Annotated in this window: 51 protein-coding genes (2 of these 51 cut by a window edge); 29 read left to right on the top strand and 22 right to left on the bottom strand. The window is 63.3% G+C overall.

What is annotated here, in order from left to right; translation table 11 throughout:
- Positions 1-351: the 3' portion of an NADP-dependent phosphogluconate dehydrogenase gene (gene gndA, locus ACFOJ9_RS27705; protein ID WP_378983424.1), read on the top strand. Its footprint begins 1,077 nt before the window's first position; 351 of the gene's 1,428 nt are visible here — the last part of the coding sequence; its start codon lies beyond the left edge, outside the window; its stop codon occupies positions 349-351.
- 9 nt (positions 352-360) lie between these two features.
- Here gndA and ACFOJ9_RS27700 read toward each other — a convergent pair whose 3' ends face one another.
- The gene (locus ACFOJ9_RS27700) at positions 361-1,416 is read right to left on the bottom strand and encodes a LacI family transcriptional regulator (RefSeq protein WP_378983422.1); all 1,056 of its coding nucleotides are present in this window, start codon (positions 1,414-1,416) and stop codon (positions 361-363) included.
- Between the two features lie 404 nt (positions 1,417-1,820).
- On the opposite strand from ACFOJ9_RS27700, the gene ACFOJ9_RS27695 reads away from it, so the two are divergent.
- From ACFOJ9_RS27695 to mgrA, 7 genes are all read left to right on the top strand, one after another.
- Positions 1,821-3,059, top strand: a complete 1,239-nt coding sequence (locus tag ACFOJ9_RS27695; RefSeq protein WP_378983420.1) for an ABC transporter substrate-binding protein — start codon at positions 1,821-1,823, stop codon at positions 3,057-3,059.
- An 81-nt stretch (positions 3,060-3,140) separates the two neighbouring features.
- Positions 3,141-4,028 (top strand): carbohydrate ABC transporter permease, encoded by an 888-nt coding sequence (locus tag ACFOJ9_RS27690; protein WP_378983418.1) that lies wholly within the window; start codon positions 3,141-3,143, stop codon positions 4,026-4,028.
- 2 nt (positions 4,029-4,030) lie between these two features.
- A complete protein-coding gene (locus ACFOJ9_RS27685) occupies positions 4,031-4,963 on the top strand; it encodes a carbohydrate ABC transporter permease (RefSeq protein ID WP_378988092.1) in 933 nt (310 codons plus the stop codon).
- A gap of 5 nt (positions 4,964-4,968) precedes the next feature.
- Positions 4,969-6,066 carry an ABC transporter ATP-binding protein gene (locus ACFOJ9_RS27680; RefSeq protein WP_378983416.1) on the top strand — a complete coding sequence of 366 codons (1,098 nt, stop codon included), beginning with the start codon at positions 4,969-4,971 and terminating at the stop codon, positions 6,064-6,066.
- 53 nt (positions 6,067-6,119) lie between these two features.
- Entirely contained in the window at positions 6,120-6,866 is a 747-nt protein-coding gene (locus tag ACFOJ9_RS27675; RefSeq protein WP_378983414.1) for a sugar phosphate isomerase/epimerase family protein, read from the top strand.
- Between the two features lie 11 nt (positions 6,867-6,877).
- The gene (locus ACFOJ9_RS27670) at positions 6,878-8,020 is read left to right on the top strand and encodes a Gfo/Idh/MocA family protein (protein ID WP_378983412.1); all 1,143 of its coding nucleotides are present in this window, start codon (positions 6,878-6,880) and stop codon (positions 8,018-8,020) included.
- A gap of 122 nt (positions 8,021-8,142) precedes the next feature.
- On the top strand, positions 8,143-9,189 hold the full coding sequence (gene mgrA, locus ACFOJ9_RS27665) for an L-glyceraldehyde 3-phosphate reductase (RefSeq protein ID WP_378983409.1): 1,047 nt from the start codon (positions 8,143-8,145) through the stop codon (positions 9,187-9,189).
- Between the two features lie 76 nt (positions 9,190-9,265).
- Here the strand turns inward: mgrA and ACFOJ9_RS27660 are convergent, their stop codons facing one another.
- The gene (locus ACFOJ9_RS27660; protein ID WP_378983407.1) at positions 9,266-10,363 is read right to left on the bottom strand and encodes a S1 family serine peptidase; all 1,098 of its coding nucleotides are present in this window, start codon (positions 10,361-10,363) and stop codon (positions 9,266-9,268) included.
- A gap of 349 nt (positions 10,364-10,712) precedes the next feature.
- Between ACFOJ9_RS27660 and ACFOJ9_RS27655 the strand changes: the two genes are divergently transcribed.
- Both ACFOJ9_RS27655 and ACFOJ9_RS27650 read left to right on the top strand, forming a co-directional pair.
- Positions 10,713-11,807 carry a trypsin-like serine peptidase gene (locus ACFOJ9_RS27655; RefSeq protein ID WP_378983405.1) on the top strand — a complete coding sequence of 365 codons (1,095 nt, stop codon included), beginning with the start codon at positions 10,713-10,715 and terminating at the stop codon, positions 11,805-11,807.
- 151 nt (positions 11,808-11,958) lie between these two features.
- The gene (locus tag ACFOJ9_RS27650) at positions 11,959-13,791 is read left to right on the top strand and encodes an MORN repeat-containing protein (RefSeq protein ID WP_378983402.1); all 1,833 of its coding nucleotides are present in this window, start codon (positions 11,959-11,961) and stop codon (positions 13,789-13,791) included.
- Between the two features lie 150 nt (positions 13,792-13,941).
- On the opposite strand, the gene amrB is transcribed toward ACFOJ9_RS27650, so the two are convergent.
- The 5 genes from amrB to ACFOJ9_RS27625 all read right to left on the bottom strand — a co-directional run bounded on the left by amrB (position 13,942) and on the right by ACFOJ9_RS27625 (position 22,252).
- Positions 13,942-15,654, bottom strand: coding sequence for an AmmeMemoRadiSam system protein B (amrB, locus tag ACFOJ9_RS27645; protein WP_378983399.1), 1,713 nt, complete (start codon positions 15,652-15,654; stop codon positions 13,942-13,944).
- Between the two features lie 155 nt (positions 15,655-15,809).
- Positions 15,810-18,836 (bottom strand): hypothetical protein, encoded by a 3,027-nt coding sequence (locus ACFOJ9_RS27640; protein ID WP_378983397.1) that lies wholly within the window; start codon positions 18,834-18,836, stop codon positions 15,810-15,812.
- Positions 18,837-18,838: 2 nt separating this feature from the next.
- Complete coding sequence (locus ACFOJ9_RS27635) at positions 18,839-19,546, bottom strand: DUF4760 domain-containing protein (protein ID WP_378983395.1); 708 nt, start codon at positions 19,544-19,546, stop codon at positions 18,839-18,841.
- Positions 19,543-19,923, bottom strand: coding sequence for a hypothetical protein (locus tag ACFOJ9_RS27630; protein ID WP_378983392.1), 381 nt, complete (start codon positions 19,921-19,923; stop codon positions 19,543-19,545). Before ACFOJ9_RS27630 ends, ACFOJ9_RS27635 begins: the two co-directional genes overlap by 4 nt.
- A 124-nt stretch (positions 19,924-20,047) precedes the next feature.
- On the bottom strand, positions 20,048-22,252 hold the full coding sequence (locus ACFOJ9_RS27625; protein ID WP_378983389.1) for a caspase family protein: 2,205 nt from the start codon (positions 22,250-22,252) through the stop codon (positions 20,048-20,050).
- Positions 22,253-22,504: 252 nt separating this feature from the next.
- Between ACFOJ9_RS27625 and ACFOJ9_RS27620 the strand changes: the two genes are divergently transcribed.
- Positions 22,505-22,909 carry a Fur family transcriptional regulator gene (locus ACFOJ9_RS27620; RefSeq protein ID WP_127264562.1) on the top strand — a complete coding sequence of 135 codons (405 nt, stop codon included), beginning with the start codon at positions 22,505-22,507 and terminating at the stop codon, positions 22,907-22,909.
- A 96-nt stretch (positions 22,910-23,005) separates the two neighbouring features.
- Here the strand turns inward: ACFOJ9_RS27620 and polA are convergent, their stop codons facing one another.
- Positions 23,006-25,963, bottom strand: a complete 2,958-nt coding sequence (polA, locus tag ACFOJ9_RS27615) for a DNA polymerase I (RefSeq protein ID WP_378988089.1) — start codon at positions 25,961-25,963, stop codon at positions 23,006-23,008.
- Between the two features lie 420 nt (positions 25,964-26,383).
- On the opposite strand from polA, the gene ACFOJ9_RS27610 reads away from it, so the two are divergent.
- The 7 genes from ACFOJ9_RS27610 (at position 26,384) to ACFOJ9_RS27580 (ending at position 32,868) form a co-directional block, all read left to right on the top strand.
- On the top strand, positions 26,384-27,769 hold the full coding sequence (locus ACFOJ9_RS27610) for a M20/M25/M40 family metallo-hydrolase (RefSeq protein WP_378983385.1): 1,386 nt from the start codon (positions 26,384-26,386) through the stop codon (positions 27,767-27,769).
- Positions 27,770-27,912: 143 nt separating this feature from the next.
- Positions 27,913-28,533, top strand: coding sequence for a ribonuclease D (locus ACFOJ9_RS27605; RefSeq protein WP_127809295.1), 621 nt, complete (start codon positions 27,913-27,915; stop codon positions 28,531-28,533).
- 97 nt (positions 28,534-28,630) lie between these two features.
- A complete protein-coding gene (locus tag ACFOJ9_RS27600; protein WP_127414445.1) occupies positions 28,631-28,834 on the top strand; it encodes a hypothetical protein in 204 nt (67 codons plus the stop codon).
- Positions 28,835-28,944: 110 nt separating this feature from the next.
- Positions 28,945-29,199 (top strand): GlsB/YeaQ/YmgE family stress response membrane protein, encoded by a 255-nt coding sequence (locus ACFOJ9_RS27595; RefSeq protein ID WP_013529551.1) that lies wholly within the window; start codon positions 28,945-28,947, stop codon positions 29,197-29,199.
- Positions 29,200-29,224: 25 nt separating this feature from the next.
- Positions 29,225-29,371, top strand: coding sequence for a hypothetical protein (locus tag ACFOJ9_RS27590; protein WP_013529552.1), 147 nt, complete (start codon positions 29,225-29,227; stop codon positions 29,369-29,371).
- A 156-nt stretch (positions 29,372-29,527) separates the two neighbouring features.
- Positions 29,528-30,523: a YncE family protein gene (locus tag ACFOJ9_RS27585; protein ID WP_378983381.1), complete on the top strand. Its 996-nt coding sequence runs from the start codon at positions 29,528-29,530 to the stop codon at positions 30,521-30,523.
- A 71-nt stretch (positions 30,524-30,594) separates the two neighbouring features.
- Positions 30,595-32,868 carry a transglycosylase domain-containing protein gene (locus tag ACFOJ9_RS27580; protein ID WP_378983379.1) on the top strand — a complete coding sequence of 758 codons (2,274 nt, stop codon included), beginning with the start codon at positions 30,595-30,597 and terminating at the stop codon, positions 32,866-32,868.
- 165 nt (positions 32,869-33,033) lie between these two features.
- Here the strand turns inward: ACFOJ9_RS27580 and ACFOJ9_RS27575 are convergent, their stop codons facing one another.
- The gene (locus tag ACFOJ9_RS27575; protein ID WP_378983377.1) at positions 33,034-33,252 is read right to left on the bottom strand and encodes a nuclear transport factor 2 family protein; all 219 of its coding nucleotides are present in this window, start codon (positions 33,250-33,252) and stop codon (positions 33,034-33,036) included.
- A 165-nt stretch (positions 33,253-33,417) separates the two neighbouring features.
- Here ACFOJ9_RS27575 and ACFOJ9_RS27570 point away from each other — a divergent pair, with 165 nt between their 5' ends.
- Positions 33,418-34,170, top strand: coding sequence for an SDR family NAD(P)-dependent oxidoreductase (locus ACFOJ9_RS27570; RefSeq protein ID WP_095199543.1), 753 nt, complete (start codon positions 33,418-33,420; stop codon positions 34,168-34,170).
- A 25-nt stretch (positions 34,171-34,195) separates the two neighbouring features.
- Here ACFOJ9_RS27570 and ACFOJ9_RS27565 read toward each other — a convergent pair whose 3' ends face one another.
- A complete protein-coding gene (locus ACFOJ9_RS27565; RefSeq protein ID WP_378983374.1) occupies positions 34,196-35,116 on the bottom strand; it encodes a zinc-binding dehydrogenase in 921 nt (306 codons plus the stop codon).
- A gap of 211 nt (positions 35,117-35,327) precedes the next feature.
- Between ACFOJ9_RS27565 and ACFOJ9_RS27560 the strand changes: the two genes are divergently transcribed.
- Positions 35,328-36,137, top strand: coding sequence for an AraC family transcriptional regulator (locus ACFOJ9_RS27560; RefSeq protein ID WP_378983371.1), 810 nt, complete (start codon positions 35,328-35,330; stop codon positions 36,135-36,137).
- 56 nt (positions 36,138-36,193) lie between these two features.
- Here the strand turns inward: ACFOJ9_RS27560 and ybaL are convergent, their stop codons facing one another.
- The 3 genes from ybaL to ACFOJ9_RS27545 all read right to left on the bottom strand — a co-directional run bounded on the left by ybaL (position 36,194) and on the right by ACFOJ9_RS27545 (position 39,046).
- Positions 36,194-37,978, bottom strand: coding sequence for a YbaL family putative K(+) efflux transporter (gene ybaL / locus ACFOJ9_RS27555; RefSeq protein WP_378983369.1), 1,785 nt, complete (start codon positions 37,976-37,978; stop codon positions 36,194-36,196).
- A 223-nt stretch (positions 37,979-38,201) separates the two neighbouring features.
- Positions 38,202-38,651, bottom strand: a complete 450-nt coding sequence (locus tag ACFOJ9_RS27550; RefSeq protein ID WP_378988086.1) for a baeRF12 domain-containing protein — start codon at positions 38,649-38,651, stop codon at positions 38,202-38,204.
- A gap of 188 nt (positions 38,652-38,839) precedes the next feature.
- Positions 38,840-39,046, bottom strand: coding sequence for a hypothetical protein (locus ACFOJ9_RS27545; protein ID WP_378983366.1), 207 nt, complete (start codon positions 39,044-39,046; stop codon positions 38,840-38,842).
- A 25-nt stretch (positions 39,047-39,071) separates the two neighbouring features.
- On the opposite strand from ACFOJ9_RS27545, the gene cysG reads away from it, so the two are divergent.
- From cysG to ACFOJ9_RS27510, 7 genes are all read left to right on the top strand, one after another.
- The gene (gene cysG, locus ACFOJ9_RS27540; RefSeq protein WP_378983363.1) at positions 39,072-40,523 is read left to right on the top strand and encodes a siroheme synthase CysG; all 1,452 of its coding nucleotides are present in this window, start codon (positions 39,072-39,074) and stop codon (positions 40,521-40,523) included.
- A complete protein-coding gene (locus ACFOJ9_RS27535; protein WP_378983361.1) occupies positions 40,520-40,813 on the top strand; it encodes a DUF2849 domain-containing protein in 294 nt (97 codons plus the stop codon). Before cysG ends, ACFOJ9_RS27535 begins: the two co-directional genes overlap by 4 nt.
- Positions 40,814-40,856: 43 nt before the next feature.
- Positions 40,857-42,527 carry a nitrite/sulfite reductase gene (locus ACFOJ9_RS27530; protein ID WP_378983359.1) on the top strand — a complete coding sequence of 557 codons (1,671 nt, stop codon included), beginning with the start codon at positions 40,857-40,859 and terminating at the stop codon, positions 42,525-42,527.
- A complete protein-coding gene (locus ACFOJ9_RS27525; RefSeq protein ID WP_378983356.1) occupies positions 42,502-43,266 on the top strand; it encodes a phosphoadenylyl-sulfate reductase in 765 nt (254 codons plus the stop codon). Before ACFOJ9_RS27530 ends, ACFOJ9_RS27525 begins: the two co-directional genes overlap by 26 nt.
- A gap of 163 nt (positions 43,267-43,429) precedes the next feature.
- Positions 43,430-43,963, top strand: coding sequence for a DUF934 domain-containing protein (locus ACFOJ9_RS27520; RefSeq protein ID WP_378983353.1), 534 nt, complete (start codon positions 43,430-43,432; stop codon positions 43,961-43,963).
- 96 nt (positions 43,964-44,059) lie between these two features.
- A complete protein-coding gene (locus tag ACFOJ9_RS27515; RefSeq protein ID WP_378983350.1) occupies positions 44,060-45,670 on the top strand; it encodes a GMC family oxidoreductase in 1,611 nt (536 codons plus the stop codon).
- 192 nt (positions 45,671-45,862) lie between these two features.
- Entirely contained in the window at positions 45,863-46,483 is a 621-nt protein-coding gene (locus ACFOJ9_RS27510) for a DJ-1/PfpI family protein (RefSeq protein WP_378983347.1), read from the top strand.
- A gap of 45 nt (positions 46,484-46,528) precedes the next feature.
- Here ACFOJ9_RS27510 and ACFOJ9_RS27505 read toward each other — a convergent pair whose 3' ends face one another.
- The 3 genes from ACFOJ9_RS27505 to ACFOJ9_RS27495 form a co-directional block, all read right to left on the bottom strand.
- Positions 46,529-47,551, bottom strand: coding sequence for a fatty acid desaturase (locus tag ACFOJ9_RS27505; RefSeq protein WP_378983344.1), 1,023 nt, complete (start codon positions 47,549-47,551; stop codon positions 46,529-46,531).
- A 218-nt stretch (positions 47,552-47,769) separates the two neighbouring features.
- Positions 47,770-48,147, bottom strand: a complete 378-nt coding sequence (locus ACFOJ9_RS27500) for a hypothetical protein (RefSeq protein ID WP_378983342.1) — start codon at positions 48,145-48,147, stop codon at positions 47,770-47,772.
- A 96-nt stretch (positions 48,148-48,243) separates the two neighbouring features.
- Complete coding sequence (locus ACFOJ9_RS27495; RefSeq protein WP_378983339.1) at positions 48,244-48,444, bottom strand: hypothetical protein; 201 nt, start codon at positions 48,442-48,444, stop codon at positions 48,244-48,246.
- A gap of 239 nt (positions 48,445-48,683) precedes the next feature.
- Here ACFOJ9_RS27495 and grpE point away from each other — a divergent pair, with 239 nt between their 5' ends.
- Positions 48,684-49,319: a nucleotide exchange factor GrpE gene (gene grpE / locus ACFOJ9_RS27490; RefSeq protein ID WP_378983336.1), complete on the top strand. Its 636-nt coding sequence runs from the start codon at positions 48,684-48,686 to the stop codon at positions 49,317-49,319.
- A gap of 125 nt (positions 49,320-49,444) precedes the next feature.
- Positions 49,445-50,077, top strand: a complete 633-nt coding sequence (locus ACFOJ9_RS27485) for a trimeric intracellular cation channel family protein (RefSeq protein WP_378983334.1) — start codon at positions 49,445-49,447, stop codon at positions 50,075-50,077.
- Between the two features lie 128 nt (positions 50,078-50,205).
- On the opposite strand, the gene ACFOJ9_RS27480 is transcribed toward ACFOJ9_RS27485, so the two are convergent.
- The 6 genes from ACFOJ9_RS27480 to ACFOJ9_RS27455 all read right to left on the bottom strand — a co-directional run.
- A complete protein-coding gene (locus tag ACFOJ9_RS27480; protein ID WP_023812526.1) occupies positions 50,206-51,081 on the bottom strand; it encodes a GNAT family N-acetyltransferase in 876 nt (291 codons plus the stop codon).
- Between the two features lie 181 nt (positions 51,082-51,262).
- Positions 51,263-53,554, bottom strand: coding sequence for a hybrid sensor histidine kinase/response regulator (locus ACFOJ9_RS27475; RefSeq protein WP_378983332.1), 2,292 nt, complete (start codon positions 53,552-53,554; stop codon positions 51,263-51,265).
- 143 nt (positions 53,555-53,697) lie between these two features.
- Entirely contained in the window at positions 53,698-54,687 is a 990-nt protein-coding gene (acuI, locus tag ACFOJ9_RS27470) for an acrylyl-CoA reductase (NADPH) (protein WP_378983330.1), read from the bottom strand.
- Between the two features lie 57 nt (positions 54,688-54,744).
- On the bottom strand, positions 54,745-55,272 hold the full coding sequence (gene lspA, locus ACFOJ9_RS27465; protein WP_378983327.1) for a signal peptidase II: 528 nt from the start codon (positions 55,270-55,272) through the stop codon (positions 54,745-54,747).
- Between the two features lie 13 nt (positions 55,273-55,285).
- Entirely contained in the window at positions 55,286-56,143 is an 858-nt protein-coding gene (locus tag ACFOJ9_RS27460; protein WP_378983325.1) for a TrmH family RNA methyltransferase, read from the bottom strand.
- Positions 56,144-56,554, bottom strand: the final stretch of a protein-coding gene (locus ACFOJ9_RS27455; RefSeq protein ID WP_378983321.1) for a class I SAM-dependent methyltransferase. 681 nt of this gene lie beyond the right edge of the window; the window shows 411 of its 1,092 coding nt (coding positions 682-1,092); its start codon lies off the right edge, out of view — the gene reads right to left on this strand; it ends in the stop codon at positions 56,144-56,146.

Genomic DNA, 56,554 nt, shown 5'->3' with positions numbered 1-56,554 from the left:
GCCAGGATCTGGCGCGCCGGCTGCATCATCCGCTCGCAGATGCTCGACACCATGGCGGAGGCCTTCAGCAAGGGCGGCGCGTCGACCAACCTTCTGATGGCGCCGGCCTTTATCGCGTTGATGCAAGAGGCGCATCCGTCGCTGCGGCGCATCGTGGCGAGGGCATCGGAAGCTGGCTCGCCGGTGCCGGCGCTGTCTTCGGCGCTTGCCTATTTCGACAGCTACCGCCAGGGCCGCGGCACCTCGAACCTGATCCAGGCGCAGCGCGACTTCTTCGGCGCGCACGGCTTCGAACGCATCGACGACAAGGGCGCTTTCCATGGGCCGTGGGGAAGCGGTGCGGCTGGCTAGCCCAAGGGCCTAAACGGAAACCGGCGGGCTGAACGCCGAAACGTCGCCGGCGACCACCAGGCTCTGCAAAGAGCCTGGTGCGGCGCCGCCGATCCAGCCCAGCACGGAACGGGCAAGCTCGGAGCCGGCCAGCCGGAAATTCTCGTTGACCACAAGCAATTCCCTGCGAAACAGATGCAGCAGATCCGACGACTGCTTGGACACGACATCGACGTCGCGGCCAAGCTTGAGGCCGGCATCCTCGATGCCGGCGACGATGGCCAGTGTCGCCGCAGCAGCGCTGCTGACGAAGCCGTCCGGCCTGTTTTCGCGGCGCATCACCTGCGCGGTTCTCGTCCTGATTTGCTCGATCGTATGGTCGATCGAAACAGCGTTGAACGGGATTTCGCTGGCGCCGACCTCGCTCAGCGCATCGGCAAAGCCGTTCAGCGTGTGGCCGTAATAGGTCAGCCCGGGTGGCGGCGACAGAAGTGCCAGCTTGCGCCGGCCCATGCTCGCCAACCGGCGCACGGCTTCCATCGCGAAAGCATGGTTGTCGAAGTCATGGTAAGGGTGGACGAGACCCATGTCGGTGCGGCCATGCGTGGCAAAAGGCATGCCGTGCTCCAGCATGTAGCGGGCACGCGGATCGTTCGGTTGGGTGCGCGAGATGATGACGCCGTCGGCCGAGCCGGTCTCGACGAGATAGCGGATCGGCTCCATCGGATCCTGGGAGCGGGAATAGGGCGTGACGATCAGGTGATAGGGGGTTTCGGCGAGCACTTCCGAAACGCCGTAGATGATGTCCGAGACGAAGCTCATGATCTCGCGATCGGTGTTGAGCACGAGGCTGATGACATTGGTCCTGCCGGTGCGCAGGCGTACGCCGGCGCGGTTGGGCCGGTAGCCGATCTGTTTGGAGACGAGCTGAACACGGCGCCTGGTTTCGGCGCCGATTTCCGGGGCATCCTTCAAGGCGCGCGAGACGGTGGTGACGCCGAGCCCGGTCATGAAGGCAAGCGTCTTCAACGTCGGTCGCCCCTGCGCCGACGTCTCCTCGTTCTTGTTCGTAGGCCGTGTGTTCATTCGTCCCGCCCGTCAGGCGCATAGCAGCCGCAGGCCGGGCCGGCAATCGCCGACATTTCGATATGATGTGCGTGCCAACCCCGGCAAATCTCAATATACTGAAACGTTACAGATTGCCAATGACGAGCTGCCGATCCCTCCTCGCAAGGTGAATGGCTCTTTTGCGAAACTCATTGGGATTCCAGCAGAAATCGTCCTTGCCGCCGCCTATTGCCGGCTTTAGCACGCTATTTCGACGTTTTGCACCGCAACAGCCCATGCTGCGGCGCAAAAGGGAGCGGCCGTCTATGCGAATTTGTTCGCGGCTCGAAAAAATGTCGAGTGCGCTTCGTTCATGGGTTGCGAAGCCCACGCAATTACCGTATCGAAAATCTGTAACGTTTCAGATTCTGGGAGGAGCCGAAATGCGATACAGACTTTTGACCGCTGCGCTGGCAGCAACAGTCGCGCTGCAACTTGCCGGTCCGGCCGCCGCGACGGACCTGGAAGTCACCCACTGGTGGACTTCAGGCGGAGAGGCCGCGGCTGTCGCCGAGTTCGCCAAGGCGTTCGATGCAACCGGCAATCGCTGGGTCGACGGCGCCATTGCCGGTTCCGGCGGCACGGCGCGGCCGATCATGATCAGCCGCATCACCGGCGGCGATCCAATGGGCGCCACCCAGTTCAATCACGGCAGGCAGGCGGAAGAGCTGGTGCAGGCCGGCCTGATGCGCGACCTCACCGACGTCGCCACCAAGGGCAAGTGGGCGGAAGTCGTGCGGCCGAAGAGCCTGCTCGACAGCTGCACCATCGACGGCAAGATCTATTGCGTGCCGGTCAACATCCACTCCTGGCAGTGGCTGTGGCTGTCCAACGAGGCCTTCGAGAAGGCCGGCGTGCCGTTGCCGAAGGACTGGAATGAATTCGTGGCGGCAGCGCCCGCGCTGGAAAAGGCCGGCATCATCCCGCTCGCCGTCGGCGGACAGGCCTGGCAATCCTCCGGCGCCTTCGACGTGCTGCTTGCAGCAGTGGGCGGCACGGATGTGTTCCTCAAGGTCTACAAGGACAAGGATGCCAAGTTCGCCGCCGGGCCCGAAGTCGCCAAGGTCTTCAAGGCCGCGGACGATGCCCGCAAGATGGCGAAGAACACCAATGTGCAGGACTGGAACCAGGCGACCAACCTGGTCATCACCGGCAAGGCCGGCGGCCAGATCATGGGCGACTGGGCGCAAGGCGAGTTCCAGGTTGCCGGCAAGACCGCCGGCAAGGATTATACCTGCCTGCCGGGCCTTGGGCTGAACGAAGTCATCGCTACCGGCGGCGACGCCTTCTACTTCCCGCTGCTCAAGGATGCCGACAAGTCCAAGGCGCAGGAGGTGCTGGCCGAGACGCTGCTCGATCCCAAGACGCAGGTCGCCTTCAACCTCAAGAAGGGTTCGCTGCCGGTGCGCGGCGACGTCGATCTCAATGCCGCGAACGACTGCATGAAGAAGGGCCTCGCCATCCTCGCCAAGGGCGCCGTCATACCGTGGACGGATCAGCTGCTTTCGCAGGACACCCAGAAGCAGAAGGAAGATCTCTTCGCCGAATTCTTCGCCAAGCCGGAACTGACCGTCGAAGAGGCGCAGAAGCGCTTCGCCGACCTCATCGCTTCGGCAGACTGACGTTGGAGGCAACCCATATCGCTCCCGGCCTTGCGAACGCAGGGCCGGGAACGCACCGCCCTTACCCAGCCGGCTGACGAGATGAGCAAGAGCGAACGCCCCAACCCGCTGTTCCGCAACCTCAATGCGAAGGTCGCCTCGATCCCGATGATCCTCACCGCGCTGGTGGTTTTCGTCGGCGGCACCCTTTGGACGGTGCTCTATTCCTTCACCAATTCGAAGCTCTTGCCGCGGCTGAATTTCGTCGGGCTCGACCAGTATTACCGGCTGTGGGCGACGCCGCGCTGGCTGATCTCGATCGAGAATTTGTTGATCTACGGCGCGATCTCGCTGGTGTTCTCGCTGGTCATCGGCTTCCTCCTTGCCGCGCTGCTCGACCAGAAGATCCGCTTCGAGGATACGTTCCGGACCATCTTCCTTTATCCGTTCGCGCTCTCCTTTATTGTCACCGGCCTTGTCTGGCAGTGGCTGCTGAATCCGGATTTCGGCATCCAGCACGTGGTGCGGGACCTCGGCTGGACGAGCTTCAGCTTCGACCCGCTCTACAATTCCAGCATCGTCATCTACGGCATATCGATCGCGGCGCTGTGGCAAGGCACCGGGCTGATCATGTGCCTGATGCTGGCCGGCCTGCGCGGCATCGACGAGGACATCTGGAAGGCGGCGCGAGTCGATGGGATACCGATGTGGAAGACCTATCTGTTTATCGTCATCCCAATGATGCGGCCGGTCTTCATCACCACGCTGGTGATCATCGCCTCCGGCATCGTCAAGGTCTATGACCTCGTCGTGGCCCAGACCAGCGGCGGCCCGGGCATCGCCTCCGAAGTGCCGGCCAAATACGTCTATGACTATATGTTCTTCGCCCAGAACCTCGGCCAGGGTTTTGCCGCCTCGACCATGATGCTGCTCTCGGTGGCGATCGTCATCGTGCCGTGGGCCTATCTCGAATTCGGGCGGCGCAAATGAGCATGGCAAACATCACTGCTCAAACAAGGACGGCCGCCGGCGCGCGCCAGGACGTCACCGAGCCCTATGGCCCGAAACCGCGCCGCATGTTTTCGCGCCGCAACATCTTCCTCTACGGCACACTGTTTGTCGTGGCGGCCTACTATCTCTTGCCGCTCTACGTGATGGTCGTCACGTCGCTCAAGGGCATGCCCGAGATACGGCTCGGCAACATCTTCTCGCCGCCGCTCGAAATCACCTTCGAGCCGTGGGTCAAGGCGTGGGCGACGGCCTGCACCGGCCTCAACTGCGACGGGCTTTCGCGCGGCTTCTGGAATTCGGTGCGCATCACCGTGCCGTCGGTGCTGCTGTCGATCGCCATCGCCTCGGTGAACGGTTATGCGCTCGCCAACTGGCGCTTCAAGGGCGCCGACACCTTTTTCGTCATACTGATCGTCGGCGCCTTCATTCCCTATCAGGTGATGATCTATCCGATCGTCATCATCCTGCGCGAGATCGGCCTCTATGGCAGCCTCAGCGGCCTGGTGATCGTCCACTCCATTTTCGGCATGCCGATCCTGACGCTCCTGTTCCGCAATTATTTCTCTTCGATGCCGGAAGAGCTGTTCCGGGCGGCGCGTGTCGACGGCGCCGGTTTCTGGGGTATCTTCCTGCGCATCATGCTGCCGATGTCGCTGCCGATCTTCGTCGTCGCCATCATCCTGCAGGTGACCGGCATCTGGAACGACTTCCTGTTTGGCGTCGTCTACACCCGCCCCGACACTTATCCGATGACGGTGCAGCTCAACAACATCGTCAACTCGGTGCAAGGCGTGAAGGAGTACAACGTCAACATGGCCGCCACCATCCTGACCGGGCTTGTGCCGCTCATCGTCTACTTCATTTCCGGCAAGCTTTTCGTGCGCGGCATCGCCACCGGTGCGGTGAAGGGGTGATCGCGATGACGGCAGCCAACGGCACCAGTGTTTCGATCCAGGATCTGTCGCTCAATTTCGGCGTGATTTCGGTGCTGCAGACCCTCAATCTCGATGTAGCCGAGGGCGAGTTCATCGTGCTGCTTGGCCCCTCCGGCTGCGGCAAGTCGACCTTGCTCAACTGCATCGCCGGCCTGCTCGATATCTCCGAAGGCCGCATCTTCATCAAAGGCAAGAACGTCACCTGGGAAGAGCCCAAGGACCGTGGCATCGGCATGGTGTTCCAGTCCTACGCGCTCTATCCGCAAATGACGGTGGAGAAGAACCTGTCTTTCGGCCTGCGCGTTGCCGGCATACCCAAGGACGACATCGCCAAGCGCATCGCGCGCGCGGCCGAAATCCTGCAGATCGAGCCGCTGCTGCAACGCAAGCCGGCGGCGCTCTCCGGCGGTCAGCGCCAGCGCGTGGCGATCGGACGGGCGCTGGTGCGCGATGTCGACGTCTTCCTGTTCGACGAGCCGCTGTCCAATCTCGATGCCAAGCTGCGCGCCGAATTGCGCGTCGAGATCAAGCTGCTGCATCGCAAGCTGCAGAACACCATGATCTACGTCACCCACGACCAGATCGAGGCGATGACGCTGGCCGACCGCATCGCGGTGATGAAGGGTGGCGTGATCCAGCAGCTCGATGCGCCGCAGACCATCTACAACCGCCCGGTCAACCGCTTCGTCGCCGGCTTCCTCGGCTCACCGGCGATGAATTTTATCGATGGCCACCTGGAGAACGCGGACGGCGGTTGGCGCTTCGTGGCCGACGCTCTCAAGATTCCACTCGGCACTTATGACTTTGCCGGGCCTCCAGTTGCCGGCCCCGTCTCATTTGGTATCCGGCCCGAGCATGTCAGCCTGAACAGTGGCACCGGCTGGCCGTTCTCGACAGCTGGCAATGTCGAGGTGGTCGAACCGATGGGCTCCGACACGCTGGTCTGGCTGAAGCTTGCCCAGCAGAACTTCAGCGTCCGGGTGACCTCGGAACGCACGCCCAAGAACGATGAGGCGGTGACGCTCGGCTTCGATCCGATGCGCGCTTCGCTTTTCGACACCGCAACCGGCACCCGCATCTAGCTCCCGAGAACCAACCTTCCAACGACAATCCCCAAGCAAAACGGACAGAGACGATGAACTGGTCATTCCAACTTTACAGCGCCCGCAATTTCCTACCCTGGGAAGGCGTGCTCGCCACGCTCGGCAAGCTCGGCTACACCCAGGTCGAAGGCTTCGGCGGCGTCTACGACGATCCCAAGGCCTTCCGCACCGAGCTCGACAAGAACGGGCTTGCCATGCCGACCGGACATTTCTCGATCGACGCGCTCGAGAACGATTTTGATGGCGTGCGCAGAACAGCCGACGCACTCGGCATCACGCTGCTCATCTGTCCGTTCCTGATGCCCGATCAGCGGCCATCCGACGTGGCTGGCTGGCGCGGCTTTGGTGAGCGTCTGGCAAAGGTCGGCGATGCCGCGAAAAGGGCTGGCTACGGCTTTGCCTGGCACAACCATGATTTCGAGTTCAAGAAACTCGCCGATGGCTCGGTGCCCCAGGATCTCATCCTCACGGCGGCGCCTGACATCAGCTGGGAAATGGACGTCGCCTGGGTGGTGCGCGGCGGCGACGATCCGCTGCCGTGGATCGAGAAACACGGCAAGCGCATCAGCGCCGTCCACGTCAAGGACATGGCCAAGCCAGGTGAGGGACTGGATGAGGATGGCTGGTCGGACGTCGGCCATGGCACCATCGACTGGGCCGGCCTGATCAAGGTGTTGCGCGCCAAGAGTGCCGCCCAATACTACGTGATGGAACAGGACAACCCGAACGATATCGAGCGCTTCGCCCGCCGCTCGATCGCAGCCGCTAAGACCTACTAGGAGCAATCAGCATGGCAAAGAAACTTGGGATCGGCGTCATCGGCTGCGGCAACATCTCGAAGGCGTATTTTTCGCTGGCGCCGCTGTTTCGCGGCATCGAAATGCGTGCCTGCGCCGACATCAACATGGACGTGGCCAGGGCGCGGGCGAAGGAGTTCAAGTTGCGCGCCGAGACTGTCGAGGCGCTACTGCAAGCCGACGACATCGACATCATCGTCAACCTGACCATTCCGGCGGTGCACTATGAGGTGTCGAAGCAGATCCTCGACGCCGGCAAGCACGTCTATTCGGAAAAGCCGTTCGTGCTGTCGGTCAAGGAAGGCCAGGACCTCAGGGCGCGGGCGGAGAAGAAGGGGCTGCGCATCGGCTCGGCGCCCGACACCTTCCTCGGCGGTGCGCACCAGCTGGTTCGTGAGCTGATCGATGAGGGAAAACTCGGCAAGATCACCAGCGGCACCTGCCACGTCATGGGCCACGGGATGGAGCACTGGCACCCCAATCCGGACTTCTTCTTCCAGCCAGGCGCAGGCCCGGTGCTCGACATCGGACCGTATTACATCACCAATCTGATCCAGCTGATCGGACCGGTGAAACAGGTCGCGGCCTTCGCGACGACGCCGGCCAAGGAACGCACGATCAGTTCAAAGCCGCGCGCGGGTGAAAAGATTCCGGTCAACACGCCGACGACCATCCACGGCCTGCTGGAGTTCGAGAACGGTGCCGTAATCACGCTCAACACCAGCTGGGACGTCTGGGCCCATGGTCACGCGCCGATGGAACTCTATGGCGAGACGGGCACGGTTTTCGTACCGGATCCGAATTTCTTCGGCGGCGATGTGCGCTTCACGCAAGACAGCAAGCCGGTCAAGAAGCTGCCGAAATGGAAGCACCCGTTCGGCGTTCCCAACGAAATGCATTCGCAAGGCATGATGGCCAACTACCGCACCGCCGGGCTCGCCGACATGGCGGTGGCGATCACGGAAGGCCGGCCGCATCGCTGCTCGATGGAACTGGCGCTGCACGCCGTCGATGTGATGACCGGCCTGTTGCGCTCCGGCGAAACCGGCAAGTTCGTCGCCATGCAGACGACCTGCGAACGTCCGGCCGCCCTCGGCGTCAAGCAAGCCAAGGAGCTTTTGGCGAAGAAGAAGTAGGCAGCACACTTCAACCCTCTCCCCGTTCCGACGAGGAGAGGGTAAAGGTGGGGGGCAAAGCCGACTCGCCCGCGTTGTCGCGATGGCAGTAGCCTGGTTTGCTTCCATTTGAGGATTTTCCGATGCCCTACATTCCCGCCGAAAACCGCTACGAAAAAATGGTCTACAACCGCTGTGGCCGCTCCGGCCTGAAGCTGCCGGCGATCTCGCTGGGGCTGTGGCACAATTTCGGCAACGACACGCCCCACAAGACGAAGCAGGCGATCGCGCGCAAGGCCTTCGACCTCGGCATCACGCATTTCGACCTCGCCAACAATTACGGTCCGCCGCCAGGCTCCGCCGAGACCGCCTTTGGCGAGATACTGCGCACCGACTTCGCCGGCTACCGCGACGAGCTGATCATCTCGACCAAGGCCGGCTACGAGATGTGGGCCGGTCCCTACGGCGAATGGGGCGGGCGCAAATACATGCTGGCCAGCCTCGACCAGAGCCTCAAGCGGATGGGGCTCGATTATGTCGACATCTTCTATTCGCACCGCTTCGATCCCGATACGCCGCTGGAAGAGACGATGGGCGCGCTCGACCATGCCGTACGCTCGGGCAAGGCGCTCTATGCCGGCATCTCGTCCTACAATTCGCAGCGCACGCGCGAGGCCGCCGACATCTTGAAGCAGCTTGGCACGCCTTGCGTCATCCACCAGCCGAGTTATTCGATGCTGAACCGTTGGGTCGAGGAAGACGGCCTGCTCGATACGCTCGAAGGGCTCGGCGTCGGCTCCATCGTGTTCTCGCCGCTGGCGCAAGGCATGCTGACCGACAAGTATCTCGGCGGCATTCCCGACGGCAGCCGCGCCTCGCAGGGCAAGTCGCTGCGACCGGCCTTCATCAACGACAAGACCATTGCAAACATCCAGGCGCTGAACGCCATCGCCGGCAAGCGCGGGCAGACGCTGGCGCAGATGGCGCTGGCCTGGGTGCTGCGCAAGGGCAGGGTGACCTCGGCACTGATCGGAGCCAGCCGGCCGGAGCAGGTCGAAGACTGCGTTGGCGCGCTCAAGGTGCTCGACTTCAGCGATGCCGAGCTCGCCGAGATCGATACCTATGCGCGCGAATCCGACATCAATCTGTGGGCGGCTTCGGCCGAACGCAAAGGCCCAACGAGGAAATAAGTCCTCTCGATAAGCCGGCAAACAAAAAACGGCGGAACCTCTCCCGCCGTTTTGGTTGAAAGCGAATAGCCCTGCTTCAGGGTGTGGCTGGTTTCTGGGCGGTGCCCAGTCCCGCCTTGGGTTTTGCCGGCGCCGGAGTCGAGGTCTTCATCTTCGCCTCGATCCAGCCGGTGTAGTTGGCCAGCCGTGTGTAGATACCATAGGCGTCCTTGTGGCCGCAGGCCGCACTGCCGTCCGCCGGGCCTTCGCCCCAGCTGACGACGCCGACCTGGACCGGGCCGTCAGCGCCGGTCATGAACAGCGGGCCGCCGCTGTCGCCGTTGCAGGCATCGCGCACGCCGCTGGTGGTGCCGGCGCAGACCATGTTGCCGGTCAGCGGATCAGTCATGTCGGCGGCGATCGCATTGGCGGCCGCGTCGATGCCTTTTTCCGAATAGCGCATGCGACGGGACAGATCGCCAAGTGCCGCCTTCAGATCACGCGCATAGATGGCCTTGATGCCGCTGTTGCAGGCCTGGTTCGGCTGCAGGTCGAGATCGACAACCATCAGCGTGGTCGGGAAGGTGCCATCCTGCATCTTGCCCCAGCCGGTGACCGTCGTCTTGCCGGTCTCGGGCGTTGCGTCATGGGTGACCTTGATGGTCGACGCATCGGTCGGTTCGGCAAGCCGGAGCAGGCCGATGTCGTTGTCGAGCGTCTGCTCGCTGTAGGCTTCGTTGACGATGACCTCCACCACCTTGTGGCGCTTGCCCTCGCTGAGATCGGTGGCGCCGGTCAGCACGGTGACGCTCTCGGGCGAAATCGGCTGGCCCTTGTCGTTGAGGCAGTGTGCTGCCGTCAGCACCCATTGCGGCGCGATCAGGCTGCCGCCGCAGAATTGGGCATTGGCCTGCGAGGCAGGGTTCTCGTCCAGCCTGTCGGTGGTGAGCAGCGCGACCTGGAACGGATAGGCGCCTTTTTCGGCCTGGTTGCCGCCATAGACGCGATCCGCGCTGTCGGGGTTCTCCGCCGCGGCCTTCGCCCTGGCTTCCGTTACGCGCTTCATCGGCGAGACCGCTGCCTCCGGTCGGGCGGCGCCTTCGTCCGCCTGAACAGTGTTGGCGGCCGCAAGAGCCGCAGCGATGCCGAGCAAAGACGCGGCGGCGATCGGCCTGAACCGATGGATGATGTGCACCTGAAATCCTCCTGAGACACGTTCCCGAACGAGCCAGCCCCGGCGCATTATCAACGAAACAGTCGCCCGCAGGCAGGCGTTGCTTCGCGGATCGCGTTCCCGTGCGGAACCCACTCAAAACCCTATAGCCCCCCACGGGCTACGTGGAAGCGATTTGTCATTCCAATGTTGTATTAATTTAGGCAATATACCTGCGCGGGTGTCTTTGGCGGGGGCCTTCGACAGACCGTATGGGGTAATGATCAGGTTCAGGCGCCGGTAACCAAACTCATTTTTCGGCTTCACCACGATCTCGACAATATTTCTGTATTTTGATCCAGTCCTTGCTGACTTTTGGGAGAGTCTCACCATGACAAAACTGACAAACGCACTCATTGCGTCCGCATTGCTTTCCACCGCAATCTGGGCGGTCCCGGTTTTCGCCGCCGATCCTGGCTCCGCCAGTGCCGGCAATGGCGAAAGCGCGCGGGACGCGACTTCAGGCGACTACAAGCCCGGGCGGGCAAAACCAATCGCGCCGCCGAAGCTGACTGACGAAGACAGCCGCGCCGCGCCGCTTGCTGACGAGGCAACGGCTGTCAAATCCTATGGCATCGTCGGACGGTCCGCCGATGGCAAAGAGATCAAGATCGAGCCGAGCGAAGCGCTGCGGGATCTTATCATCAAAGAACTGAATGCACCGGCCAATGGAAAAGACGGGGCTGAGCGGAAGACCGAGGATCCGGACCTGGGCGAAGGCGAAGCCGGCCGTCAGGTTTTCGGCACCGACGATCGTGAGCAGGTCAAGAACACCAAGACCTATCCCTTCTCGGCAATAGGCTATCTCGAAGCCAAGTCGGCGAAGACGGGCAGCTTTGGCAGCTGTTCGGCAACGCTGATCGGCCCGCGCACGGTACTCACCGCGGCGCACTGCCTCTACAGCCATGAGGACAAGGACTGGCTTTCCGAGTATCTGTTCGTGCCGGGTCTCAACGGCAGCACGGCCGACGACGCACCGTTCGGCGCCTTTGCCTTCGAAAGCGCCTATGTGCTGCAAGGCTTCATCGACAACTACCAGGGCTATTATGGTTCGGTCCTGCTGTGGGATCTCGGCATCGTCACGCTGAAGCAGGACGTCGGCACCAACCTCGGCTGGCTGGGCTATGCCAACTATGACGATCTCGGCGACTTCACCGCCAACCTCGTCGGCTATCCCGGCGACAAGCCGATGGGAACGATGTGGAAGGCGAACTGCGAAGTGCATGCCGAAAACATCGCCCCGGAATATTTCCAGTATGACTGCGATACGTTCCCGGGGTCGAGCGGCAGCTCGGTCTATGCTTATGACAACAAGGCCAAGCAGCGCATCATCACCGGTGTCAACGTGGCGGAAAGCCCCGACGCGAACACGGCCGTGCGCCTGAACGCTGCAAACGTCCAGTGGATCAACAGCCTGTATAAATAATCGCTGCGCATTCGCAGCGCGGACAAAGGCGGCGGAGCAATCCGCCGCCTTTGTCTTGACGAGCACTTCCACTGCGGCTTCTCTTGCACGAGGCCAGGTCGCCAACTACGCTTAAAGGGCCAAGGGGTTGGCATCCAAGGGGGCTCAAGAGATGGCGCGGGCAAGGGCAGTGTTGGGGATCGCGGCGGCATCGATGCTGGCCGCGCTGATGTTTTCGCCTGCCTTCGCCGATCCGGCGGCCGCACCTGCCGATGGCGCCTGGGTGGAACGGGTGCAGATCCTCTACCAGGCGGATACACGCTCGGTGCTGCGCAGGATGATCCGGGTGTGGGATTTTCATCCGGAAAAGAACCTCGACTTCGTCTGGGAGCCGGCGGCGGGCCAGTCGCCCGACCGGACGATTGCCGAAGACGGCACCATCAACGGTAAAGGCAGGCTGGTGTGGCGGGTGCGCGGCTCGGCGAGCTATGATCCCAAAACCATCTATTCCAGTTATTTCGGCGACGCCAGGAATGGCCGGCCGGACGGGCAAGGCCGGCTCGAGTTGCGCTCGGGCGAGGTTTTCGACGGGCATTGGCTCGCCGGGGAACTCAACGGAAAGGGCATCCATATCGATGCCGACGGCAACCGCTATGAGGGGCAGTTCGTTGCCGGCGTGCCGAATGGCGCAGGGCGGATGCTGTCAAGGACTGGCGAGATTTTTGCCGGCTCATTTGTTGATGGGTTGAAGAATGGCAAGGGCCGCACGCGGCTTGCCGGCGGCACTGTCTACGACTCGCAATGGGCAATGGGCCAGGAGGTCGGCGGCTCGCGCCCCGACGTGCTGGCCGATGCCAGGGTCGGCGGCCTCATCAAGGCGCAGGCCGGCAGTGGGGACGCCGACAAGGTCGAGATCGGCGTCGCGGTCGACCAGCGCATGACCCAGCAGTCCGACATGCAGTACCAGCATCTGGTGCGTGACGAGGACATTGCGATCTATCCGCAGTCCGACCAGTACAATGACAGCTGGAACGGCACCGGCCAGGTCGCCACCGGCAATGTCTATGAAGGCATGGACTGGGAGGACGCGCCCGCCTTTGCCGAAGTCGGTCTCAAGACGTCAGACCGGTCCAAGGTCAAGCTTGACAGCCTGGAGATGAAGGTCGCCGCCAGCGACGCCTATCGCAAGCCGATGCTGTCGATCTCGGAGCATTTCGGCTGCGTCGGCTTCCGGCCGGATTTCTCGATCGTCAACAATGGCTGGGGCGACGCCAAGGACATGAAGATGTCGATCCAGTTCACCGCGGTCGACGACGAGGGCAACCCGACCGGCGATCCCAGCCGCATGTTCAGCAAGGACGTCGGCAGTTTCGGCGACGGTGTCGACGTCTCGGTCAAGAGCGTGCTTGACGAGGCCGGCGTCGACACGGCCAGCCTGGAAACCGGGCGTTTTCCCTGTCCCTCGGTGGACAGTCTCAATGTCTGCCGCAGCCAGCTGACCAACAAGATCAAGTTCGGTGAGGTCGGCGACTATCTCGGCACTATGCAACAGGCGATGACGCTGAATGCGATCGGCAAGTTCGACTATTCGTGGGCGGATGACGAAGGTCACGTCTACCAGCAGAGCGAGCCGTTCCGCACCTCCATCACCATGGCGGTCTTCGAGACGCCGGAAGCGATGGCCGAATGCGGCGACGGCGGCGGCGGCACGCCGGAGGCGATGCGCTACCAGAACATCGAGTTCCCCATCGGCAAGCATGACTACACCATCGCCATGCCGGTGCGCGGCAACAAGAAGATCAGCGCCTACACGGCGCGGCTGAAGATGTGGTCGTCGATGTCGTCGATCCACAGCTTCAGCATCGCCGCGCATTTTGCCGACGGCAGCGTGCGCGAGAGCAAGCCGGTCACCTTCTTCTATTTCCGGCCGAAGCAGTCGCTGTTCGAGACCAAGACCGAGCCGGCGGCCTGCTATCTGCCGCGCGATATGGTCGGCTGCGGCTAGGGTGCATTGATATTCAGGTGAGGCCGGCCTGCAAACGGCAGCTTCCTACGCTTCCGGTGCTCGCGTACGAAAAGTACGCTCCGCTCCGGTTCTCGGAACCTACCGTTTTCGACTCGGCCTGACCTGAATCTCAACACACCCTGGGAGCGTTCATTTCCTGCCCATCTCGAAATAGTTGGGCAGTGGTATGAGCCTCGCAAAGATCGTGCCTTGGGCGAAGACGCGCAATTCCAGCATCGATCCGGACGACCGCTCGGCGTTCTGGTCGAACAGGAAATTGCCGAGCGAATAGACCTCCGCCACGTCGCCGCCGGCCAGCGGGAGGATCGCTTCGCTCGACACATGCGGGTGGCCGCCGACGATGGCCGAGACACCACGCAGCCGCATCTGGTCGGCAAGCATGCCTTCACGCTCCGACGGCCCGGTCTTGTATTCGCGGCCCCAGTGGACAAAGGCGACCACCGGCCGCTCGGCATCCTCGTGCAGCAGCCGGTCGAGCAAAGCAGGGGTGATAAGGTCGGTATTCTCCGAGCCGTTGGTGTCGATGTCGCTCAGGCCGACAAGGTCGAGATCGGCAAGCGCCAGCGCCTCGCCCTGGCCGAAATGCGGGATGCCGGCTTCATCCAGTGCGCGCAGCGTCTCCGCATAGCCTGACGGGCCGAGATCATAGGCATGATTGTTGGCGAGCCCGACGCCGGCGACATGCAGCCGCTTCAGCATATCGAGAGCCAGGCCTTGCGGCATCGCCAGCGTCATGTCGTCGATCGCTTCCGGCACGTTGGGCAGGATCACGCCTTCGAGGTTGACGATCAGCGGCCGCGATCCGGTCAGGGCCAGGACGCTGTCGACGATCCGGTCGACAACACCGTCGCGGACCAGGATCTTCTTCATGGCGCGGCCGAAATTCACGTCACCGGCGAGGTAATAGATCCTGTCCTTCGGCCGCGCCGGATTGTTGAAGCCGGGGCCGAAGGCGCCGAACAGCGCCACGACATAGCTGGTGGTCCGCTCGACATAGTCCGACGTGTGTTCCTGCGAGTTCTCATTGGCGACGACCAGCGGCTGGGCGCCGAACAACTCGCGCTGCAGCCGGGTCTGGATATAGAGCGCGCCGACGGAATCGGCGTGATCGGGTTGGCGAAGTGCTGATATGCCGTCGAGCGAACCGGCGGCCAGCATGTTCAGCGACTGCTGGTCGAAGCGCCTGGAGTCATGCTGCGGCAGGTAGTGCGAGAAGTCGGTGGATTCGACGATCAGCGTGTCCTGGTCGACAATCGGCTTCAAAGCCTCAGCCAGCCTGTCCCAATCGCCGCGGCGCGCCTTGACCGACATCGCCACGGGCACGATTTTCGCCTCGGGGAAATAGTGATGCAGGAAAGGCAGCATGGCGCGCACACCATGCTCCTTGTCGAACAGGCAGGACTCCTCGACCATGTCGCTGTTCGTCTCGAGACGGCGTACGGCTTCGGTGTCGGCGGCGACCGGGCCAAGCACGGTGTCGAAGCCGCGCAGCGTGGTGGCGTACAATTTGTGCGTCTTGTGGAAATGGTCCGGCGACAGGATGACGATGCGCTTGTAGCGAAAGCCGGATGCCGCCCGGAAACCAAGCGCCACCAGGTCGGCAGCCAGCAGATGGTGGGGAACGGTGATGCCGGTCAGCCGCTGGTTGGATGGTGGGACATCGGCGACGCTGGCGATGGCGTCGTTGAACGGCGTGGCGTCGTCGTAGAAGGGCGGGAAGTTCTCGGTACCGGGCGGGCAGACAACAGGGGCGGCGAAAGTGGGGAGGGGTAGGAGAGTGACGGCGAAGATCAGCAGAATGCTGGCCGGCGCCCAGGCACCCCCCTCTGTCCTGCCGGACATCTCCCCCGCAAGGGGGGAGATTAGCAGCCTCTGCCTCTCCGCCTTTCTTGCAGCCCTGCAGATCAGCGTAAGCAGCCATGACAGCCGATTTCTCCCCTTGCGGGGGAGATGTCCGGCAGGACAGAGGGGGGTGTCTTGGCGCAGACCTGGCCTCCTCATGGCTCGGCGAGCACGATGTTCTCCACGCCGCCGACATAGTAGAACGGCTTCTGCTTCGATGATGTCAGCCGCACCACCTCGCGTGAAATATAGTCGGCAAGGCCGAACAGCGTGACGCCGCCGTCCGACGTCTTGGCCTTGCCGCGCAGGCCTTCGAGGACCGAATAGGTGAAAACGCCATGGCCGAGTTCCGGCAGTTCGGCGGCTGTGTTGTTGGCGGCGGTCGCCGAAAACACGACGATGCGTGCGTCCTGCGCGTCTTTTTCCAGGCGTGGATTGAAGGCGTTGGCGGCATGGCAGGTGTCGAGCAGCATGAAGCGCATGCCCTTGGCCCGCTCGACCGACTTCTGGATGTCCGACCAGTCGACCAGCGACGACCGTTTCCAGCGTTCGGCATCCTGTTTGCGGCCGTCGGTCGGGATGAAATAATAGTCCTCGTCGATGTTGATGCCGTGGCCGGCGACGAAGATGATGGTGGTGTCGCGCTCGCCCGGCCGGTCGAGGAAATCGGCGAGCTGGTCGTCGATCGTGTCGGAGTCGGGCTCCATGATGGTGTCGGCACTGGCGACGGCGTAGGTCTGCTTGGCCTTGGTGGGGCTCTCGTCGAGTGCCTCGCGGTTGACCAGGACCAGCGTCTCCATCGATGAGAACAGCGGCGCCGATTTCTGCGAAATCACCTCCAGGAATTCTGTCGCATCGTCGACAGGATAGCGCAGGTCGCAGGCTCGGCCTGAACAGGCATCGGTCAGGAACGGGTATTTGTCGACGCCGATGACCGCGACATAGAGCTTGCCCTTGGCCTCGGCCTTCTCGGTCTTTCTTGCCAGTGCCGTCACGCTGCGTTCGGTCAGATAGCCGAACTCGTTGGTGCCGGTGATGCGGATGGTGTTCTCGCCATTCTCGACCGGTATCTCGACAATGGTGCTGTTGCCGTCCACCTCGCGGGCGGTGACGTCGCCGACATTGCGGCTGTTCGACAGGATCGAGAAGCCGGCGACATCCGCTCCGGCTTCCCTGGCGCCTGATATCTCGACGGCGACATAGCCGTCGCGGACCTTGCTCTGGTCGTCGGCGAGGCGTATGGCGAACTCTGGCGGCTTGCGCTGCAGCAGCTTCTGCAACTCGTTGTCGACGCCCGGCCGCATCTCCTTGACCGACTGTTTGGCGCTGCGCAGGATGATTGCCCGGCGCACCATTTCAGGGCTCCAGAGGTATTTCTTCAACTGGCCGGCGCGGATGAAGCGACCTTCGTGGTCGCGGCCCTGGTTGACCTGCCAGCCGATCAGCTTGTCGCCCTCGTCGGAGGAATAGTAGTAGCCCTGCGGCATCCAGACGATCCATTGCGAGCCGGCAAAGAACATCGACACGATCAGTTCGTGCGTCTGCAGGTTCCACAATCTGAGCGTCTGGTCGGCGCTGCCGGTAACCAGCAGGCCGGCCTTCTCCGAGGCAACCATGGCGTTGATCTCGCCGCTATGGCCGGTGAATTCGCCGGACACTTTCGCGGTCGCGGTCCGGTATTCGATCAGCGTGCCATCATTGCCGCCGGTGATCAGGCCAAGGCCATGGTCGATCAGCGTGTAGGCCGAATGGACAAAGCCGTTGGTGGCGTCGTTTTCTATGCTTCGCACCATTTTGCCGCCATTGGCGATCTCCAGCACGGCATTTTCCAGGGCGTCCTTGCCGCCCATCTTGGCGCGCAGCGACCACTGACGGTCGGCCAGCGCGGCGCGGGCAAAGGAGCCCGGCTCCGTCAGCGGCTGCGGGTCCTCGAAGAAACGCTCGGCGGCGGGCAGCTCCAATCTGTTATCCAGAGCGCCCTGCTGTTCGGGGCAGGCCACGCGATCGGGGCAAGGGTTGGCGTTGCCCCAGGCGATGACGTCATTGGCCGCGTCGATGCCGACCGCGGTCACCGGTTCGCCCACTCCTTGCAACAGGGCCTTGCGCTCGCCGGTTGCGGGGTCCCAGACCTGGATGGCGTTGCGCGTGCCGCCGGCGGTCGCCACCAGAGAGCCATCGGCATTGGCGGCGGTGGCGTAGACCGTGCCGTCATGGCCGGGGTAGTCGAGCGCCTTCTCGCCGGTGTCGGTGTTCCAGACGATGGAACGGTGCTTGTCGGCGCAGCGATAGCCGCAGGAGGCGACCAGCCGTGCATCCTTGGCAAAGGTCAGCGAGCCGATGAGGAAATCCTGCGCCGGCATGGCGCGCGCCAGCGTGCCGTCAGCAGCCCGCCAGAGATGCACCTGCCCGTCCTTGCTGCCGGTGGCAAACAGGCTGCCGTCCTGCGAAACGGCCAGCGCCATGACGCTGATGTCCCGCAGTGGCTCGGCTTCGTCAGGCAGTGCGATCTCTTCGCCCTTCACGACGTCCCAGAGCTGGATACCGTTGTCGGTGGTGGTCGCGGCCAGCCGGCTTCCCGCGGCCGCGAAAGCGAGCTTGTCGATGTGCCAGGAATCGGCGTCGAGTTTCTTGTCCAATGTCCAGCCGGTCGCGGATTTGTCGTCCAGCCGCCAGAGATAGACGACGCCGTCGGCGCCACCGGCAGCCAGCGTTTTTCCATCGGGAGAGAAGGCCAGATCGTAGGTCGCGTAGTCGGCGGCCTTGAGTACGCCCTTCATCTTGCCGGTGGCGAAGTCGAACAGCCTGATGTCGCCATAGGGCGGCTTGTCGCCAAGGCTGGCGCCGAAATAGCCGCCAGCGGCGATCGTCTTGCCGTCGGGCGAGACCGCGACAGCGAAGATCTTGCCGTCGCTGCCGTTGCCGAGATAGCCGCGGATGGTGCGCAGCGTCACTCCGCTCTGCCAGTCCCAGATGCGGATAGTCTTGTCATTGGATGCCGAAACGAGGTCCTCGCCGTTGGGCGTGAAGGTTAGGTCGGTGATCTGCGCACTGTGGCCGCCTGTATTGAGGTCGAGGTGGAAATCCGGTGCGTTTTCGGCATGGGCAACCGAACTCGCAATCAAGGCCCCGGCCAGGGCCAGCCAGCGGCAGGTCCGCATCAGGCGGAGGCTGGATTTTCCCATCGCTATTTGGCTTCGGCCGCGGGCGACCCATTACGCACATACGCCTCGATTGCCGAGGCGAAAGTGGGAGAGCCCGCCTTGCGCTGTTTGTCGATATAGCCGGCAAAATAACTCCAGAACGAAACGGCGTAGTCGCGGAAATAAGCATCGGTCACTTTGCGCGAACACAAATCGCCGTCGATGCAGAAGGACAGCCGGTTGAGGAAATAGACGATGCGGTCGAAATTCTCGCTGAAATCGGCGAGCGGCATGTCGCCACCGGAGGCGGTCATCGCCTCGATGCCGATCCGCTGCCGGAACACCTGCTCCTCGGTCGGCGAGGGATTGGCACTGAGCAGATTGTCATATTTGGCGTTGAGGGCCGTCAGACGATCTTTCAGCGCGCGCTGCGCCTGCTGGTAGTCCTTGGTTTCCCAGAGTTCGACCAGCGACATCGTCTGCTCGACGCGCTTCTGCTCCTGGTTGGCCAGGAACTGATAGACCGAGAACATCAAGGTGAAGATGATGGCGAGACGCACTGCCATGCCCGACCAGGCATAGACCAGCATGCGCCAGTCGCGATCGGTGAAGGGGTTGCTCTCCTTCTTGATCTCGTGGCTGCTCGGCCATGGGAAACCTTCGGTGGTTTCCGGCAGCGTCTGCTTTGCGGCTGACGCTTTTGCGGGCGCGGTAGCTGCTGTTTGCCTGGTGTTGCCCGCCGGTTTCTTCATCCGCAGGTGTCCAGTTCGATGGTGGCGGAGGGATCCAGCACGATGCCTGGCGCCTCCAGCTTCTTTTTCAGGCATTCCAGCTGTAGGTGTGAAATCATGAACTGGACGTCGGGCTCCGCCGCCCCCTTGTTCGGTGACGGCAACGCCTCCACAACGCCGCGCGAGGCGCAGTTGCTAAGATCGACGACAACGGCACCGCTGGCGCTTTTGGCGATCTGGTCATACTGATCGAGAAAACACGTCGCCAGTTCCGAGTTGGTGACGATCTGCTTCACGCACAGGCCGCAGGCCTCGTCCGCCGAAGCATTGGCGATCAGCAACAGGCCGCCGGCAAGGCCAGCCGCCGTTCCACGCCAGGAAAACACAGAGTTCTTCACAATCGATCCTATCCGTTCATCCGGCTGTCATGCGCCAAGGCCGCGGCCCGGAATGTTCTCACATCGTACCGATCGCGCAAGAGCCGGCGCAACAGAGCCCGGAGGCTTTGGCGCCGGGATTCGTTCAGGCGCGCGGCACCGTCTCCATGGGGAAAATCATCACCGCGCCTTTCGGCCCACTCTTGTCGGCAAGCCGCATCACCGAGCGGGTTGCCGGCGCCATGCCGAGATCGGTCAGCATGTCGGAGAAGCCGGCGGAGCCCATGCCGCGTGTCGCCGAGGCGACGCCGTCCTGCGCCAGGAAGCTCAGATCCTCCTTCTCGCTCTCCGGCGGTGCCTCGGTCAAAACCGCGATCATCCGTTCCATGCCGAAGCTGGTGTCGGTGAAGGCCAGCAGCCCCTCCTCGAGCGTGGCCTGTGGGGCAAGGCGCTCGGCAACGATGTGGGTGATCGAATAGTCGCTGCCGACATAAAGCACGTTGATGTCGACCAGCAGATCTGAACTGTTCTTGGCCAGCACATGCACTTCGTCGCCCGGCGAAACGCGCGGCACCACGGAAGCCTGCAAGGGTTCGAGGCCGTCCTTGTCGCGGCGTTTGACCTGGAACTGGACATCGACGTCCTCGGGCTTGTAGTCGGAGGCCGCCGCCAGCCGTGAAAGCCCGGTGGCACGGAAGATGGTGCGCAGATTCCGGGTCGTCGCCTCGACCAGCTTTTTCCGGTCATCCATGTGGATGATGATCAGCGGCGGCTTGCTGCCGTCCTTCAGGGTCACGTCGCCCGACGCCGGCAGGAACCACAGCGCCGGCTTGTCGGTCGCCTCCTTGGCGGCGCCGGGAACAGCATTCTCGCGCATCACCGCAAAGCGGAGCTCGGCGCTCTTGCCGGGCTCGACCAGCTCGATGTTGAAGCCGGTCTCCTTGGCTGTGGCCAGTTCGTCGAGAACCGAATTGACCAGCGCGGTTTCCTTCTCAAGGCCCTTGGCCGCGGCCGGCCGCGCCACGACGAGCTTGTAGTCGACGGCGATCTCCGCCACCCGCGCATAGGCATTGGCAGGGAAGTCGGCGACTTTGAGCGCCGGCTTCTTGTCGAACTCGACCGGCTTGACGCGGCTTTCCAGGTTCTTGGCCGATTGCACCTCGAGATAGCCGACAGCGTCGGACAGGGGCGACAGCGCCGAAGGCAGGATGGCGAGCTTGCTGCCCGGGGTGAGGCGGTGCAGCAGCCCAGCGCCGATCGTCGCTTCGCCGTCCTTGATGACGACAGGCCACTGCATAACCGCGTCGGTCTTGTCGGTGCCGAACACACGAGCATCCAGTTCGCCTTCGAACAGCGGCGTCGGCCGGGTACGGCTGTCGGCCGAATATTGCTGCAGCACGGCCTGGCCGAGCTGGCGATAGGTGACGTTGGGGTTTTCGGCCAGTTTCGACAGGATGGTGAAGGTGAACAAGCCGAACCGGGGCGCATCCGCCGTGCCCTTGGGCAGCGGCATTTCCGGCGTCGTCTCCACCGTCTGTGCGGCATAGAAGGCGACCAGCTTGCCCTTGGCGATCGGTTCGCCGCCGGTCGGAGTCAGGCTGAAGGCGGGCTTGCGCGCGCCGTTGTCGTCGATGCCGCGCGAGCCGGCGGCCGAAATCACCTCGTCATAGGCCTTGATCGCGGCGGCCCTCTCGGCCTCGCTGCCACCGACCAGGTCGGCGAACTCGACCTTGCGCTCCATCTCGTCGTCGACCTCGACGGCGCGCGTCGCGGTGCCGGAATGGCAGCAGTCGAACACCACCCAGACGAAGGCGCCCTTGTCGCGGATGGCGTCGAGTGCCGCGCCGATCTCGTTGTCGACCAGCGCATTCGGCACGCCGGCATCGCGGTTGATCCATTTGTCGATGTCGACGGGCAGGAAAATCTCGTCGAGCCCGTCGGTCTCGTCGCCCCTGACCATCTGCGGTTGCTGGGCGCCGTGACCGGACAAATGCAGATAGACGAAATCGTCGCGCTGCACCTTGGCGGCAAGGTCGGCCAATGCCGCCTTGATCGCCGCATGCGTCGGCAGGCCACTGGCGCCGGGGACATCCTTGGCGAGCAGCGTGATGTTCTCCGGCGCGAACCGCACCGGGTCGGGCACGTTCTTCAGGAGATAGTCGTGGACGAGGCCGGCATCGTTCTTCGGCCCGATCAGCCAGTTCCTCTGCGGCAGGTTGGGATATTCGGTGCAGGCGATCAGCAGCGCATGGTAGGTGCGCGATGCGGCCAGGGTCCGGAACGACACCATGCCGGCCATCGTCAGCGCGGACGTGCCGACCAGCAGCGTCCGCCGCGTCAATTTGATCATGATTGCTTCCCCAAGCCCGATCGAATTTCCAAGCACGGCAACTCTTGCCGAAGATTTTGTCAGTATTTTGAATGTTGCATCGGAGAGCAACCGGCCTGTTACCCGCTCCGGTCGATGTTCTCGACAGCCTTCCGGGCAGAGATGCTGGAAACAGTAGCAAAAATGCCTGTTCGTCGCTATCTGGAGGGGACAGGGATCGTTTGCGCGCGGGAAATGATGCGCGAGCGACGCAAGACGAGTTGGATCAGGACCATGGCGGCAAGGGATGTGCTGACGAAGAACCAGGTGTGCGTGCTCGAGAAGCTCGAGGCCGCCAGCGGGCCGCTCAGCGCCTACACCTTGCTCGACCAACTGCGCGAGCGCGGTTTTCGCGCGCCGCTGCAGGTCTATCGGGCGCTCGACACGCTGGTGAAGTCCGGCTTCGTGCATCGGCTCGAAAGCATCAACTCCTTCGTCGCTTGCGCCGAACCGCACGACCACAGCCACTCGATGACCGCCTTCGCCATCTGCGACACGTGCGGGCAAGTGACCGAAATGTCCGACCACGATGTCGGCCACCGCCTGGACGAATGGGTGCGCTCCACCGGCTTCGCCGCCAAGAAGGCGGTGATCGAGTTTCGCGGGACGTGTGCCAAGTGCCTGGCTGAGGCTGCGTGAAGCCAAGTCAGGCGTGAAGAAACCTTCGATGCTGGCGGGACAGAGGGGGGTGCGAAGGATCGCGACCTAACCGGCTACCGATGCCCACAATAGGCATCAATGCGCCTCGTCCCAGTTGTTGGCGGCCCGCGCATCGACATGCAGGGGCACCGACATCGAAACCGCCGGCATCGCCGCGTTCTCCATGACGTGACGGACGACCGGGATCGTCGCCTCGACTTCAGCCTCGACGGTCTCGAAGATCAGTTCGTCATGCACCTGCAACAGCATGCGTGCGGAGAGGCCTGCTTTCTCTAGCGCCTCCTCCATGCGGATCATGGCGCGGCGGATGATGTCGGCGGCGGTGCCTTGCAGGCGGGCGTTGATCGAGGCGCGCTCGTTGAACGCGCGGAGCGAGGGATTGGACGATCTTATATCGGGGTAATGGATGCGGCGGCCGAAGATCGTTTCGACAAAGCCGTGCTCGCGGGCATAGGCCTTGGTCTCCTCGATATAGTCGCGGATGCCGGGGAAGCGCTCGAAATATTTCTTGATGTAGTTGCTCGCCTCTTCACGCGGGATCGACAGCTGGTTGGCGAGGCCGAAGGCCGAAATGCCGTAGATGATGCCGAAATTGATCGCCTTGGCGCGGCGGCGGACTTCCGAAGGCATGCCTTCGACCGGCACGTTGAACATTTCCGACGCGGTGATGGCGTGGATATCGGCGCCGTCGGCGAAAGCCTGCCGCAGTTGCGGAATCTCGGCGACATGGGCGAGGACGCGCAACTCGATCTGACTGTAGTCAGCCGAGACCAGCCGATGGCTCTTGTCGGTGATGAAGGCGGTCCTGATCTTGCGGCCTTCGGCGGTGCGCACCGGGATGTTCTGCAGGTTCGGATCAGAAGATGACAACCGGCCCGTTGTCGTCGCGGCGAGCGCGTATGACGTGTGGACGCGTTTGGTGTCCGGGTGGATGAAGCCCGGCAGCGCGTCAGTGTAGGTCGATTTGAGCTTGGTCAGCTGGCGCCAGTCGACGATCTTGCGCGGCAGTTCATGGCCTTCGGCGGCGAGGTCTTCGAGAAGCTGCGCCGAGGTCGACCACTGACCGGTCTTGGTCTTGGAACCGCCGGGCAGGCCCATGCGTCCGAACAGGATGTCGCCGAGCTGTTTTGGCGAGCCGATGTTGATGCGTTCGCCGATGAGCTGGTAGATTTCTTCTTCGAGGCGAGCGGCGCCCTGCGCCAGTTCGCCGGAGAGCCGCGACAGGATCTGACGGTCGACCGAGATGCCGCGCTGTTCCATGCGCGCCAGCACCGGCACCAGAGGCCGCTCAAGCCGTTCATAGACCGACACCAGCCCCTTGGCGGCAAGCCGCGGCTTCAGCACCAGCCAGAGCCGCAGCGTCACATCGGCGTCTTCGGCGGCGTGAGCGGTCGCCTTGCCGATGTCGACCTGATCGAAACCGACGGAGCTTTTGCCGGAGCCGGTCACGTCCTTGAGCAGGAGAGGGGTATGGCCCAGCCATTTCTCGGCAAGCGCATCCATGCCGTGACCATGGGGCGTGCCGGCATCGAGCACGTAGGAGATCAGCATGGTGTCGTCAAAGGGCGCGACATCGATGCCATAACGGCTCATGATGACAAGATCGTATTTCAGGTTCTGTGCGATCTTGAGAACCGATCTGTCTTCCAGCAGCGGTTTCAGCACAGCCAGCGCCTCGCGGAGAGGAATCTGGTTTTCAACCACGCCGCCGCCGAGCAGGTCACCGTTGCCGCTCTTGTGGGTAAAAGGAATGTAGGCGGCGCGGCCGGGCGCCGTGGCCATGGATATGCCGATCAACTCGGCTTGCATCGGATCGGCCGACGTCGCCCTCACGTCGAAAGCGGCAAGGCCGGTCCCGGTTGCCTCAGCGACCCAGGCTTTCAAGGTCGCGACATCGCGGATGCAGTGATAGGCTGATGTATCGATCTTGCGGGTCGCCGCACTCTCCAGCCGCAGCGCGGCGAGCAGGGAAGGGGTGTCGCCGCTGATGGGTTTCTCGGCGCCCGGCGCCCGATTCGCCGCGCCGTCTTCGCCGGCCCCGGCAGATCGCGCCTCGATGAAAGCTCCGGCCCCGAGATCGGGGCCATGGGCATGATCGGCGCGCTCGACGGTCACCGCGACAGCCTGGACGTCACCGGCCTCGGTGCCTGTCGCTTCGGCCACGCGGCGGGTCAGCGAGGTGAATTCCATGGTCTTGAGGAAACCGATCAGCTTCGGCCCGTCCGGCGCGTGCAGGACGAAGTCGTCCAGCCCCTCGGCCACCGGCACGTCGTTCATTAGCGTCACCAGTTGACGCGAAATGCGCGCCTTGTCGGCGTTGGCGATGATGGATTCGCGCCTCTTGTCCTGCTTGATCTCGCCGGCGCGGGCCAGCAGCGTGTCGAGGTCGCCGAACTGTTCGAGCAGTTGCGCTGCCGTCTTCGGCCCGATGCCGGGCACACCTGGCACATTGTCGACCGAGTCGCCTGTCAGCGCCTGCAGGTCGACCATCTTCTCCGGCGGCACGCCCCATTTCTCGATCACCTCCGGAATGCCGATCTGGCGGTCCTTCATCGGGTCGTACATGCCGACCGTGTCGCCGACCAACTGCATCAGATCCTTGTCGGAGGAGATGATGGTGGTGTCGCCGCCTGCTTCGCAGGCGAGCTTGGCATAGGTGGCGATCAGATCGTCAGCCTCGTAGCCTTCGATCTCGACGCAAGGCAGGTTGAACGCCCTGGTCGCCTGGCGGATCAGGCCGAATTGCGGGATCAGGTCTTCCGGCGGTGCCGAGCGGTTGGCCTTGTATTCGGGGTAGAGGTCGTTGCGGAAGGTCTTCGACGAATAATCGAAGATGACGGCGAAATGCGTCGGCACAATGCCTACATCGGTGTTGCGGGCGTCGAGCATCAGCTTCCACAGCATGTTGCAGAAGCCGGAAACGGCGCCGACCGGCAGGCCGTCGGATTTGCGGGTCAGCGGCGGCAGCGCGTGATAGGCACGGAAGATGTAGCCGGAGCCGTCGACAAGGAAGAGATGATCGCCTTTTTTCATGTCGGCAGGGATAGCGCGGCGCGGCGGCTTGGTCCATGCCAAAGGCAACCTCAACTATCGGTTCCGGCAACACCCTGACAGAATGGCCGCGGGCCGGCCCGCTCACGCCTATGTTACAAAAGTGTAATCTTCGTGCCCTTGAATCGCCATGTTCAAAGACACAAATACAGGGCATCGGCAGTTTTCGCCGAGTCCGGAGCAAGGCCCGTCCCCCGCCTATCCCGGACACCTGCGGCAGCCTATCCCCCCTCTCCGGGCTGCCGCATCGTTTCGAGTAGAAGGCCGCCGTGGTTCCCCCTCCACCACGGCGGTCTTTTTTACCTCAGACAGGCGTTTGCAGCCCGTGGTCCAACGATCGCGGGCTTTTCGTTTTCCTGTCCTGCCTTTACGGTTCCGGTTCTGAATGGAAAGGCTTCACACATGTCCGCAGTTTCCCCCGTCCTCGACCGTCTCGACAAGAATCTCGACCAGAGCCTCGAACGCCTGTTCGGCCTGCTCAGGATCAAGTCGATCTCCACCGATCCGGCCTATGCCGCCGACTGCCGCAAGGCAGCGGAATGGCTGGTGGCCGAACTGAAGCTGATCGGCTTCGATGCCAGCGTTCGTGACACGCCCGGCCACCCGATGGTGGTTGCGCATCACGACGGCCCGGCTGATACACCGCATGTGCTGTTTTACGGCCATTATGACGTGCAGCCCGTCGACCCGATCGAGTTGTGGGAAAGCGACCCGTTCGCGCCTGCCATCAAGGAGGTCGGGCCGGATCACAAGGTGATCACCGGCCGTGGTTCGGCCGACGACAAGGGCCAGTTGATGACCTTCGTCGAGGCTTGCCGCGCCTGGAAGCAGGTGCATGGCAATCTGCCGTGCCGCATCACCATCCTGTTCGAGGGCGAGGAGGAATCCGGCTCGCCGTCGCTGAAGCCGTTCCTCGAGGCGAATGCCGACGAACTCAAGGCTGATTTCGCACTGGTCTGCGATACCGGCATGTGGGACCGCGACACGCCGTCGATCTGCGTCGGATTGCGCGGGCTGGTCGGTGAGGAGATCACGGTGAAAGCTGCCGACCGCGACCTGCATTCCGGTCTTTATGGCGGTGCTGCCGCCAACCCGATCCGCATCCTGGTCAAGGTCTTGGCTGATATCCACGACAAGGACGGCCACATCACCATTCCCGGCTTCTATGACGGGGTCGAGGAAACGCCGTCGCAGATCCTGAAATCGTGGGAGACGCTCGGCGAGACGGCCGAGACCTTCCTCGGGCCGGTCGGATTGTCGATTCCGTCGGGTGAAAAGGGCCGCTCGGTGCTGGAATTGACCTGGGCGCGGCCGACGGCCGAGTTCAACGGCATCATCGGCGGCTACACCGGCAAGGGCTTCAAGACGGTGATCGCGGCGGAAGCCTCGGCGAAGGTCTCGTTTCGCCTCGTCCATAAACAGGATCCCAAGAAAATCCGCGCAGCGTTCCAGAAATTCGTCAAGGAGCGGATTCCGGCCGACTGCTCGGTCGAATTCCACCCGCATGGCGGCTCGCCGGCAATCCAGCTTTCCTATGACTCGCCGTTCTTGGCCAAGGCCAAGGATGCGCTCTCCGACGAATGGCCGAAGCCGGCGGTGACGACGGGCAGCGGCGGGTCGATCCCGGTGGTCGGTGACTTCCAGACCTATCTCGGCATGGAATCGCTGCTGGTCGGGTTCGGCCTCGACGACGATCGCATCCACTCGCCAAACGAGAAATACGAACTCAGCTCCTTCCACAAGGGCCAGCGCTCCTGGGCGCGGATTCTGGAGGCGCTGACGCGCTGAGCTGCGGGAAAATCGCGGTAGTGGCGTGAAAATCAACTTTCTGTTGATTTTTCGGCGGATCACGGCGAGGACGGGCCACGATATAAAGCGCTGCGGCGTCCCCTGCGGATCAGGGGACGCCCAAGGCTCGACCGGAGAAGACAATGGCCGACATCCGTTTCCACAAACATGACCTGCCCGACCTTTCGCACTACAATGTCGGGGCGGTGGCCATCGACACCGAGACGCTGGGGCTCAATCCGCATCGCGACCGGCTGTGCGTGGTGCAGATCTCGCCGGGTGACGGCACGGCCGATGTCATCCAGATCGCGCCCGGCCAGAAGAAGGCTCCGAACCTCGTCAGCCTGCTGAGAAACCGCGGCGTGACCAAGCTGTTCCACTACGGACGCTTCGACCTTGCCGTGCTCTACAATGCATTCGGGGTGATGCCCGAGCCGGTGTTCTGCACCAAGATCGCCTCGCGGCTGACCCGCACCTACACCGACCGGCACGGGCTGAAGGACATCTGCTTCGAGCTTCTCGGCGTCGGCCTGTCCAAGGCGCAGCAATCGTCGGACTGGGCGGCCGAGACGCTGTCGCCCGAACAGCTCGAATATGCCGCTTCCGACGTGCTCTATCTGCACCGTTTGCGCGATGTGCTGGCCGGCCGGCTGGCGCGAGACGGCCGGACAAAGGAGGCCGATGCCTGCTTCCGCTTCCTGCCGACGCGTGCCAAACTCGATCTGATGGGCTGGGACGAAGAGGATATCTTCGCCCATAGCTGACGGTCGTTGCGGCGATCTGCTGCCGATGGCCGGGCTGGAACCAGATGCAGGCAGTCGCGTTCTGCCGGCTCAGCGTTGCCGGTTCAAAGGGAATGACATGACGGACAGAAAGCCGATTGCCACCGCGCCGACCGACGGCTCCAAGGTCTCCGTCACCTGGAAGGACAGCGACGGCGTGATCAACGAATCCATCGCGCAATATCGCGACGACGGCTGGTGGGTCTACACCGACAGTCACACGCAAAAGAAGGTCGAGCCGACCAGTTGGCGGCCTGCCGCAAGCGACGATGACGATCAATAAGGGCGCCGCTGGCGAGGTCGGCCGCTTTCGAATAGCCTGAAGCCGTTGATATCGAGGCCGATTCGGAGCTTTCCGTTCCGCCGTCGCCCTCTTGCTCGGAGGAAATCTCTATGGGTGTAGAAAGCCTGCTCGTCTTCATCATCATCGGTGCCATCGCCGGCTGGCTCGCCGGTCTCATCGTTTCCGGCTTCGGTTTCGGCCTGATCGGCAACATCATCGTCGGCATCGTCGGCGCGTTCATCGCCGGCTGGCTGTTCCCGCGGATCGGCTTCTCCATCGGCGGCGGCACTCTCGCTGCAATCATCCATGCCACCATCGGCGCCATCATCCTGCTGGTGCTGGTCAAGGTCCTGAAACGAGCCTGAGGCTCGACAACGCAAAGAGCGCGCCATGAAACAGAATACGCTCTATCTCGTCATTGGCGCGCTCGTCGTCGTGGTCATTGCGCTCGGAATCTATGTCTATCGCGAGCAGACCAAACCGAAGGGTGTCGAACTCAAGATCGACGACAAAGGCATCTCGATTCAGCAGAACTGAGGGCTCAGCGCCGACGGTTTCGGCGGGCCGCAGCTGATCACCGCTGATGGGCGCTGTCAGGCTTGGTCGGCGACATCAAAACGAGGCGAACAGTCGATGGATCGGGCCGGCAAGACAAGTCTCGACCATCGCTTGGCCCCTCGGGCTGCGCCGCCGATGATACGCCGGATCGATTTCAAGGCAGGCGGCGCCGTGCGGGCCGCGCTTGCGGAAATCGGACGCACCGAAGATCTGCGCTTTTCGCCGAACAATCGATTGCTGGCAATCGCCGGATATGCGCGCAAGCGCTGCCTGATCCTGCGCATCGACGTCGAGACGGGACCTGATGGGCCAGGCGTTACACTCCACAATTTCATGGAGTTGACGTCCGCCAGCATGGGCGAAATCCATGGCCTCGATTTCATCGATGATCGCACTTTGGCGATCGCCAATCGCGATGGGCTGGTTGCGCTATTTGCTCTGCCGCGTGAAGAACCGGCTAGCCAATGTCGTGAGATTACGGCCATTCGCCGGGTCAAGGGCGGGCGGTACTGCAAACTGAATTCGCCGGGCTCGATTGCGGTCAGGCTCGAGTCGCACGGCCGGGTCAGCCTGCTGGTCTGCAACAATTACACGCATCTGGTCACCCGGCACGTGGTCAACCGGTGGCTCGGCTATCGCGTCACCAGCAATCAGCTGCTTCTGAAGCGTGGTCTTGATATTCCTGACGGCATTGCGCTCAGCCATGACGGCCAGTGGATCGCCGTCAGCAGCCACGGCACCAAGGACGTAAAACTCTACCGGATGTCCGCGTCGCTTGGACCGGACAGTGAACCGACCGGCATCCTGCAGAACGCCGGCTATCCGCACGGCGTGCGCTTTACCGCTGACGATCAGCATATCCTCGTCGCCGACGCGGGCAGCCAGATGGTGCATGTTTATGCCGGCGACGGTGGCTGGAAGGAGCATCGCGAGCCCGCGCGCTCGGTTGCCGTGCTCGACGAGGCAGCCTTCCTGCGCGGCAGGGCCAGTCCGGAGGAGGGCGGGCCGAAAGGCCTCGACATCGACCGGTCCAACAGCGTCGTCGCGGTGACCTGCGAAGAGCAGCCGCTGGCCTTTTTCGCGCTGGCGTCGCTGACCGGGCCCTCGATGATCGAACTCGGCGAGACTTAACCCGCCCTTAAATCGCCGCATCTACTCTTCAACTCGAACGCCATAGGCATCGGGGATATCAAGCACAGCGCATGGCGAACCGCAGAGACAGCCGCATCGAACCCAGTTTCGAGGGGCCGCCGCAGGCGCGATCCTCGGCGGGTCTTTCGGCAAACGAGGAGGATCGCGTCGTGCCGAGCAACCGCAAAGCCTCCGCAAAACGCAAGCCGGCCAAAGGGAAATCGTCGCGCAGTGGGCGCGGCAGAAGCCGGCGCGGCCTGTTTGGTGTGTTCGGCCGTCTGTTTTACTGGTGTTTCGTGCTTGCCATCTGGGGCGGCATCGCGGCGGCCGGCATCGTCGTCTACTACGGCGCCAAGATGCCTGCGGCGACGACCTGGTCGATCCCCGACCGCGCCCCCAACATCAAGATCGTCTCGGCCGATGGCCAGTTGCTCGCCAATCGCGGCATGAGCGGCGGCGAGGCGGTCGGCCTGCACGAAATGTCGCCCTATATCCCAGAGGCCGTCATCGCCATCGAGGACCGCCGCTTCTATTCGCATTTCGGCATCGACCCGATCGGCCTTTCCCGCGCCATGGTGACCAACGTGATTGGCGGGCATTTCTCGCAGGGCGGTTCGACGCTGACCCAGCAATTGGCCAAGAACCTGTTCCTGACGCCCGACCGCACGCTGGAACGCAAGGTGCAGGAAGTGCTGCTGGCGCTGTGGCTGGAGCACAAGCACACCAAGGACCAGATCCTCGAAATGTACCTCAACCGGGTCTATTTCGGTTCCGGCGCCTATGGAGTCGAAGCGGCTTCGCGCCGCTATTTCGGCAAGAGCGCGCGCGACGTCACCTTGTCGGAAGCCGCCCTCCTTGCCGGCCTGTTGAAGGCGCCGTCGCGGTTGTCGCCGGCACGCGATCCGAAGGCCGCCGAGGAACGCTCGCAGCTGGTGCTTGCCGCCATGCGCGACGAGGGCAAGATCAGCGCCAAGGAACTGACCTCGGCGATGAGCGCGCCGGCAACGCGTGCGCCGTCCTACTGGACCGGCTCGGAGAACTACGTCGCCGACACCATCATGGAAGAATTGCCCGACCTGATCGGCGACGTCCGCGGCGACATCGTCGTCGACAGCACCGTCGACCTGAACCTGCAGAAGATCGCCGAACAGTCGATCCGCAGGCTAATCGACGACAGCGGCAAGAAGCTCAACGTCAGCCAGGGCGCCCTGGTGTCGATCGACGATTCCGGTGCGGTGCGCGCCATGGTCGGTGGCTACGACTATTCGACCAGCCAATTCGACCGTGCCTCGGAAGCACGCCGCCAGCCGGGCTCGGCGTTCAAACCGTTTGTCTATATGGCCGCGCTTGAGGCCGGCCGCACGCCCGACAGCATGCGCAACGATGCGCCGATCAAGATCGGCAACTGGACGCCCGACAATTACGGCGGCAAATATTTCGGCAAGGTGACGCTGGCCACCGCATTGGCCAAATCGCTGAATTCGGTCGCCGCCCAATTGACCATGGAGGTCGGGCCGAATGCGGTTGTCGAGGCAGCGCACCGCATGGGCATCCAGTCCGACCTGCAGTCCAACACCTCGATCGCGCTCGGCACTTCGGAAGTGACGCCGCTGGAGCTGACCTCGGCCTATGTCCCCTTTGCCAATGGCGGCTACAAGCCGGACATCCATTTCATCCGCCGCGTGACGACCACCGAGGGCAAGGTGCTCTACGACAGCGGTGGCGGCAGCGCGCCGCGCGTCGTCAAGCCCGAGATCGTCGGCATGATGAACTCGATGATGACGGGTACGGTCGAGATCGGCACCGCCCGGAAAGCGGCTTTTGCCTGGCCGTCCGCCGGCAAGACCGGCACCAGCCAGAATTCGCGCGACGCCTGGTTCGTCGGCTACACCGCCAACCTCACCACAGGTGTTTGGTTCGGCAATGATGACGGCAGCCCGATGAAGAAGGTCACCGGCGGCGCACTGCCGGCGCAGGCCTGGCACGAATTCATGGTCGCAGCCCACGAGGGCGTGCCGGTGCGGCCACTGCCCGGCACCTGGAAATCGACGCCGGCCGACACCATCGTGCCCGACGAGATACCCTCGGCAAACAACTCGCCGCCGGCGCCGGTTCCATCCGCGTCCGTCGGCCAGTCCGCGGCGCGGCCAGCCGCGCCGGTCGCCCAAGCGCCAACGCCGGTCCGCGCGGTCCGTCCCGCCCAGACCGTCGATGCCGATGGCCTTTCCATGCCGGAGGATAACGGCGCCACCGCGTCGATCAAGCACCCAGTGCCGCCAGGCGACGTCGGCGGTCCGCGCAAGAAGCGGCAGACCTCGATCCTCGATATCCTTGGCGGCGGTTGAGTCTAGCCAGAGTTGAGCGCTATTTGCCTTCGGCTTGGCGCTGCCCAGTTGCTTGCTGTCAAAGGTCAGCTTGTCGCTGTGAATCTTGCCGTCACTGACGGTGAGATGCTTGGCGCAGGAGAGCGCTCCGGACGATTTCGTCACCAGATCGTACATGAGCGGCGCCTAGCTGTCGTCTCCGAAGGCCGCAATCATGCGCACCCCGGTCACATCCTGGGAAAGCCTCGTGAGGCCCCTCAGATAGGAAGCCTTGCCGGTCGATTGCTGCATCGGCCCATCAAAAACGACGTCGTCGGCGACATAGGATGCTGCCTTTTCGAGGTCGTGGCTTGTCCACGCCTTGGTGAAGGCGGTGGCGATGTCGAGGGGTGCTGTCGGTGTCATGACTCTGTCCCGATTGATTGATCTGAAACCTCGCGCCCTTGTCCCGCACCTATCGAACCAACGGCGAGTCGGCTTCCCGGTTCCTCTTCTGAGGCGCATGGTGACATTTCGGCCTCTCGCCACCTCGGCGGCGTTCGGCTACATCTGCCGGCCGGAGATCCTGAAATGGCTGAACTCGACACCAGAAAGACCATCGTGCTGACCGGCGCCAGCCGCGGCATCGGCCACGCCACGGTCAAGCGCTTTTCGCGCGAGGGCTGGCGTGTCATCACTTGTTCGCGCCAGGCCTTTGCCGAAGATTGCCCGTGGCCGGCCGGGCCGGAAGACCACATCAAGGTCGACCTCGCCGATCAGGAGGATGTCGGCATCGCGGTGTCGGAAATCCGCCACCGGCTGGAAGCACATGGCGGCCAGCTGCATGCGCTGGTCAACAATGCAGGCATTTCGCCGAAGCTCAAGGACGGCAACAGTCGCATGGATTCGATCGACACGCCGATGCATGTCTGGCGCGACGTGTTCCAGGTCAATTTCTTCGCGCCGATCATGCTGGCGCGCGGCCTGTTCAAGGAATTGGCGGCGGCCAAGGGCTCGATCGTCAACGTCACCTCGATCGCCGGCACCCGCGTGCATCCCTTCGCCGGCACCGCCTATGCGACATCGAAGGCGGCACTTGGCTCGCTGACGCGCGAGATGGCGCATGATTTCGGCCCGCACGGCATTCGCGTCAACGCCATTGCGCCCGGCGAGATCGATACCGCGATCCTGTCGCCGGGCACGGACAAGATCGTCGAAACGATCCCGTTGAGACGGCTTGGCACCACGGCCGAGGTCGCCGACATCATCTTCTTCCTGTGCTCACAGCAGGCATCCTACGTGACGGGCTCGGAAATCCACATCAATGGCGGCCAGCACGTGTGAGCGAGCAGACTTTAGGCCGGACTGCTCATTCGGCCATGGTGAGAACGGCCTTGCCGCTGAAGCTGCGCTGTCGCAGTGCGTCCAGGGCTTGGGCGATGTCTGTCCACGGCACGGTGAGGGCCACGCGGGTTTCGAGCTGGCCAGCCGCGACCAGAGCGAGCAGCGAGGCGATGTCCGCGCCTATGCCTGAGCCAGACGTGTAGTACGCGAAAGTCTGAAGCCTCGCCCCTTCATGATCCGGAACGAACTGGCGGAATCCAATGGGTGTGAGTTCGCCACTGCTCGAACCGAACATGACGATGGTCCCGCCAGGTGCGACGCGTTCGATCGCGTGGGCAAGGCTTTTGCCGCCCACCGACTCGGTGATCAGCGAAAACGGCCCCTCGGCCAGCTCGATCGACTCGACTACCTGCTTGGCTCCCAGACTGCGGAGATCGTCGGCTTGGCGGGCGGCGGCGATCGCGGTCACCGAGGCACCTTGCTCGCGGGCTATCTGGATCTGGAAACGACCGACCGCACCGCTGGCGCCGGTAATCAGGACCTGCTGGCCAGTCAGGTCGCCGCCATGGCGCAAAGTCCTCAGCGCCGTCGTGCCGGCGACCGGAAGCGTGGCTGCGGAGGCGAAGCTGACGCCATCAGGCAGGACGGCGAGACGGTCGGTTGAAACGGCGACACGTTCAGCCCAGCCGGCCTGGTCGACCAGAGCCGCAACCCTTGTGCCCACGGCCGGCCCCGAGCTATCGGCTGCTTCCCGTTCGACGACCCCAACGATGTCCTGGCCGGGTATCCAGCCGTCCGGGCGTATGCTGAGCAGGCGCAGTTCGCCGCGGTTCAATGAGGTTGCGTGGACCGAGACGAGCGCCTCGTTCGAGGCCGGTTGAGGCTCGGCAAGCTCCGCGATCCTTAGTCCGGTCGCGCTGTCGGAAGAGATGACGAGGGCGAGCATGGTTCATATCTCATTGCTGCGGTGGATGCCTTTGGACAATTGCTATGCCCGGTCTTGCTGGTTCGACTTTGGAGCGCTGGCGGCCGCCGGCCGAAGAAAAGTTCGCCAGTTCCGCACGCTCCAGAATTGTTCATTCGCAAAGTGGAACCTATCGATTTTCCCCCTCGAATAATCTAGATATTGAAGCATTCGATCGCTAAAAACAGTCAACATGAGACAACCCCTCCGTTACCCCTGGCTCAATCTCGATGTGGATGACCCTTCCGCGCCGACGATTGCCGTGCGCATTGACATCCCCGAGACCAGAGCGGAGGTGCCCGCCCATCGGCACCGCAAGGGCCAACTCGTCTTCGCGCTTGCAGGCGGCGTCACCTGCCGCGTCCCAAGCGGCCTGTGGATGGTACCGCCTCATTGCGGGGTCTGGATTCCCGGCGACATGGAGCACAGCAATGTCGCGACCGCCAACGCTCGTATTTTCTTCGTGTATATCGAGCCGGGAGCTGCCGATCTGCCGGACAGATGCTGCACGCTTTCGATCTCGCCGTTGCTGCGCGAATTGATCATCGAGCTGTCCGATGGTGTGCAGGACGATCAGGCGAGGGACGAGCTTTTGACCAGGACCCTGCTTACCGAGCTGCCGCGTATGCCTGTCCAGCAGCTGCATCTGCCGATCTCATCCGAGCCGCGCTTGAGGCGCATCGCCGAAGCGTTGGCGCAAGATCCTGCCGACCGCAGCACACTGGCGGAATGGGCCAATCGCGTCGCGCTCAGTGAGAGCAGTCTCGCCCGTCTCGTGGTGAAGGAGACGGGCTTAAGCTTCGGCCGCTGGCGTCAGCAACTGCACTTGATCGTCGCAATACGAGAGCTGGCCGCCGGCGCGAGCGTGCAGCAAGTTTCGGGCGATCTCGGTTATGAATCCGTCACGGCCTTCATCACCATGTTCAAGAAGGCGCTCGGCAAGCCACCGGCAAAATACCTCAGCAGTGTCGCGCAGAATGGCGGTTCTGCATTCGTCGCTTGATCAACCCGTCTGCGAGCAGAGATCGCCACGGCAATCTGTCGCCGAGCAGGATCGGCTCAGGCAGCGGACGGCTCGGCAGCCCCCGGCTTGTGGCCAAGCACCTCTTCGACAATGCCGCGCGCGATTTCGCGCTCGCCCATGATCACCGTGTCGGCGCCGAGCCCCTTGAGATGCTCGACCTCGGCGTCGGAATGGGCGCGGGCGATGACGTTGATGCCGGGGTTGGCGGCACGCGCCCTGAGGACGATCTGTCCGGCCTCGAAGGCATTGGGAATGGCCAGGATCAGGCGCTTCGCCCCTTCGGGATTGGCGGCGGCGAACACGTCGGCGTTGGCCGCGTTGCCGGAGACTGTGTCGATGCCATCGGCCTTCAGTCTGGCCAATGTCTTGTCGGCATCCTCGACGACCAGGAAGGGGAGGGAAGCCTGCTTCAGTGCCGCACCAACAAGGCTGCCGACGCGGCCATAGCCGATCAGGATGGCGTGGTTGGTGAGGGTTGTCCCGGGCGGCGGCCCGTCTTCCGCTTTCGTCGTGGCTGCAATAGAGGCAACCTGGCCCGGTTCCGTCGCCGGACCAACCGGCTTTGCCTCGATCGGCGGCGCCGTCCTGGTAGCGCGCCGCTCCAGCCATGGCTTCATCCAGTCGATAGCCAGGAACATCAGTGGGTTGAGGACGATCGACAGGATGGCGCCGGCCAGGATCAGGTCGCGGCCTTGTTCGGGCAATAGTTTCAGCCCGACGCCGAGCTCGGCCAGGATGAAGGAAAATTCGCCGATCTGGGCAAGGCTTGCCGAGATCATCAATGCCGTGGCCAAGGGATAGCCGAAGGCAACGACGATGACAAACGCCGCCAACGATTTGCCGATGACGATGATGGCCAGCGTCGCCAGGATCGGCCAGCCATTGCTGATCAGGCTGAACGGGTCGAACAGCATGCCGACCGAGACGAAGAACAGCACGGAGAAGGCATCGCGCAGCGGCAGCGATTCCTCCGCCGCGCGGTGGCTGAGTTCGGATTCGCTCATGATCATGCCGGCGAAGAAGGCACCCAGCGCCAGCGAGACGCCGAACAGCTTGGCCGCGCCGAAGGCGACGCCGAGCGCGATTGCGAGCACCGCCAGCCGGAACAATTCGCGCGAGCCGGTGTGGGCGACATAGTGCAGGATCCAGGGAATGACCCGGCGGCCGACCACCAGCATGACGACGACGAATGCAGCGACCTTGGCCAGCGTGATGCCGACGACGCCCCAGATGCCGTAGCTGGCCGGCAGCGACAGCAGGCTGCTCGCATGGGCGTCCGCCTGCTCCTGGCCGCCGAGCACGCCGGCCAGCGCCGGCAGCAGCACCAGCGCCAGCACCATGGCCAGATCCTCGACGATCAGCCAGCCGACGGCGATGCGGCCGCGCTCGGTCTCGATCATCCGCCGCTCCTGCAGCGCGCGCAGCAGCACCACGGTCGAGGCGACCGACAGCGCCAGACCGAAAACCAGCCCCGCACCCATCGACCAGCCGAGCATCCACGATAGCCCAGCGCCCAGCGCGGTGGCAAAGCCGATCTGGACGATGGCGCCGGGCACGGCGATGGCGCGCACCGACAGCAGGTCCTTGAGCGAGAAGTGCAGGCCGACGCCGAACATCAGCAGGATGACGCCGATTTCGGCCAGTTCGTTGGCAAGGCCGGCATCGGCGACGAAGCCGGGTGTGTTCGGCCCGACCAGCACGCCGGCTACGAGATAACCGACCAGCGGCGGGATGCGGAAGCGGTTGGCGAGAGCGCCGAAGACGAAAGCCAGCCCCAGACCGGCGACGATGGTGGCGATAAGGGGCGTGTCATGCGGCATTGTCTATGGAGCGCCTTTCAAGTCGATGATGTCGGATGTGCGCCGCCCGAAGCCGCCGCCTGTTTGCAATATGGTGGATGGGATGTCGGCGATGCAACCCGCAAAGCCGGGAATTGCCGGTGCGGCCGCAAATAGTTTGACCGGCGGTTGAGGAAGCCGCCGGCCGGATTAGAATTTGTGCGCTGTTACTCGGTCCCGATCCGGCGCGATCGATCGACAACGATCAGGCTGCCTGCAGCAGGGCCTCGATGTCTGGTATAGCGTGCTTGGTCAGTGTCTTGGGAATTTCAGCTGTCACTTTGTCCTCGACTTCCTTGTGCAGCTTCTTGCGCATGGCTCCGAGCACCAGCGGCGGCGCGACGAGCACGATTTCGTTGAACTCGCCGCCATGCGCGAGCTTGTAGAGCCGGGCGGCGATTTCATCGGCGAAACGCTCCTTGCCGATGCGGTGCCAGTCCGTGTCTTCGACCGCGCTGCGGTGCACGGAGGGACCATTATTATATCGGCCCGGGCTGTCACTGCCTTGCTCGCGGGTGGGCGGGTTGTCCTGCTGCATTTCCTGCACCACCTCGAGATTGGGGAATTTGGTGTCGCCGGCATTCCTGAGGAAAAGCGCCTTCTCACCATCGGCCACCATGACCCAGGTGCCGTGCTTCAGGTTGATTGTGCTCATGATGACAGGCTCCTTTTTGGGCCGCGCGGTGGCCTTTTGTGACATTCCGCGGCCGGGTTTCGATCTGACGTGATGGGCCTTTTGAGGAACGCGCCCCGAGCCAGTAATGTTCCAGTCGGCACCCTCACCGGCGTTGGACATTTTGACTATCCAGTGCCTGCGACTTTAATCTACTAAATTGGTAGAATTTAGAAAAAACTGTTTTGCGGCACTTCTCGGCGGGCGCTAAAAGAGCTGTAAATCAAGGCTTGCGACAGCAGCTTGAATCCGCTCCATTCGCCAACGGGAAATATTTTTCTCTTGGCCGGGATGCTTTCAGAAAAGCGATTGCATCCCGACAGGCGATGCGCGAGTGCGTTCCTTCTGGTTTCTCGCGCCCGCGCGTAGAACTGCAAGCCTGTTCAGGATTCCGCTCGCGCCATGTCGCACACTGCTCCAAAACTCAATGCCTTCCCCGTCTTCGTGCGGGTCGAGGGGCGAGCTGTGGCCATCGTCGGCGGCGGCGAAGAGGCGCTGGCCAAGGCGCGGCTGATCGGACAGTCGAGCGCTGTCCCGCGCATCGTCGCGGAACACGCCGAGCCCGATCTACTCGCCTTCATCGCTCAGACCGGCGCGACCCATTTTGCCGCCGCTTACGACGCGTCGCAGCTCGAAGGCGCGGTCATGGTGTTTGCCGCCAGCGGCGATGAGGAACTCGACCGCCGCGTGGCCACGGATGCGCGGCGCTTAAGCATTCCGGTCAATGCCGTCGACCGGCCTGAGCTTTGCGATTTCTTCACCCCGGCGCTGGTCAACCGCGCGCCGGTCGCCATCGCCATCGGCACGGAAGGTGCAGGCCCAGTGCTTGCCCAGATGCTGCGCAGCCGCATCGACCGCATGCTGTCGCCGTCGCTCGGGCCGCTGGCAATTCTTGCCGCGTCGTTTCGCGGGGCTGCCGAGAAGCTGCTGCCGAGAGGCAATGCGCGCCGCCGCTTCTGGAATGATTTCTTCGCTGGCGCTCCTGCCCGCGCGGCTGAAGCCGGCCAGCTTTCGCAGGCGCATGACGCCGCCGTCGATCTGCTGCTGTCGAACACGCCTGCTCGCGGCCACATCGCCCTGGTCGGCGCCGGCCCGGGCGCCGAGGATCTTTTGACCTTGCGTGCCCATCGTCTGCTGATGGAAGCCGATGTCATCGTCCATGATGCGCTGGTGCCGGAGGCGGTCGTTGCCATGGGCCGCCGCGATGCCGAGCGCCTGCCGGTCGGAAAACGCAAGGGCTGCCACACCAAGAGCCAGGCTGAGATCAATGCGCTGCTGGTCGAGCTTGGCCGTGAAGGCAAGCGCGTCGTGCGGCTGAAATCGGGCGATCCGCTGGTGTTCGGCCGGGCCGGCGAAGAGATGGCGGCACTGCGTGATGCCGGCATTGCCTATGAGGTGGTTCCGGGCGTCACCGCGGCCTTTGCCGCCGCCGCCGATTTCGAACTGCCACTGACCTTGCGCGGTGTTTCCTCGTCGATGGTGTTCACCACCGGCCATGACCTCAAGGGCAATTCGCTGCCCGACTGGGCCAAGCTCGCCATTTCCGGCGCCACCGTCGCAGTTTACATGGGCCGCTCGGTTGCGGCCGAGGTTGCCAGCCGGCTGATCGAGGCCGGGCTGTCGCCGGATACCGCGGTGGCCGTGGTCGAGAATGCCAGCCTCGCCAACCGTCGCCGCTTCCACGGCACTCTTGCCGACCTGCCGTCGCTGGAAGCGCGCGCCGATCTTTCCGGTCCGGTCATGACCATCATCGGCGATGCGGTCGCCGGCGCCAACTTTGAACGGTCCGAGCCGCTCGCGGCACACAGGCATGAAGGCGCGCCCGTCGCTGCCACTGAGGGAGTTCAGCAATGAAGATACTGACCGCCAACCGCCTCACCGACGGCATTGCCGTCTGGTACGCCGACGGCGGCTGGGCCGAGACGGTGAACCATGCCGACCTCGCTCATGACAAGGCAGCCGAAGATAGGCTCGAGTTGATCGGCGCCAAGGCCTATGCCGCCAACGAAGTGGTCGACGTGAATTTGATCGATGCCGATGTCGTCAACGGCGTCGTCGAGCCGGTACGGTTGCGCGAGAAGATCCGCGCTGCCGGCCCGACCATCCGCAACGATCTCGGCAAGCAGGCTGCCAAGGCAGCATAACCAAGACACCAGGCATGGGCGGACGCGCCCCGAAAGACGAAGCATGTACCGTTACGATGAGTTCGACCACGATTTTGTCCAGGCCCGCGTCGCTGAGTTCAGCGACCAGGTCCAGCGCCGGCTGTCTGGCGAGATCACCGAGGACCAGTTCCGGCCGCTCAGGCTGATGAACGGCGTCTATCTTCAGCTGCACGCCTACATGCTGCGCATCGCGGTGCCCTATGGCACGCTGAACGGCAAGCAATTGCGCATGCTGGGCCACATCGCCCGCAAATACGACAAGGGCTACGGCCATTTCACCACGCGCCAGAACATCCAGTTCAACTGGCCGGCGCTGTCGGACATTCCGGCGATCCTGGCCGATCTGGCAAGCGTCGAGATGCATGCCATCCAGACCAGCGGCAATTGCATCCGCAACGTCACCGCCGACCATTTCGCCGGTGCCGCAGCCGACGAGGTTGCCGATCCGCGCCCCTATGCGGAAATCCTGCGCCAGTGGTCGTCGGTGCATCCGGAATTCTCGTTCCTGCCGCGCAAGTTCAAGATCGCGGTGACGGGTGCCGAACGCGACCGCGCCGCCATCCAGACCCACGACATCGGCCTCCACCTGAAGAAGAACGCCGCCGGCGAACTCGGTTTCGCCGTCTATATCGGCGGCGGGCAGGGGCGCACACCGATGGTCGCCCGTAAGATCCGCGACTTCCTGCCGGAAGCCGACCTTCTGTCCTACTGCACGGCAATCCTGCGCGTTTACAACCTCTATGGCCGCCGCGACAACAAGTACAAGGCCCGCATCAAGATCCTGGTGCACGAGACCGGTGTCGAGGAAATCACGCGTCAGGTCGAGGCCGAGTGGCAGGAGTTGAAGGACGCCGAGTTGAAGCTGCCGGAAGCCGACATCCGCGCCATCGAAGCCTATTTCGCGCCGCCTGCGCTGACCGAGCGGCCGGAAGGCGACCAGGCGGTCAAGCTGGCGCGTCTGGATTCCAAAGGGTTCTCGGAGTGGCTCGACCAGAATGTCGTGACGCACCGCCATCCCGACTACGCGGCGGTCACGATCTCGCTCAAGGGCATAGGCGAGGTGCCCGGCGACGCCTCGGACAGCCAGATGGAGGCAGTCGCCGATATCGCCGAGACATATGCCTTCGACGAGTTGCGTGTCAGCCATGAGCAGAACCTGATCCTGCCGCATGTGGCGCGCGCCGACCTCAAGGCGGTCTATGATGCGCTGGTCGGCATCGGCCTGGCGACGGCCAATTCCAATTTGATATCGGACATCATTGCTTGCCCGGGGCTCGACTATTGCGCGTTGGCCACGGCGCGCTCGATCCCGATTGCGCAGGAAATCTCGCGCCGCTTCGCCTCACTGGAGCGGCAGCGCGAGATCGGCGAACTGAAGCTGAAGATCTCCGGCTGCATCAACGCCTGCGGCCATCACCATGTCGGCCACATCGGCATCCTCGGCGTCGAGAAGAAGGGCTCCGAGCTCTATCAGGTGACGCTGGGCGGCTCGGCCGACGAGAACACCTCGGTCGGCGAGATCATCGGCCGCGGCTTCTCGTCTGAAGAGATCACCGACGCCATCGAACAGATCGTCGAGACCTATCTCGGCCTTCGGCTCGACTCACAAGAGAAATTCATCGACGCCTACCGCCGAGTCGGTCCCGCGCCGTTCAAGGAGGCGCTCTATGCTGGCGAAGCCAAGGCCGCTTGACCGTATTGACGACGTCGATGACGGCATCGCCGCCAAAGCGGCGGGGCTCGATGCGCTTTATGGTCATCTGAACCCGCTCGAGATCATCGAACGCTCGGCCCGCGAACTGTTTCACGACGAGATCGCCGCGGTGTCGTCGTTCGGCGCGGATTCGGCTGTGCTGCTGCACATGATCGCCAAGATCGACCGCACGCTACCGGTCATCTTCCTCGACACCGGCAAGCATTTCGAGGAGACGCTCGGCTATCGCGACGCGCTTGTCGCCGATTTCGGGCTGACCAATATCCGCGTGATCAAGCCCGAAGACGCGGCGCTCGAGCGGATCGATCCGACGGGCAATCTGCACCAGAGCAACACCGACGCCTGCTGCGACGTGCGCAAGGTCGAGCCGCTGGCGCGTGGTGTCGCGCCGTTTCGTGCCTGGCTCACCGGGCGCAAGCGTTTCCAGGCCTCGACCCGGGCAGCGCTTCCGGTGTTCGAAGCAGTCGGCCCGCGCATCCGTATCAATCCGCTGGCGCACTGGACGACATCGGACCAGGCGGACTATATGCGCGCGCATGCGCTGCGCGAAAATCCGCTGGTCGCCTATGGCTATCTGTCGATCGGCTGCTTCCCCTGCACGCAGCCGGTGCAGCCGGGCGAGGACGCGCGCAGCGGCCGCTGGGCCGGCCATGCCAAGACCGAGTGCGGCATTCACCTGTCGGGACTGGAGAAGTCGCTGACCGACGCATCCCTTTAGGGTATGTTGATATTCAGGTGAGGCCATTTCCTGCGCTTCCGGTGCTCACGTACTTCAAGTACGCTCCGCTCGTCGCAGGGCGACCCCGGAAGCCACCATTTTCGGCGCGGCCTGACCTGAATCTCAACACACAATGAGCTTCTTGAATTTTTAGGAATTTTTGATGACTGAACCGACGATGCCGGAGACCCGCCTCTGGACCCCAGCGGGCTTCCGTGAGGACGAGTGGACGCATGCCGAAAGTGCCGAGGCGCTGTCCGGCAATGGCCGCTTCATCCTGCCGCTTCAGGCGTTCCTCGATCTCGATCCGGAGGTGCGCCGCTCGGCCAGGGAACGGCTCGGCGTCGTGCTGCAGCCCGGCGATCAGCTCGAGAAGATCGCCGACCTGCTTGACCAGCTGTCGCTGGTGGCATTGGCCTTCCCGGCCTTCAGCGACGGCCGCTCCTTCTCCAAGGGCGAACTGCTGCGCGGGCGCTATCATTTCGAGGGTGCCGTGCGCGCTACCGGGCAGGTGCTGGTCGACCAGCTGCCGCATATGCTGCGTCTTGGCTTCGACGAGTTCGAGATATCGAACCCGGTGCTGTTGAAGCGCCTGGAGGAGGGCCGCACCGGCGGGTTGGGGCTCTACTACCAACCGGCCGCCGTGTCGGAGCCGAAGGGGTCGAAATATTCCTGGCGGCGCCTTCGCAACAGTTGACGCTGCGGTAATTCCCGACGTCTTTACATCGGCTCCGATCGGGCCTTCTCTGGACTATCCGGACGGAAATATCCGCCGGGTGCGAGGAGGGAGATCATGGATTTCGACTACGCCATCGCTGGCGGCGGTTCCGCCGGCTGTACGCTTGCCGCGCGGCTCTCCGAGGACCCATCGAAGACGGTCTGCCTGATCGAAGCCGGCGGCGAGGGCAGGAACCTGCTCGTCCGCGCCCCGGCCGGCGTCATCGCGCTGTTGCCAGGCCGGCCGAAAGTCAACAACTGGGCCTTCGAGACGGTGCCGCAGCAAGGCCTTGGCGGCCGCAAGGGCTACCAGCCGCGCGGCAAGGCGCTGGGCGGCTCGAGCGCCATCAACGCCATGCTCTATGTCAGGGGCCATCGCAGCGACTATGACGAATGGGCCGATCTCGGCTGCGACGGCTGGTCGTGGGACGAGGTGTTGCCCTATTTTCAGCGTGCGGAAGGCAACCAGCGTGGGAGTGATGCCCTGCACGGCGGCGATGGGCCGCTGCGGGTTGCCGAACAGCAGGAGCCGCGTGCGCTCTCCCGGGCCTTTGTCGACGCCTGCGGCGAAAACCAGATTCGCCGCAACGATGACTTCAACGGGATTGAACAGGAAGGTGCGGGGCTCTATCAGGTCACGCAATTCTGGGGCGACCGCCGCAATGGCGAGCGCTGTTCGGCGGCGGCCGCCTATCTGCATCCGGCGATGGTCCGGCCGAACCTTACCGTTATCACCGGAGCGCATGTGACGGGCATCACCCTTGATGGTAAGCGGGCCACCGGCGTGCGCTACCGCGCCGGCAAGCGCGAAGCCGTTGCCAAAGCCAGGCGCGAGGTCATCGTCTGCGGTGGTGCCTTCGGCTCACCGCAATTGCTGTTGCTGTCCGGGATCGGTCCGGCTGTCGAGCTTGCGGCACACGGAATTCCGATCGTCCATGAGTTGCCCGGCGTCGGCAAGAACCTGCAGGATCATCTCGATTTCATCATGGGCTGGACATCGAAGGATGCCGACATGATGGGCATCGGCCTGCGCGGTCTGCCTGGCCTGCTGCGGCACCTGCGGCGCTGGCGCAAGGATGGCGGCGGTATGATTGCCACCCCCTATGCCGAGGGTGGCGCCTTCCTCAAATCCGACCCGGCGATCGACCGGCCCGACCTGCAACTACATTTCTGCATCGCGATCGTCGATGATCATGGCCGCAAGCTGCATATGGGTTACGGCTTTTCCTGTCACGTCTGTGTGCTGCGGCCGCATTCGCGCGGCGAGGTCGGGCTGTCGGCGCCGGATCCGTTGGCGCCACCGCGCATCGATCCGCGCTTCCTGTCCGACGAACGCGACGCCAGCTTGCTGCTCAAGGGTGTCAGAATGATGCGCGGCATCCTGGAGGCGCCGGCGCTGGCCAAATACCGCGACAAGGAAATCTACACCGCCGGCGTTTCGAGCGATGCAGAATTGATGGCCCATATCCGCGCCCGCGCCGATACGGTCTACCATCCGGTGGGCACCTGCAGGATGGGCATCGATGATATGGCGGTGGTCGATCCGCAACTGCGTGTGCGCGGGATGCAGGGTTTGCGTGTCGTCGACGCTTCGGTGATGCCAACGTTGATCGGCGGCAACACCAATGCGCCGACGATCATGATCGCTGAAAAGGCCGCTGAGATGATCAAGGCGGCGGCTGCCTGATCGGAATTCTGGTCGAACCAGTGCCGCTATTTTTGATGGCTGTGAATGACCATTTGGCGGTGGCGATCACAACTGGAGAAAACTGGTCGTACCAATTGTACGATTTTCGCTTTCCCTTTCGCTATCCTGCCCTTAGGATAGCTCTATTATTTCGCGATCCGAAATAAATAAGCCAACAAGGGAGGAACCGGAATGGCTGGCAAGAAGATACTGATGCTCGTTGGCGAGTTCAGCGAGGAATATGAGATTTTCGTCTTTGAGCAGGCCATGCATGCCGTTGGCCACACCGTGCACGTCGTCTGTCCGGACAAGAAAGCGGGCGATATACTGAAGACGTCGCTGCACGACTTCGAAGGCCACCAGACCTACACGGAAAAGCTCGGCCACGACTACATCCTCAACAAGACGTTTTCCGAGGTGGACCCAGCCGGATACGATGCCGTCTATGCGGCGGGCGGACGCGGGCCGGAATACATCCGCATCGACAAGAGGGTACAGGCGCTGGTGCGGCATTTCCACGAGGCCGGCAAGCCGATCTTCACCATCTGCCATGGCGTGCAGATCCTGATCGCCGTGGACGGCGTGGTGCGGGGCCGGGAAGTCGCCGCGCTGCAGTACTGCGAGCCGGAAGTGACGCTCGCCGGCGGTATCTACATCGACGTCGCGCCGACCGGCGCCCATGTCGACGGCAATCTCGTTTCGGCCAAGGGCTGGCCCGGCCTGTCCAATTTCATCCGCGAATGCCTGAAGGTGCTGGGCACCGAGATCCGCCATGGCGAAATACTGATGCGCGACGAGCGCCAGGCGGCCTGACCCGGGATTTTCACGGCCGCCGCGCCCATAGCGCGGCGGTCTTTTTTACGCAGCCGCCAGCGCCTCGCGGAACGACACCAGCTTCCGGCGGTTTTCGTCCCACAGTGCCAGTTTGACGCAGCGCAGGCTTTCGAGCAGCGTGACGCGGCCTATCCCGCGCAGTTCGGGATAATCCCGCAGCACTTCCTGCAACCGGTAGCACGGCACCTTGGCGGAGAGGTGGTGGACGTGATGGACACCGATATTGCCGGTGAACCAGTTCAGCACCGGCGGCAGGTCGTAATAGGACGATCCATGCAGGGCGGCGTGCTGGAACTCCCAGTCGGCATCCTTCGCCCATTCCGTTTCCTCGAACTGGTGCTGGACGTAGAACAGCCAGATGCCGGCCGAACCGGCGAGGATGACGATCGGCAGATGGACCACCAGGAAGGCGCCAGGGCCGACGAACCAGATGAGGACGGCAGCTGCGACCGCGATGCCAAGATTGGTGGTCATCGACGACACCCAGGGCGTCAGGCCGCCCCGCATCATGCCGACGGGCAGCCTTTGCTCGAAGATAAACAGCCAGATCGGCCCGAGCCCGAACATCACCAGCGGGTGGCGATACAGACGATAGGCAAGACGGCCTCGCCATGACATTTGCCGGTATTCGGCAACGGTCAGCGTCCTGATGTCGCCCATGCCGCGTTCGTCAAGATTGCCGGCGCTGGCGTGGTGCGTCGCGTGAGCGCGACGCCAGCAGTCGTAGGGCGTCAGCGTCAGGATGCCGAGCGCGCGGCCTATCCAGTCGTCCGCATAGCGGTTGGCGAAGAAGGAGCCATGGCCGCAATCGTGCTGGATCATGAAGATGCGCACCAGAAACCCGGCCGCGGGAAGAATCAGGACCAGTCCCCACCAATGGCCATAGGCATAGGCCGCCGAGGACAGTCCCCAGAGTATGGCGAACGGAATGAGAGTGATGGCGAGCTCGACTGCACTGCGCCGCCTGTCAGGCTTCTTGTAGCGCGCCAGAATCTTCAGCCAGGCGCGCTTGCTGTTAGCGACCGCCTCAGGGGAAATCATGTTCATCAGGAAGCATAGGCGGCGCGTCCCGCCACCGCAAGACAACAATCACGCAAAATTACTGTGCGTAATTGTCGCGCGCTTGGTGGTCGAGCCAGCCAACCGCCAGCTCGACCCGCTTGATGATACACCGCCGAAGCGGCGGGCTTTCCAGCCTGATCGTTCGGAATCCGAAACTCTCTTTGTCGTCTGAGCATCGGGTTTTCCAGTTTTTGGGCCGATCTCTAGTCGCGATCGAGGATAGGGCAGCCGCGCTCGGTTCCAAAAGTCACGCGCACGCGGTCGCCACCCTGTCTGCCGCGAACCGTGATCTCCCGGCGGCCGACGGACTCTATCCTTGCCCGACGGATGCCCATGCGGTCCGCCTTGTCGAGGGCCCGGTCTTCCGTGCAGCCTCGTGATTGACGGCGGTCGCGCCGGTTGTCGCGCCGGCCTTCGCAATCGTCGTAGGCGGGATCGCAATCTTCCATCAGCTTCAGCCGTGGGCCATGTTTGCCCAATTGCAGCTGCAGATTGTCTGCTTGTGCCGGAAAAGCCACCAAGGTGACGGCGCCGAGGCCGACAAGCGCCGAAAACAATGAGGTGATCGAAACCTTGCGCATTACGTCCTCCATTTGAACCACAACGCATCATTAGATGGTTCGGCTCTCTCAGGCTATTGCTGATAGAGGTTTGCTGCCAAGATTGGCCGTCGCGTTTTACCGCCGGCGCCAGCCGACGTCACGACCCTTCGCCTCGTCGAGGCGGTCGAGCAGCTCTCTGAAGCGCTCGGGAATGTCAGCCTCGGTGCGGAAGGCCGGCAAGGTGCGCAGAAAGCGAGTCATAGTCTCGGCGCCGAACTGACGCTTGACCTCGGTGGCCAGCCGTTCTGCCTTTTCGCCCTTGTTGCGGGTCATCATCTCAAAATTCCTGTGTCGGCTTCGAAACTCCTCCAGCAAGGGAATGGTTCCCCCATCACGCCTTCGTGGCAAGCAAAGCCGGCGGTTAGGGTAAAATTTGAATTAAAATCGAAATGTCTTGTCCGTCGTTGCCCGGCCTTACCGACAGCCTCGCAATTCGCTTACCTCTTGATTTTTGGCCGCCAAACCTCGATATCGGGCACAAAATCCACATCATTCGAGATTGACGGGAAACGGCGATGAGCGACCAGGCAAAAGACGAACGCGCGCCCGATGAAGTCGAGGCGACCGAGGCCGCTGCCGAGCGCACGGAAGGCAGCATCGACGGCGACTATGAAGCGCTTGTGCGGCTGCTGAAGGAAAATGAAGAACTGAAGGACCGCGCGCTGCGCGTGGCGGCGGAGATGGAAAATCTGCGTCGCCGCACGGCGCGCGACGTGCACGACGCACGCACCTACGCGGTCGCGAATTTCGCGCGCGACATGCTGTCGGTGTCGGACAATCTGCGCCGCGCGCTGGACGCGATTCCCGCCGAGGCCAAGGCGTCGGGTGACGCTGGCTTCAAGGCACTGATCGAAGGCGTCGACTTGACCGAGCGCGCCATGCTGTCGGCGCTGGAACGGCACGGGGTCAAGAAGCTCGCGCCTGAAGGCGAGAAGTTCGATCCCAATTTCCACCAGGCGATGTTCGAAGTGCCCAACCCGGATGTTCCGGCCAATACGGTGGTCCAGGTCGTGCAGCCGGGCTATTCGATCGGCGATCGCGTGCTGCGCCCGGCCATGGTCGGCGTCGCCAAGGGCGGTCCGAAGCTTGCCGCCGCTGAAGCACCGGTCGAGCCGGGGCCGGTGAACGAACAGGCTGAGAAAGATGCCTGAACGGACAAGCGAATAGGGAATAGCGAATAGCCAATAGGGAAATACGCATAGTTGCTGCAGTTGTTGCGCAGCTTCGTGCTATTCCCTACTCGCTATTCGCTACTCACTCTTTCATTGTTCGCTTCATGAACCCCATCGCGCTTCTCGATTATGCCGGGGTCGCCGTCTTCGCGGCGACGGGGGCGCTTGCGGCTTCGCGCAAGCAGCTCGACATTATCGGTTTCCTGTTCCTGGCCAGCGTCACCGGGATAGGCGGCGGCACGCTTCGCGACGTCATCCTCAACCTGCCGGTTTTCTGGGTCGCCAACTCCGGCTATGTGCTGATCTGCGCCGTGGTTGCGGTGCTGGTCTTCTTCAGCGCGCATCGTGTCGAATCGCGCTGGAAATGGCTGCTCTGGCTCGACGCCATCGGGCTCGCCGCGTTTTCGGTGATGGGCGCAGCCAAAGGACTGGCGATTACCGGTTCGCCGGTCGTCTCCGTCATCACCGGCGTGCTCACCGCCACCTTCGGCGGCATTCTGCGCGATCTTCTGGCCGGCGAGCCATCGGTGCTGCTCAGGCCCGAAATCTACGTTACCGCCGCCCTTGCGGGTGCCGGCCTCTACACGCTTGGCGATCTTGCCGGACTGCCGCCGCTCGCCTCGAACCTCGCCGGTTTTGCGGCGGCGTTCCTTGTGCGCGGCGGCGCGCTTAAATTCGGCTGGTCGTTTCCGCCCTACAAGGGCCGACCCGGCCGGCGGCCGGAAGATATTTTGTGAAAGAGGAGCGAATTAGCGAATAGGGAGTAGCGAATAGGGATTGAACGAGACAATTTCCGCTACTTTCTATTCGCTATTCGCTATTCGCTATTCGCTATTCGCTATTCGCTATTCGCTATTCGCTACCGTCACGCTGCGAAGCGCTGGGCTTCCCCGCCATAATAGTTGACGTAGCGGGCGCCGATTTCCTTGACTGGCATGACGACGAAGACGTCGACCGTCGAGAATTCGCGGTCGATGACGCAGCCATCACCGATACGGGCACCGACGCGCAGGTAGCCCTTGACCAAAGGCGGCATCGCGGCGATCGCCGCCTTGGCATTGACCGCCTCGATCGGCATTAGATCCATCGAGCAGTAGCGCCCGGACACCGCGCGCACATCCCAGGCCGAATTGGTGCGGCAGTGGTGGGCGAGGTAGGTGAGCGCTTCAGCATGCGCCGCCGGCACGGTGCCGTGGAAGGAAGCGCAGCCGGTCATCACACCGATTTCGTAATGGTTGATGTAGGCCCAGATGCCTTGCCACAGCGCCTCGATGGTGCGCTTCGAGCGGTATTCAGGCAAAACGCAGGAACGGCCGAGTTCGAGGAAACGCTGGCCGGGGTGACGGGCGATGAGCTTGGTCAGCTCAAATTCACCTTCCGAATAAAACCCTCCGGCCGTGGCCGCGATTTCTTGCCGCAGCAGCCGATACGTGCCGACGATGCGGCGATGTTCGGGGCCGGAAAGCGTGGTATCCAAAACCAGCAGATGGTCGCAGAGCGGATCGAAGCGGTCGGCGTCACGGCGGTCATGGGCCTGGAACAGATCCTTCCTGGCGCCAAGTTCGTCGTAGAACACCCGGTAGCGCACTTCCTGCGCGGCCGCGATCTCGGCCTCGTTGCGAGCGAGCCGTACTTCAAGATTGCCGATACGGCCGAGTGCGGCGCCCTTTATGACGGAATCGACGTTACGTCCGGCAAGCAAGGCGCTGCTGGCGTTCGGCCGAGTGTCACATTCCGGCATAACTGTATGCACGAGTGATTCTCCTTCGAGCCATCCCTCTTGGCACGGGGATACGGTGTAGGTGCAACAGGATTGTGACAGTACCGTGATACGACGCCGTGGGCAATACTTCGTCGGCTGGCGAATACGATCAACCGGCTACGTTAAGTGATCGCGCGGCGCGGAACGGGCGGTGGAAAGCTCAGGCCGCGACGACCTGTCCCTCGACCGCATTGACCAGCGCCTCGGGGTCGAGCGGCTTGGTAACAAAGCCGCTGGCGCCATGGGCCAACACCGCATGGCGAGTTTTTTCCTGGCTGTCGGCCGACAGCACCATGATCGGCACCGGCGGCACGGCGGTTTCTTCCTCATGGCGGCGGATGGCGGCAATCGCGTCCAGCCCGTCCATGACCGGCATGTGCAGATCCATCAGAACCACGTCGAAACGGTGCTTGTGCCCGGCGCCGGTGACAGCCTCGACGGCGGCCTTGCCGTTGCCGACCACCTTGACGCGATGCCCGGCCTTCAGCAGCGTGGCGCGGGCCAGCATGGCGTTGATGTCATTGTCCTCGGCGATCAGCACCGACAGGCCCCGCTGGCGGTTGCCGACGGCGCGAAGGGTCGGCGCGCCGCGCTTTTCCGGCTGCGGCTGGGCGAGGCTGGGGGCATGGCTGCTCAACAGCACACGCAGAAGCGTACCGCCACGCACCGGCCTGGCCAGGAAGGTTGCGTAGCCGCTGGCGCGGAACTCGCCAAGCATGCCACGGTCGGTCGGGGCGATCAGCGTGATGGCCTCGCAGTCGGAGAAACCGCTCTGACGCAGGCGCTTGAGCAGTTTTCCGTCGCTTTCTTCCATGGCCGCATCGACCAGAATCACATCGCAGCCGGCGGCGAAGGGCGCGGCCTGTGCGGCGGTGGTGGCGACGTCGACCGCGCCGCCATTGGCGCGGATGGTGCGGGCGATGGCGTCGGCCTCGACGGCGTTTTTCGACAGGATCACCGCGCGCCTGCCTGAGAGCGCGTTCTGCCGGCCCTGCGGTGCCTCGGTGGCGGCTATTGCCGGGATTTCGAAGACGAACTCGGATCCCTGGCCGAGCCGGCTGGACACCGAGATCGTGCCGCCCATGGCGGCCACCAGGCGCCTGGAGATGGCAAGGCCGAGGCCGGCCCCGCCATGCGTGCGCGTCGACGTGCCGTCGGCCTGCTCGAATTCCTCGAAAATGCGCTCCAAATCCTCATCATGCAGGCCCGGACCGGTATCGGCGATGGTGAAGCATATGCGGTCGGTGGTTTCGGTTTGCGCGCGCGCGATGCTCACCAGGACGCCACCGCTGTCGGTGAACTTGATGGCGTTGCCGATGAGGTTGAGCAGCACCTGCCTGACCTTGCCCGGATCGGCGGTGATCAATTGCGGCACGTCGGGTTCGACGTGGCAACCCAGCCCGATATCCTTGGCGAAGGCGCGCGCGGCCAGCAGTTCGATGATGTTGTCGGCGATCTCGCGCACCGACATCGGCTGCGGCTCCGGGTCGAAGCGCCCCGCCTCGATCTTGGAGTAGTCGAGAAGATCCTCGATCAGGGCAAGCAATGCGCTGGCCGAGGTCGAGACGGCGCCGACATAGGTCTGCTGCTCCGGCGACAGGCTGGTATCGGCGAGCAACCTGGCCATGCCCATGATGCCGTTCATCGGCGTGCGAATTTCATGGCTGACGGTGGCGAGGAAGCGCGATTTGGCCTGGCTGGCATATTCGGCCCGCTCGCGTGCGGTGATCAGCGAGGATTCGGCGCGTTTGCGGGCGGTGATGTCGCGGGCGATCGCGCGATGCGAAGCCGCACCGCTGTCCTTGTCGCGCACCGATAGTTCGATCCATGAGAACCAGCGCGGACCGCTCGGCGTGCGGATGGCGACATCGGTGGAACTCAGGCACTCATGGTCGGAAAAGGCGGCATCGGGAACGACGCCGACATCGATGCCGAGTTCCGCCAGGGTCTTGCCGGCAAGGTCGCGTTGATCGGTTTCGACGAGATCGGCGAAGACCTTGTTGGCGTAGACGATGTAACCATCGCGGTCGCGATGAATGACGAGGTCGCCAAGTGCGTCGATCAGGCCGCGGAAGCGTTCCTCGCTCTCCTGCATCTCCCACATGCGATCGGCCAGCGTCTCGATCTCGGCGCGGCTGCGGGCGGTGGTCTGGTCAAGCAGGGCCGCGGTGCGGTGTTCGCTGCGCCTGGCGCGCAGATGCATGGCAAGGCCGGCAAGGCCGATTGCCAGCAATGCGATGCTGATTAAGATCGGTGCCCCGGTCAGATGCGCCAGGCCTGCCAGCACGATAATGGCGACGAAGACCAGGAACGGAAGGCCTTCGCGCCTGGCCGGTTCCGGCTCGGGCACCAGCGGCGGCGCGGCGACAAAGCGCCGCGTCGACGTCGGCGGGGGCGCCGCATCGACGTCGTCGCCAGTGTCCGCCTCTTGGTTGCCGGATTCCGCGATCATGCGAAATCCTTGCCAGACAGAGATTATGGAAAATTGCGGCGGATCGTTCGAATTTTAGCGGATGAGCGCTTTTCGCCGCTGCAGCGGCGGATTTGTCATCAGACTTGGCGATTCCGTCCGCCTTCTCCGGCCGTCAAGCGGGTTCACATATCCACGACGACACGGCCGCGGATCTTGCCGTTGACGATGTCGCGCGCGGCATCGATGATGCCGTCGAAACCGATGGTCCTGGACAGGCTGGCGAGCTTCTGCAGATCGAGGTCGGCGCCGATGCGCCGCCATGCCTCAAGGCGGACTGCCTTCGGCGCCATCACCGAATCGATGCCGAGCAGCGAGACGCCGCGCAGGATGAAGGGGGCGACGCTGGCCGGCAGGTCCATGCCGCCGGCTAGACCGCAGGCGGCGACCGCGCCGCCATAGGAGGTCATCGAGAGGACATTGGCCAGCGTGTGGCTGCCGACGGCGTCGACGCCGCCAGCCCAGCGCTCCTTGGCCAGTGGCTTGGCCGGCTGGGCAAGCTCGTCGCGCGATATCACTTCGGCGGCGCCAAGGTTGATCAAATAGGGGCTTTCGGCATTGCGGCCGGTGGAAGCAATGACATGGTAGCCGAGGCTGGACAGGATCGAAACCGCGACCGAGCCGACGCCGCCGGCAGCTCCCGTCACCACCACAGGGCCGCGATCGGGCAGGATGCCGTGCCGCTCCAGCGCCATGACGCAGAGCATGGCGGTGTAGCCGGCGGTGCCGACGGCCATCGCGTCATGCGGGCTGATGCCTTGCGGCAGCGGCACCAGCCAGTCGCCCTTGACACGGGCGTGGCCTGCATAGGCACCGAAATGAGTTTCGCCGACGCCCCAACCGTTCAGGATGGCCTTGTCACCGGCGCGCCAGTCTGGATGCGAGGACGAGATGACGGTGCCGGCGAAATCGATGCCCGGCACCAGCGGCCAGCGGCGGATCACCGGCGCCTTGCCTGTGATCGCCAGGCCATCCTTGTAGTTCACCGTCGTCGCCTCGACCGCGATGGTGACATCGCCTTCCATCAGATCGGCGTCGGTGAGATCGGTCACGGTTACCGACTGCTTTTTTTCGGCGTCACGCGAAACGAGGATGGCTTTGAAGGTTTCGGACATCTCTTTCTCCGCGATCTTGTTTGGCGACATGAACTGTGCGGCGATGGCCGCACGGGGTCAATCTTTGGAAGGCTTGGCTTTGGAAGGCTTGGCGTTTGAAGACCTGGCGTTTGAAGGCTTGGGCTCGCGCCGCCAACCGAACAGTTCGTCGAAGACGACCAGTGCCGCGCCCACCGAGATGAAGGCGTCGGCTAGGTTGAAGACGGCGAAGGACCAGACCGGTGTGTGGAACAGGATGTAGTCGATGACGTGGCCGTAGACGGCGCGGTCGATCAGATTGCCGAGCGCGCCGCCGACGATCAGCGCAAAACCGGTACGGGCAAGGATCTGGGACGGCGCGATCCGTGTCGCCAGGAACAGCACGAAGGCAACGACCGCAAGCGAAATGACGATCAGCCCGGTGTCGCCGAAGGACGAGAACATCGAGAAGGCGATGCCGGTGTTGTAGGTGCGAAACAGCGCCAGGAAAGGCACCAGATCGAGCTTTTCCTGAAAAGGCAGACCAGTCTCGACCAAGTGTTTTATCCACTGGTCAAGCGCGATGGCCACGACGACGAGCAGCGCGTAGGGAGACCATGATCTCACGGGCAGGCAACCTTCATTGCTGGTCCACGATTGGTTCGAGCTTCAGCGCGCCGCGCCGGATCTCGAACAGCATGATGCCGGTGGCAACGGCCAGATTGAGCGAATCGGCGCGGCCCGCTTGCGGAATCCTGAGCAGCCTGTCGCAGCTCGCTGCCAGGCTTTCGGGCAGGCCCTGTTGTTCGTTGCCCATCATCAGCAGCACCGGGCCGCGGGAAAAATCGACCGAACGGTAGTCGACGGCGCCTTTCAGGTGGGTGCCGGCGACGAGGCCTGAAAACCCGCCTCGCCAGGCAAGGAAAGCCTCGGTTGTCGCCTTGGCCACCGGCACGGCAAAGATCGAACCCATGGTGGCGCGCACCGTCTCCACGGAAAAAGGATCGGTGGTGTCGCCAACCAGGATGACGCCCTTGGCACCGACGGCATCGACGGTGCGGATGACGGTGCCGAGGTTGCCGGGATCGCGCACCCGGTCGAGCGCCACCCAGACGTCGCCGTTGTCGGCGCGGACATCCTTCAGGGCCAGGAATTTTTGCGAAAAGACGCCGACCACCATTTGCGGATTGTCGCGACGGGTGATGGCGACGAGCACCTTTTCCGACACTTCGAGCACCATGCCGCCGGCGGCAACCGTGCGCGCGGCGACCTTCTCCACCGCCGCGTTGCCACGCCCGGCCTTGGCGAAAACCAATGTCCTGATCTGCCAGCCGAGATCGAGCGCATCGATGACCAGCTTCAGTCCCTCGGCCATGAAGGCGTGCTGCTGGTCGCGGAATTTCTTCTGCGCGAGCGCCTTGATGTCCTTGACCAGCGGATTGGCGAGGCTGGTGACTTCCTTCACCTGCCCGGGTGCGCCTGCGTGCCGCTCGTTCATTCAGGCCACCCAACGCGAAAACAATGAGGTCGAAAGCGCCCGGCCGGCGGACTTTTCGCGGATGATCAGCTCACCCGATTCGATCTTGCCGCCCATGCCGGCAAAGGTGTCGCGCATCAAGGCATGGATGGCGAAGAAAGAGGCGCGGATAGAATAGGCGGTCAGCACCACGGCGAGCGGTTTCGGCGTCAGGATCGCGCGGCAAAGGTCGGTCAAATCAGGCAGGTCCTCGAACAATTGCCAGACCTCGCCCTTGGGGCCGCGACCATAGGCCGGCGGGTCGAACAGGATGATGTCATAGCGGCTGCCGCGGCGCTCCTCGCGCTCGGCGAATTTCACCGCGTCGTCGACGATCCAGCGGATCGGCTTGCTGCCGAGGCCAGCCATCTCCTGGTTTTCGCGGGCCCAGCC

The sequence above is a fragment of the Mesorhizobium cantuariense genome (genome assembly GCF_042647205.1).
GTDB classification, from domain to species: domain Bacteria; phylum Pseudomonadota; class Alphaproteobacteria; order Rhizobiales; family Rhizobiaceae; genus Mesorhizobium; species Mesorhizobium cantuariense.
The sequence above is the reverse complement of the archived record's forward strand: the minus strand, read 5'-3'. Positions and strand labels throughout refer to the sequence as shown.

What these genes read in the sequence shown, in the direction of transcription:
- ACFOJ9_RS27690 (WP_378983418.1), top strand. Translation starts at nt 3,141, where the DNA reads ATGAGCAAGAGCGAACGCCCCAACCCGCTGTTCCGCAACCTCAATGCG.
- ACFOJ9_RS27640 (WP_378983397.1), bottom strand. Translation starts at nt 18,836, where the DNA reads ATGGGAAAATCCAGCCTCCGCCTGATGCGGACCTGCCGCTGGCTGGCC.
- ACFOJ9_RS27625 (WP_378983389.1), bottom strand. Translation starts at nt 22,252, where the DNA reads ATGATCAAATTGACGCGGCGGACGCTGCTGGTCGGCACGTCCGCGCTG.
- ACFOJ9_RS27485 (WP_378983334.1), top strand. Translation starts at nt 49,445, where the DNA reads ATGAACCCCATCGCGCTTCTCGATTATGCCGGGGTCGCCGTCTTCGCG.
- ACFOJ9_RS27565 (WP_378983374.1), bottom strand. Translation starts at nt 35,116, where the DNA reads ATGCTCGCCCTCGTCATCTCTTCCGACAGCGCGACCGGACTAAGGATC.
- ACFOJ9_RS27680 (WP_378983416.1), top strand. Translation starts at nt 4,969, where the DNA reads ATGACGGCAGCCAACGGCACCAGTGTTTCGATCCAGGATCTGTCGCTC.
- amrB (WP_378983399.1), bottom strand. Translation starts at nt 15,654, where the DNA reads ATGTCCGGCAGGACAGAGGGGGGTGCCTGGGCGCCGGCCAGCATTCTG.
- ybaL (WP_378983369.1), bottom strand. Translation starts at nt 37,978, where the DNA reads ATGCCGCATGACACGCCCCTTATCGCCACCATCGTCGCCGGTCTGGGG.
- ACFOJ9_RS27515 (WP_378983350.1), top strand. Translation starts at nt 44,060, where the DNA reads ATGGATTTCGACTACGCCATCGCTGGCGGCGGTTCCGCCGGCTGTACG.
- ACFOJ9_RS27560 (WP_378983371.1), top strand. Translation starts at nt 35,328, where the DNA reads ATGAGACAACCCCTCCGTTACCCCTGGCTCAATCTCGATGTGGATGAC.
- ACFOJ9_RS27580 (WP_378983379.1), top strand. Translation starts at nt 30,595, where the DNA reads ATGGCGAACCGCAGAGACAGCCGCATCGAACCCAGTTTCGAGGGGCCG.
- ACFOJ9_RS27675 (WP_378983414.1), top strand. Translation starts at nt 6,120, where the DNA reads ATGAACTGGTCATTCCAACTTTACAGCGCCCGCAATTTCCTACCCTGG.
- acuI (WP_378983330.1), bottom strand. Translation starts at nt 54,687, where the DNA reads ATGTCCGAAACCTTCAAAGCCATCCTCGTTTCGCGTGACGCCGAAAAA.
- ACFOJ9_RS27685 (WP_378988092.1), top strand. Translation starts at nt 4,031, where the DNA reads ATGGCAAACATCACTGCTCAAACAAGGACGGCCGCCGGCGCGCGCCAG.
- ACFOJ9_RS27460 (WP_378983325.1), bottom strand. Translation starts at nt 56,143, where the DNA reads ATGAACGAGCGGCACGCAGGCGCACCCGGGCAGGTGAAGGAAGTCACC.
- ACFOJ9_RS27500 (WP_378983342.1), bottom strand. Translation starts at nt 48,147, where the DNA reads ATGCGCAAGGTTTCGATCACCTCATTGTTTTCGGCGCTTGTCGGCCTC.
- ACFOJ9_RS27525 (WP_378983356.1), top strand. Translation starts at nt 42,502, where the DNA reads ATGCTGGCGAAGCCAAGGCCGCTTGACCGTATTGACGACGTCGATGAC.
- ACFOJ9_RS27695 (WP_378983420.1), top strand. Translation starts at nt 1,821, where the DNA reads ATGCGATACAGACTTTTGACCGCTGCGCTGGCAGCAACAGTCGCGCTG.
- ACFOJ9_RS27505 (WP_378983344.1), bottom strand. Translation starts at nt 47,551, where the DNA reads ATGAACATGATTTCCCCTGAGGCGGTCGCTAACAGCAAGCGCGCCTGG.
- ACFOJ9_RS27670 (WP_378983412.1), top strand. Translation starts at nt 6,878, where the DNA reads ATGGCAAAGAAACTTGGGATCGGCGTCATCGGCTGCGGCAACATCTCG.
- ACFOJ9_RS27480 (WP_023812526.1), bottom strand. Translation starts at nt 51,081, where the DNA reads ATGCCGGAATGTGACACTCGGCCGAACGCCAGCAGCGCCTTGCTTGCC.
- ACFOJ9_RS27570 (WP_095199543.1), top strand. Translation starts at nt 33,418, where the DNA reads ATGGCTGAACTCGACACCAGAAAGACCATCGTGCTGACCGGCGCCAGC.
- ACFOJ9_RS27520 (WP_378983353.1), top strand. Translation starts at nt 43,430, where the DNA reads ATGACTGAACCGACGATGCCGGAGACCCGCCTCTGGACCCCAGCGGGC.
- polA (WP_378988089.1), bottom strand. Translation starts at nt 25,963, where the DNA reads ATGAAAAAAGGCGATCATCTCTTCCTTGTCGACGGCTCCGGCTACATC.
- ACFOJ9_RS27610 (WP_378983385.1), top strand. Translation starts at nt 26,384, where the DNA reads ATGTCCGCAGTTTCCCCCGTCCTCGACCGTCTCGACAAGAATCTCGAC.
- ACFOJ9_RS27535 (WP_378983361.1), top strand. Translation starts at nt 40,520, where the DNA reads ATGAAGATACTGACCGCCAACCGCCTCACCGACGGCATTGCCGTCTGG.
- ACFOJ9_RS27635 (WP_378983395.1), bottom strand. Translation starts at nt 19,546, where the DNA reads ATGAAGAAACCGGCGGGCAACACCAGGCAAACAGCAGCTACCGCGCCC.
- ACFOJ9_RS27655 (WP_378983405.1), top strand. Translation starts at nt 10,713, where the DNA reads ATGACAAAACTGACAAACGCACTCATTGCGTCCGCATTGCTTTCCACC.
- ACFOJ9_RS27600 (WP_127414445.1), top strand. Translation starts at nt 28,631, where the DNA reads ATGACGGACAGAAAGCCGATTGCCACCGCGCCGACCGACGGCTCCAAG.
- ACFOJ9_RS27475 (WP_378983332.1), bottom strand. Translation starts at nt 53,554, where the DNA reads ATGATCGCGGAATCCGGCAACCAAGAGGCGGACACTGGCGACGACGTC.
- mgrA (WP_378983409.1), top strand. Translation starts at nt 8,143, where the DNA reads ATGCCCTACATTCCCGCCGAAAACCGCTACGAAAAAATGGTCTACAAC.
- ACFOJ9_RS27595 (WP_013529551.1), top strand. Translation starts at nt 28,945, where the DNA reads ATGGGTGTAGAAAGCCTGCTCGTCTTCATCATCATCGGTGCCATCGCC.
- ACFOJ9_RS27550 (WP_378988086.1), bottom strand. Translation starts at nt 38,651, where the DNA reads ATGAGCACAATCAACCTGAAGCACGGCACCTGGGTCATGGTGGCCGAT.
- ACFOJ9_RS27605 (WP_127809295.1), top strand. Translation starts at nt 27,913, where the DNA reads ATGGCCGACATCCGTTTCCACAAACATGACCTGCCCGACCTTTCGCAC.
- ACFOJ9_RS27530 (WP_378983359.1), top strand. Translation starts at nt 40,857, where the DNA reads ATGTACCGTTACGATGAGTTCGACCACGATTTTGTCCAGGCCCGCGTC.
- ACFOJ9_RS27650 (WP_378983402.1), top strand. Translation starts at nt 11,959, where the DNA reads ATGGCGCGGGCAAGGGCAGTGTTGGGGATCGCGGCGGCATCGATGCTG.
- ACFOJ9_RS27510 (WP_378983347.1), top strand. Translation starts at nt 45,863, where the DNA reads ATGGCTGGCAAGAAGATACTGATGCTCGTTGGCGAGTTCAGCGAGGAA.
- ACFOJ9_RS27495 (WP_378983339.1), bottom strand. Translation starts at nt 48,444, where the DNA reads ATGATGACCCGCAACAAGGGCGAAAAGGCAGAACGGCTGGCCACCGAG.
- ACFOJ9_RS27585 (WP_378983381.1), top strand. Translation starts at nt 29,528, where the DNA reads ATGATACGCCGGATCGATTTCAAGGCAGGCGGCGCCGTGCGGGCCGCG.
- ACFOJ9_RS27620 (WP_127264562.1), top strand. Translation starts at nt 22,505, where the DNA reads ATGGCGGCAAGGGATGTGCTGACGAAGAACCAGGTGTGCGTGCTCGAG.
- ACFOJ9_RS27700 (WP_378983422.1), bottom strand. Translation starts at nt 1,416, where the DNA reads ATGAACACACGGCCTACGAACAAGAACGAGGAGACGTCGGCGCAGGGG.
- grpE (WP_378983336.1), top strand. Translation starts at nt 48,684, where the DNA reads ATGAGCGACCAGGCAAAAGACGAACGCGCGCCCGATGAAGTCGAGGCG.
- ACFOJ9_RS27575 (WP_378983377.1), bottom strand. Translation starts at nt 33,252, where the DNA reads ATGACACCGACAGCACCCCTCGACATCGCCACCGCCTTCACCAAGGCG.
- cysG (WP_378983363.1), top strand. Translation starts at nt 39,072, where the DNA reads ATGTCGCACACTGCTCCAAAACTCAATGCCTTCCCCGTCTTCGTGCGG.
- ACFOJ9_RS27590 (WP_013529552.1), top strand. Translation starts at nt 29,225, where the DNA reads ATGAAACAGAATACGCTCTATCTCGTCATTGGCGCGCTCGTCGTCGTG.